The following is a 46,476-nucleotide window of genomic DNA, read 5'->3' as shown; positions in this document are numbered from 1 at the left end:
TAATTGAAACGCTGGAATTTTCAGGGTTGCATTACTATTTAATTGTCAAAGTTCTTTAGTTTGTTGTGACTGTCTTGCTCGCCGCAACGTGTTACATCTTAACTCGTTTTGGTTTGTTTGTCAACAACTTTTTTTATTTTCTTTCGTGTCATTTCATTTAAGGCGATAAAAAAAGAATCTTGCAAACTTCCCAAGATTCCCTTTATAGCTAAATGCTATGAACGAAAAAACGGAGGAAGAGGGATTTGAACCCTCGCGCCGGTCACCCGGCCTACACCCTTAGCAGAGGCGCCTCTTCAGCCACTTGAGTATTCCTCCATGCCTGAATACAACTTCTCTTTCCAAGAAGGTATATCAAACTCTTGTAAACAAGAATTTATTTCTTATTCAAATTTATCTGATGCCACTTAAAAGCCGACCGATGCTTCGTCGCATGTCGAAACACTTCTCCGTGACACAAAAGTAATTATAGCGGACACCCTCTATACTTGTCAACACATTTTTTTATTTTTCGGAAAGTTTTTTCATGGTTTATTTTTATGATTTTTTTCCATGCTTTTTATCATTTGCTATTCGTTATTTATGATACTCCCAGATAGACTTCATTTGTGATACCAAAACATCTACATCCCAATGTTTTTCGCTATTTTCTCTGCTGTTAGGGTCGTTTACTATTATCTTGTTATCCTGATCTATTCCTGCCAACACTATGAAATGTCCCTGTGTTGTAAAATCTCCCGGTCCCATAGAACAAACCATTGGCTTTTCTTCTGATAGATTATTCAAAATATAATCTGCATTTTTCCTTCCATATTTTGCGTTCAATCCATATTTTTCGGCTGCATTTATCATTAGCAACCAGGAAGTCCCCTGGCCATATGTATACAGCCCTTCATCTACCGCATACTGTGCTATCACATATGGATTAACCATTTCATTTTTAGTCAGACCACAAATAATCATTGCCATACATGTAGGTCCACATCCCGCAACTCCTATATAATTTTGCCCATATTGTCTATATCCCCATCTTTTATCCCATTGTATAAAAAGTGGTATATTGCTATTCTCTATTTCATCTTTAACTTTTATATCAAATTCTTTTCCTGCATATTTATGGTAATTTATTACATAATCTCTTGCTTCTTTATTCTTTTCTCCAAATTCTACAATTTCTTGTGGAATCCCTTCATAATCTGGTTCTAATATATATTCCAGATTACTACCGCTAATGATACCTCTTCCTACATATATCGTCGCAATAATGATTCCTATAAGCGCTATATTCAAAAATGATTTACGCTTATTTCTTTTATTCTGTTTTACCAATGCTCTGTCTGTTTTTTTCTTACCCTCATTTTCGTAAGTGTATTTTTCATATGCTAGAGATCCATTGTTGTAATCCTCGAAATCATAGTTTTGTTTATAATCTTTTTTCTTTGAAACATAGACATTTGTATTGTATATACTTTGTCTTTTTGAATCCGAAAACATTCTTGATGGCATTTGGCTACAGTTTCCATAATGGACATTATCATATGCTGTCTTACGTTTTCTAGTCTTAGCATTTGGGAACGTAGAGTTGTTATAATAATTTTTTCTAATCTCATTTTGTAGGCTTAGATTATTTCTAGTTTTTCTATTAACCTTATTATGCTTTTTTCTTCTAACATATTTAATAAGTTTGACCAATAGATAAAGATAGATAAATAATAATCCTGCGCAAACTGCAATTTGCATGTTTTCCTCATCTATAAATGAGGTGTACATGTACAATACGTTTACAAACCAAAATGCACATGAAAAATATACAAATGTAATAATTCCTAATGTAACCAATATTAACAACGTCATATCTTTTCCCTAACACCAAAATAAAGCAATTCTCACCACTTTATTTGGTTATTCCCTCATTCTAACGATAGACAACCTCAACACTTCTAAACAGCAAAAATTATATTTATTCTGCCTTAAATAAGTCTTAATTATTTTTGCTGGTTTATTACCGATTGCTTTTCTTTAGTTGCAAATTTGCATTTTAGAGAAATCATTTTGTATTTGACTTTTTAGATTATTTCCGACATATCTTATTATCATGTAAAAAAACAGAAGAAAATATCTCATTTAGTTTTTGATATTTTCTCCTGTTTTTGCGTTATACATATCTGTTTTTCTGATTAGTTCATTTTGAGGTTTGCACAGATTTCTCTAAGCTGAGCATCGTCTGGCTCTGTCGGCTTCCAGAGAATTGTCTGTCCATCATTCTCATAGCGTGGAATTACATGAAGGTGGAAATGATTCACTGTCTGTCCTGCAACTTCGCCATTGTTCTGAACAAGATTAAGTCCATCACAGTGCATAACTGCTTTCAATCTCAAAGCAACTTTTTTAGCAAGCTTCATTGCTTTGGCAGCGGTATCTTCTGGAAGCTCATACAAATTTGCATAATGCTCTTTTGGAAGAATCAGTGCATGTCCAGCTGTTGCAGGTCCGTTGTCAAGGATAACGTTAAAATCCTCATCCTCATAAATTGAGTTTGTTGGTATTTCTCCATTTGCAATCTTACAAAAAATACATTTCTCGTCCTTCATAATAATCCTTCTCCTAGTTCTTTAAAAATCTTGCAATTTTATCTTTTTTCTACGAAGCAAAATAGTAATCAATGTCAAGATTATACCACATATGAAACCTCCAATGTGTGCTTCGTTATTTACGCTCTTATTGGTAATGCTCATATAAACCATGAACATTACCGCTATTAACATTCTGCGAATTTTAGATTTATCTTTTTTTCTATAGAAAAGTGTCAGTATAAGAAGAGATCCTACTATTCCGAATACTATTCCACTAGCTCCAACACTGTAGTAGTATTCTCCTCTAAGATTTTCAATATATAACGAGAGGACATTTCCTGCCACTCCTGATAATACAGCAATCAGCAGGTACCAAAAATGTCCAATGCTATTCTCCACCAAAACTCCGAATAACAATAGTCCTATCATATTGCTAAAAAGATGATTACTATCTGCATGTAAAAACATTGATGAAAAGATTCTATAGTACTCTCCTTCTATTACTTTGTCAAAAATCAGTGCTCCTTTATTAGAGAGCTCTCGTCCCATAATGTTTTGACATACAAATACTAAAACATTTGCAGCTATCATCATGATAGTTGCAAATGCTTTAAAATAATTCCCATAATACTGTTTGTACCATTCACTGTCGTATTTTGTCATGATAAATATGCCTTTATTGGAAAAATAAAATTATTCCATTCTTGTGTCTTTTCTTTTGCTTTCAGCTTCTATTCCAAACGGGAACACTTTATCTATAGCACTAAGGAGTTTGAAATCTCCCTTCATTCGGATATTTCCTTCCATAAATGATCGTTGGAAATTTGTCCTTCCATCAACAATTCTATTAAGTGTATCCCATGTTAGTTCAAGACGAGCATCAGCTTTTACATCAGACAATTCTGAAATAGAGGCTGCCTGTCCTTGAAAGCCTTTACTGTCAACATGAAGCAACATTGCTTTCATTGACGGCTTATCGCTTACTATTAATTCATAAGTTCCTTCAACATCCGGCCTTGGAGAAAATCTCTTATGAAATCTATTAACATACTCTCCTGTATTGGGTGCGGGTTCGCTTCCTTTGAGTTTATTGCGAAAAAGAAATGATAATTCTTCCAAATCAGCTTTTTGAGTCTTAACATATTTATCATCTACAACATATTTTGAAAGCTGCTCTGATTCCTGAGGTGTCAAATCAGCACTCTTAGTCAACGATACTTTTTGTTTTACTACCTGATTACTAGCAGGAAGCGCTGTAATTTTTTGAGAAATCATTCGATATAAATTCTCCGCTTTTTTATCAAGAAGCCTTATATATTCAGGATTCTCATCAAATACTTTCGTTTCTGCTATATATCCGCAAATTCCATCGCATGGAAGACCTCCAAGTACTTCCCAGGCAACCTGAAGGCTTGTCATTCCGTCTCGTTCACCGTAAGTTGTAGACATTACAACAGGCATCATATACAGTTTGCTGATTTTCTCCTTGTCGCCATAAAGCCAGCAAGAATCCAAAAACTGCATGAGCCATCCGCCAATTCCATACCATTCTACTGTAGATGCGAGTATTATCCCGTCAGCATCACGCAAAGTTCCTACAAGAGCTGTAATACTATTCTTCTGTTCGAATAAATTGTACTGCTGAACTTCTACTCTGAGTTCCTTCAGAACATCTGCCATTCTGGAAATGACATAAAGTGAAGGATCATCAATAATACCGCGACCGCCGTAATAGATGTTGATTTTCATCTCTCCACCGCCCCATTTGTGTTTGTTTTATATGTTAATTCAATTTTACCATAATACACAAATATTAGCTAACAATTATCTGAAATCAAAAACCATATCAGCAAAGCAGATTTCGTCTCCCGGAACAAGAACTGATGCCTGCTGAGGTTTTAATCTCAATCCGTTATGGAATGTTCCATTAGTAGAATTCAAATCCTGAACACATACATTATTATCTTCATCTCTGAAAATTCTCGCATGAATTCTACTAATTGTTTGATTATTGAGGCATGTATCTACTCCTCCAGCCATTTTTCCAATTGTCATCGGTAGTTTATCAAGTGCAATTTGGATGCAGTTGCTCTGTCCTCTGCTATACAATCTTTCACTTCTAAAAGATGATCCTCTATTTAAAACGGTAGTTTCGTAATCTGTACCACCTTGCATGTTCTCATTTCTGACAAGCCCTTTTCTAAGTGGTGATTGAGCTATCATTCCGTTATCCATATTTTTTTCAGGAGTTATAACTCTTCTATTACTGTTAAAGGTATTTTCAGGTGAATTTCCGTTTTCAGAAATATCATTTACTGAAAAAGCTTTGCCCCTGATATTTTTGTTTTCAGATACATATGGATTATTATCATTCCTTGTTGCCGCTTTTAAATCAAATGTCTTTCCTTTTTTCTTTTGATTATTCCTAGAAGACGATGTCAGAGATTTATTTGGATTTTCTTTATTTTGCTTTGCTTTATATCCACAATAAAGGATTATCAATGCTCCAGTTAAAGTCACTGCTATCATGGTCATAATAATGATATTCTCTGTTAATAAAAGAGTATAATTCATTTTCACATACAAAGCACCCAGACATATCAGAAAAGAAATAGTTGCGCAGATATAATAGAATGATGGTTTCATATCACTTTCATATGTCTTCTTTTTATCAGGTTTTGGCAATGAAACACTTTTTCCTGATTTTTGTTTTCTTAGCTGTGCATTGTTCCTTTTTTCCTGTTCGGTGAACTTTTGAGTATTTTTTCCTTTATCAAAAAAAGATTCATCCTCAACATTCGAATAAAAGTTTTCCCAACTGCTTTGTTTGGTTTCGCTTCTTTTTTCTTGATAAGTATTAGATATGTTATAAGATGCTGAATTTTCTTTTAATTCCGAAGCATAATCAGAGTGCTTTAAAGATGATTTAGAATAATTGTTTGCATAAAAACCTTCATTATGGTTTATTGAATCTTCAGGAAATCTGTTTTCATTAAGATTTGAATAGTTATCCATTGGTGGAATATCATATCCATTCATTTCTCTATTTTGTGCTTCTTCCTGATCTGGAATGTATTCACTCATTTGGCTTAACATAGTCGCCATTTCATAAATACTACTTCCACCATCTTGAACCATTTCACAGAAAGTATACCCGATTTGCATTGCCAAATCATCAGAGTGATCAATGATATCGATAAGTTCGATTGAAAATCTTTCAAGATCTTCTTTTTCATCAGATGGTCTACACATAAAATGATATGTATTATCGCGAAGATTTATAAATACAGTATTTTGGCTAAGAACAAGACAATCTTCTTCTAACAGATACTCTCCCATTTCATGGCACGCTCTTGCAAGGGATAAAAACATTCTTCTAAGCTGAATTGAATCCATACCTTTTGTAGTAAATCTATCTGCAATGCTCTTACATCCATCGACTTCATAATATATGTATGCATTTCCATTACATCTTCTAATGCTTCCTCTTAAAAGTCCTTTGCTCTTCTGAACTTCAAGCATTCTGAAGCGATAATCTTCTTCTTCGTTTTCTCTTGTCTCTGCCACAAGATAACTATGTGATAATTCTCTTTCATAACGTAACTTCATATTACTGGTTCCTCTTTTGATTTAATTCTTGAATATAGGTTATTGTTTTCATCAGAAAAATCAATAACCGTACCAGACCAAAATTTGTTGTCAAGACAAATTTTGTCCTGCGAAGCAGGATTCTTGCTGATGATTATCCTAAATCTCAGCAAGAAGTCATAGTTTTATGCAGTTAGCAATTACATGATTCCTGCTTTTTTAAAAAATACTTTTTCCTTTTTTCACTCATTTTTCTTTATAAAACTTTTTTGGCAAATTTCACCAAATCATATACTCTTGTGAAGAGTCTTACCCTTTCCTGAGGCTGTACAGTGCTTGCTTCCCATGATGCAGATACATCCCATATTCCCTCAATATTAAGCCCAAGACAATGCGCAAGAGGATGCGGGGTAGTTGTCTTTAGCATGACTTTTACACTAGTATCCAGAATCCCAGAACTTTCTGAAGATACTGAAGGCGATTCGACTCCTACATATTGAGATTTACAAATCTTATCTTTGTTTGCTGCAACATAAGACAAGGGATCTTTGGGAGATGCTACTGCAGCTCTATGTGCAATTAAATACGCATCCGATGATGCAATCGTTCTACCATAGACCATGAACAATACATAGATTGCAACACCTATAATGCACAAAATCATTGGAAAAATAAGAGCCATTTCAAGAGTGAAATAGCCATTATAATTTCTTTTTTTCATTAAATATATGTTTTCATTTTGCATTTTCTCTTTCCTTTAGAGTTTTCCCTGTAAGATTTATACAGCGTTAATAGCTTCAATTCTAGCCGCAAGACACACTCCACTTACCACAAGAAGTCCTGCGAACATAAATGGAAGAAAAGGAAGCTGTTCATCTCTTTTTGCCTTTTTGAAAATCATCAAAATACCGGCTGTCATCCCACTTAGAAAAAAAGATATGCAAAAACCAAGCATTAGGTTTGATATTCCAAATACAGGTCCTGTTCCAAGTGCTATAAGTCCATCTCCATAACCGATCTTTTCTCTAGTTATAAAAGACAAAGATATTAGGAATAATCCCGGAATAAATGATAAAAACAGAACTAATGGATTTCCCCCAAGAAACAGCTGTACTAAAAGGCAGCTTATTCCGCAGATGAAATTTGAAATAATCATCCATCTTTTTACACTTTTGTTTTTTATGTCATTTAATCCTGCTATTAACAAGATTATTAAACTAACTACAATAAAAAGCATCTTTTTTCCTTTCCTTAAATCTTTAATGACCACACTTACTACACGGACCTTTAGATATTTCTTCTGCCTTTTTGCGAGGAAGTGTTTGAACTTTTTTGGTCTCAATCGCAGTACAGTCTTTACTGGAATGATATGCTATGCCAGCATCTGTATAATAAATTGTTGAACACCCTTCAGGTTTACATTTCTTACAGGGATAATATTTTCTTTTTTGTTTATTTCTTAAAGATGATAATTTTTCAGAAGATGTCTGATGAACTGTATGTTTTAAATATTGACAATCCCTGCTACAATGAAATACATTTTCTTTTTCAGTCTTCACCATATAAACATATTCTTCAGGTTCTTCTTTCTTTGGTTCTTCTTCCTTGGATTCTTCTCCGGTATCTATTTCGAATCCAGTCCACTTATGACCAAAATATCTGGCTTCTAGTTTAATTTCTCCAATTTTGAAAACATTATTATAATAAGGATGAACCATACATCCGGATTCTAGTGCTACATAGTCTTTTTTGAACGCTATTGGAACTATTACGTTATCTACTCCAAGCGCACCTTTTTTGATTATTGGGGACTCTAAAATTCTTGATTCGGAAAGATAATCTTTTAGCATGAACCATGATAATGAAGCATCTACCACTGGAAGTGCCATTGACTCTACGCTTTTTATCTTGCTTACAGCTTCAGTTATCTTTCCATTTGAATCATGAGCTTTTAGTACATCAAGTCCTACTTCAGTTATCATTTCAGCTTCAAATGCTGAATAACTGATTTTTTTTCCGACTTGATGAAGTCCTATTTCCATGCTGTTCTGTAATCTTAACATTTCGAACATGGATAACAGTCCTACGAAAAAAATCAAAAAGAAAGGAATTATGAGCGCTGCCTCCAAAGTTATGGAAGCAGCTTGCGATGCCCTTTTTCTACCACAAAGATTTCCTGCCCGGAGAGGCTTTCGTTCTTTTTGTATATGGATTTGTTGTTTATTGTTTTTACATGGTCGAAATATTTCTTGGTGTCCAAAGGACATCTCAAGCCGCTCCCATATCTTCATGATGATCCCTCATATCCAAAATATCTTTTCTGTGAAAATGTTTTTCCTGTTTCTCCTTGCATTTCAGCCTCTAATGTAAAGCAATCAACGCATCCATCTATTCTGAAATTCTCATAACCTTTAACTTTTCTTATATCAAGTTCCATGATATCCATCATGTCTTTTACTTCTGCATCTATTCCATTTAATTCTTTAACTAGTATTAGCATGAAAAGATACTGGCCATAAGTCAGTCCGGTCGCGTTTTTTCCTCCTACAAGCATAAGACCTGTTTTAAGACTTGTTTTCCATGAAGCCGGAGTTTTTACAAGAGGTACTTTTCCTTTATCAAAAAGAATTTTGATATCATTTGCGCTTTCCATAAAAGCCCAGATAATAGTAATAATGATTTTTACTGCAAAGCATATGATTTCTCCTATAACCGGAATGCCTACAAATGCTGCTGCTATAAAATTTATTTCTTCTGCCTGAGGTGTTGCCGAAAGAAGATAAATACAGTTCATACCAAAACGTATTGCACATATCCATCTTGCAACTATTTCAATATTGCCTCTATCTGTACTTTGTTCTCCTACAAGATATTCAATCTGATATGATAAATGAGATTTTTCTTTTTCATGGTCATAATACCCAAAGTCCTGCATCATGTATAAGTTAAACAAGATGCCTGTTTCTAATAAATTGGGCGAGAATCTATCTGCAAGTCCTGTTCCCTTCATCTTATCTGAACGTCCTGTATAAACGCTAGATTTATCAAATGAGGCATCTGAGAATTTTTTATCAGAACATGCAAGGTTTAATATTCCTATTTTTCCTTCTGCAAAATCCGAAAGTATCTGCTTACAACTAGTCGGACCTTCTATTCCTTTATCTACGTCTTCTTTTTTACTATTTCCAATTTCTTCTGATTTATGACTAGAAAACTCATCAGCAATTTTACCGAAAAATTTACCTATTTTTCCAAATAAATCAAAACTTTTTTCTGCATTCTCTGTCGAAACATTTACATCAAAGCTTTCACCTTTTGCACTACTCGTTGAACTACTACCATCAGCTGTATCTTTGCTCTTTGATACCTCTGCAAGATTGGCTGTTCCAACAAGCCCTTCCACAGGTTCAGCTTCCATATATGCAAATATCTGTCTTTTGGTGGCTCCCTCGTTATTATCCCCTGCCAGAGTATATTCAGGAACTTCCATTTTAGTCATTTGCATCTGAGTAAAATTGGTTGTATCTATCAAAAATTCTGCAATTTTAACTTCTCTAGATCCTTCAAGATTCATTTCGAAGTAATAATCTAGTCTTTCATCAAGATTTTCTTTTTCTGGTGAGCCTTTATCATATGCTGTATCTATCATCAGAAGTCCGTATTGTCTACGGAGTTCTCTATTATACTCTGCAAGTGCCGAATTTCCTGCAATATCTACTACTATATCAGTCTTCATTCTCTCACTACTTACTCTGGCACCCCAAAAGAGTGTCAGAATAAGAGATAAAAGAACAGGAATAATAAGCGCTAAATATAGCGTTAATACGCCTTTTTCTTCTTTTTTCATTAACGTCCAATTGTAGATGCGTCTTCAACGCCTTCTGTGATTTTGGCAAATACAGAATCGATAACACCATTAATCTGTTTCTTGAACACAATAACAAGTCCAATGAGAACTGTGATGATAAGAACAATTTCGATTGTTCCCATTCCATCATTGTCATTAAAAAGACTTGTCTCTTCATCTCTGCACATCATAAGTGCAAGCTTGTTTTCCATTTTCGCCTTGAGTAACTTAATTTTATTCATACTTTTCTCCTTTTGCGCTATGCGCATTAAAAATATATATATAGTAAACTGCTTTTGCAGATACTTTTGAATTTCTAAAAACAGCTTCTGCTTAGAATGAATGAAATGCTGGAACCATGATTATTATCATGATAATTCCTAATATCATCATCATTGGTACAAGAAGCTTTGTTGTAACTTTTTCTCCAGCTTTTCTGGCTATATTTAGTCGTTCAACCGAAGCTTTTTCTGCTTCCTGTTTTAATAAAGGAAGAAGACTACTGTTACCTTTTTTCAAATTCTGATTTAAAAGATTTACAAGTCTTGTATATTGATGGCATCTGCAGCGAACTCCAAATGCTTCATAAGCTTTACTTTCCGAAACTCCTGTACCAATTTCGTGTGACATCATACGTATTTCTTCATAAAGATAACTTCTGTCTCCTCCGTTTTGAAGCGATGCGGTATAATCGGTACTAAGCTTATCGAATACACCTCTTACTGTCATTCCTGCTCCAAGGTAAAGTACTATTTTTGAAATCAAATTCGGGTACTGCCTTATCATTTCCTCTTCTCTTTCTTTTATTTTTCCCCGTACTTTCTTATCTTCAATAAAATATACAAGAATTGAAACAAAGAATAAGAGTATAAAGAGAAATACGCTTGAATCATGGAGCGGTTTTTTCCAAACAATCTTCTGCTTTCCATAATTTTTAGGAAGTGTTTGATAATCTGTAGTACTACTCTTTTCATCTTGTTCATCGATAAGCTTTTGCACTTGAACATACTTTTTCTGAGTATCAGATAATATAGGCGGATATACATGAACAAACATCTGCGTTGTAGTTGTAAAATCCTGACAAGATAATTCTGCTGATAATATTACGTCTTTTCCTTCTTTTTCAAGATCTTCATTTTTGACTTTTCCGCTTGAACTTACTGTCATAAAGTCTGTTGTTCGCCAGTATATTTTGAATGGATAGCCTTCAACTTTTTCCATTAGTTTAAGGTCTGTTCTGACATTATCTAAAGATGAGTTTTTTCCTTTTATAAGATTAGGAAGTTTGGATGAGAGTTCTTCCTCAAGTTCTCCAAGCTGAACTAGTGTGTATTGTTTGGAATTAACTTTTATTTTGTATATTCCTAGTTTTTCTCCAGACTCTGTTACTGCTTCTAGCTCACTATTAGTAGAAACTTCTCCATAATTTCCCCTTTTTAATTTATCTTTTATCTGAAGCTTCGTATCCTGCCTGCTAGAAAGTGCAGCTAAAAGTGCTAGTATTATTCCGCACAACAGGATAATGAAGCAGTTTCCTAATTTTTTAATATAGTACTCTGCTACTTGTTCTTCGCCTTTTGTTGTAGGCGTGATGGTATTCAGGTCTTTTTTGATAGATGTAACTTCCGCACTTTTCTTTCTTCTTAGAAACTTACGATATATAAAACCTGCCATCTGATGGAAGCTTCTATTTAAACCTTTTTCTTCTTCCATGGAAGGAGGCAAAGGTTCATATCTTACAAGAAATGCAGCTACCAGGAAGATTACCAATAGTAGCGCATAAAAAACCATAATCATATTTTTTTCCTAAACTTCAATTGAAATAATTTTCTCTATTAGGTGATATGCTGCCAAATATATGATAAGACATACTGTCATGATGGCAAATCCTGCAACATTGCCATAAAGAGGATCAAAGAACCCAGGTGATGTTGCTCCGACATATGCTATAATCGCAAACGGCACTAGTTCCATTACTCTTGCCTCCATTCTGCCAGCTGCAATCATTACGTCTATTTCTTTCTCAACATCAGTCTGATTAGAAATCTGTTCGACAGTTTCTTCTAACATCTGAGTAATATTTCCGCCACTTCTTTTGGCTACTGCGAATACATTCGCAAACTCTTGTATATAAGTATTCTCTGTTCGTTCTCCCATTTCATACAATAAATCTTCAAGAATAATGTTGTTGGCAAGTCCTTTTCCAACTCTCCACAATTCTTTACAAATTGGAGACTGTTCTCCATAGAGTTTTCGCATATCTTTGTAGCCTTCCAAAAATGCATTTTCCAGTGCGTATCCGGCTTTCTGGCTTGTCGAAATTGAGATAAGTGCATCTCTGAACTGTTGCCCAACTTCATGTTTTTGCTTCAAGATTCTTTCGTGATGCATTTTTTCTGAAAACGGAATTACTAACGGAAGTAGAAAAAAAGCCATTACAAGTGAGTGATAGAATAACCACGCTATTATGGCTACTAACGCAATTCCAAGAAGTATTGCCGGGGTATCTTCCTTATCCAGCTTTTCAAATCGTTTTAAATGTTCTTTAATAAAACTATTCTTTTTAGTATTTTCTTCAAACAAGTAATCGTCAGCCTGCTGAGATTGCATCTGATGGTAACGATAATCCTGCGGCAAGGAGTTTTTCTTTGTTTCGTAATTCACCAGTTTTCCTCCATTCTCCAATTACTTTTCCATTTTCATCTTCACCTTTTTCTTCAAATCGCCAAAGAGTTTGTAGTGCTACTTCACCTGTCTTTTCGTCTATATCTCCTGTAACTTCACATATTTCCAACATTTTTCGGCTTCTATCTCTAAGTCTTCCAAGGTGGACTACAAGATCAATTCCTGATGCAAGCTGACGTCTTATTGCTGTAAGAGGCAAATCCATTGCCATAAGCATCATTGTCTCTAATCTAAACATCATATCTCTGGCACTGTTGGCATGACCTGTTGACATAGATCCATCATGACCTGTATTCATAGCCTGAACCATATCTAGTGCCTCACCGCTTCGAACTTCTCCGACTACAATTCTGTCTGGTCTCATTCGAAGAGAAGATTTTATTAAATCTCTAATGGTAATCTCTTTACAACCTTCAACATTGGCATTTCTAGATTCCATTTTTACGATATTGGGAACATGAAGAATCTGCAGCTCTGCATTATCTTCGATTGTAATAACTCGATCACTCTCAGGTATGCTATCTGAAAGTGCATTTAGAAATGTGGTTTTTCCTGATCCTGTACCACCTGAAATAAATATATTATAGCCGGATTTAACAAGTACTTTTAAATCTTCCACTATATTAGCTGGAATTGACCCAAATGATATTAGTTTCTTCATTGTAATAGGTTCATCCGGAAATCGTCTTATTGTGACAATCGGACCATTTAATGCTATCGGATCCAATACTACATTAACTCGGCTTCCATTTTCGAGTCTGGCATCAACTATAGGCGATGATTCATTTACTACTCTATTACATCCTGCAACAATTTTCTGAATAACATCTTCTAGTTTTTCTTTTGATGCAAACTTCAAATCATATCGCTGAAGTTTTCCTTTTTTCTCGATAAAGATATCATCTTTACCGTTTATCATTATCTCTGTAACTGTTGGATCATCTACAAGATCCTGCAAAATATCGAGCTTTCTCATGGAATGAAAAAGCTCCGATCTTAATTTTTCAAGTTCTTCTATCGAAAGAGCATATTCTCGTTTGCTTCTTAACACTTCTGCATCTATGAGTTCATACATTTCTTCATCAGATGTATCTTTTGTAAGATCAAGTCCTGACATTATTCTTTGTCTGATATCATCTTGAAGTTTCTTTAAAAGCTCAGCATTCGACCTTATATCCAGATTTGTATTTGTATCATTTGCAATCATGGAATTTAATTCCTTACTAAATTTAATCTAATGGTTTATATAATAAAAGATTTTCTATATAATTTCTCTTCGTTGATTTATCCTGATATATGAAGTCATATGGCATCTGACATCGCAGTGTTTTTTCAAGAAGATCATCATAACCCGAAATCCTTAATGCTATTTCATAATCGGATAGTTTCCTGGTACATATTTCATCCGGAAGGATAGTTGTAAAGATGTTATCGCAGCTTTCAAGTAGTGTCAAAAATCCATCTGTTGTTTCTGCGATATCAATAAGAATTTTCTGATACAATCCGGTCTTGCGAATTGCTTCGATTAATTCGTTCCACTCTTTTGCATTCACGCCTCGAATGGAAATAAATGAATTAGCCGGAGGAACATAATCGTATCCATCTGCTTTTTTTACTATATTTTGCACCTTAAAAGGAAATCTTCCTTTATCTGTTCTATAGTAATAGAGCAAATCAAGCATATCTTCATCTTCTTTTGATTTATCTATTCCGGAAAACGGCTCTAAACTTAAATACAAAACATTTTCTTTCTCTCCAAAATAACTTGCCATTTCTCTTGCCAGTGTACTTTGTCCACTTCTTTTTATTGGTGAATAAAAACCAATTCTACCCATCAAATGGCTTGTCTTTTCTTCCATAACCAGTGTATCCGGATTTTCCATACAAAACTCTAATAAAGCATCGCATATCTTATCCATAGATTGATATCTGTCTGTTCTTTTAATAACAACATCTTCCATTTCAGGAAAATTCGGATATGTCCCATCACTGTTTCTCTCTTCTAAAAGAAGCACTCTGTCGAATTTTCCAATCCCCATTTTAGAAAATGCTGTTCTAGATATTACAAGAGCTGCTGCCTGTTTACTTTCCTCTTCGCTGATATTAATAAAGGCTTCTTCATCAGTAAAACTCTGAATCCGAAATGGCAAATCAACTCTTCTGCGAAAATACTCTTCCAATTTTACGCAATACGATCTGCTAAGATCACACAAAAATAAAATATTCCTCTTATTCATAAAACCTTTTTCGCCTCCCTGCGCAAAACAGAATAAAAAACATCCAGTAATAAACAACTATAATGATATTACTAAAAATGGAAATACGTTCTGCAGAATACAGTACGTATATGAGAAAATCTCATGATATTGAACAATTATTTATTCACCAATAAATGGTGGTGTTCATCAACGTTAAATACCTTACCAAAATATGCGATGTTTGTAAAGAGTTTTTTTAGAATTTTTTAAAAAAATTATCACTACAAAAAGCAAACCAGTCCAAGACAAAGTCTTTTTATCTGACCAGTTTGCTTAAGTTTATTAAAATCTGATTTTATTCATTATTATATAGATGAATACTATTTAAGCCTCATATCCTCTTTTGACATATGGATCTGAAACTGTTTCATTAAGCTGTCCAGGTCCATAGGTTAGTCCAGCAAAAACAGCCTGCGCTCCATCCATTGAAGATGGACTATCATCATACTTTTCAAGCTCTTTATAGGAATCTTTTAATTTCTCAAAAAGCGAATGAACGATGTCTATACATCCTTTATCCCTCTTGGCGGAAGCTGTAATAAGCTGTCTTCTTGCAAACATATAAATCTGGAAAAAGTTGATTCCGAGGTCTGTACTTAAATTGACCGAATGCATAAGCTCATTAATACAACTCTGCGCACGATTAATTTCACGATCAGCACTATGGATATCATTTAAATCCATTGCAAGGGCCGCATCTTCGAGATAATCGAGCGTCATTTCATACAAAATTGTAATCATCTGCGTACCGTTAGCTTCAACGATACGACGCGTATACTCCTGCTTTTTCTCCTGATTCATGTTATTCTCCTCGTCCTCATTTTAGGTGGATGGTCTATTCATCCCTTGTTTATTGATATTTTTACTCTATAACACTACTGTAAAAGCTGTAATACTTCGCTTGGTCTTTGATTTGCCTGTGCAAGCATTGAAGTTCCTGCCTGTACTAAAATCTGAGCTGACGCATATGTTGTGGTTTCTTCTGCCATATCAACATCCATAATTCTGGAATATGCTGCTGTCATATTTTCAACTGTTACATCTGAGTTATTATCTGTATGCTCTAATCTGTTCTGATATGCTCCAAGTCTGCTTCGTGCTGCTGATACATAAGTCATTCCATTTTTTATTTTGTCAATTGCAATTCTTGCACCTTCACCTGTTGTAACATCAACATCTCTAATTCCTATGTTGGTAAGATTCATTTTAGGAAATCTCATATCCAGCCATTGGCCTTCATTTGCTCCTATCTGAACAGCCATCGCTCCAAATCCGGTTATATCAAGATCAACTTGTTCTCCTGTCATTGCCCTGTTAATCTGAAGCTCTATCTGCTGCCCTTTATCATTTGCAAACCTTATAATATCTCCATCACAGGATACTCTATTATATTCATTTCCTTTTGCATCAGTAACACTCGTAACACTTACGTTACTGACTGTATTAGTGGTGCTATCATAATCACAGGTCAAACCAGCCACTGTCGCAGGTCCCGTTGCCACTTCATCTGTATAGGTACTTACTTTAACGTCTGGATCTGAAGCTCCGCCTATCGTTGCATATCCTCTTAAATCAAATGATCCATCAAATAGCTGTTGTCCATTAAACTCTGTTGTATTGGATATTCTTGTTATTTCATCTTTTAGCTGATTTATCTCTTCCTGAACAATTTTGCGGTCTTTTTCCTGCATAGTATCATTACTGGCTTTAACCGCAAGTTCATTCATTCTCTGAATCATGTCCTGAATCTCTGATAAAACTCCATCACCTGTCTGTACTATTGAGATTCCATCCATCGTATTATCATCTGCTGTTTTCAAAGATTTAATCTGCGCATTCATTCTTCTTGCCATAGCAAGTCCTGCAGGATTATCTTTGGCATTGGCAATTTTCAATCCACTTGATAATCTCTGAAGCGAATCGGTAAGTCTATTATCATTTCCCTTAAGAGCATTCTGTGCGATAAGTGCCGAAACATTGTAATTAATTCTCATATAAAACTCCATTCAAGTAATTAACACTAACTGAATATAACTTCTCTTTCTTTTACGCAAGCAGCTATAGACTCTATTACTTCTTTTGCCAAAGTTAGAAGCTCTTCTTTCTTTGTCCCTTTTCTGTTTCCAATTTCTCTTTCAAACTCACCATCTCTAGAATAGAAAATAGTCGCAGCTTCTATTTCCATATTCATTTTTTCGCTAATACGATTTTTCACGTCTTCCAAAAAATGTTGAGATTGAGCGCTTTTGGCGTTGGATGTTGCAATCACGCCAATTATTTTATTTTTCTGAATCTGTAAATCAGTCTTTATGATTCCGAGTGTACCTGTATCGAGTGAAGTGGTGATGTGAGAACCTTCCTCTTCATTATTTACAAGCGTAACATGCATTGAAATAATATCGTCTCCAACTTCTACAGGAACCTCATAACTTCCGCTTTCAGACATCTGTCTAGATACTGATAAATCCTTATGCAAAAGAGAGATTACTCTTAAATCAATATATTTATCGGTAGTTTCTAACGTTTTCTCAAGCTGTTCTTTTATTTTGTCTAAAGTGGTGTCGTAATTCTCTAAATCTTTAATGTTTTCAAAGGCATTATCATCATTTTCTCCAATCTTTTCCCGGAGCTTCTGCCATAATGATGGCTCAACATCTTTGCCGTGGACATTTTTCTTTTTTCTGCTCTCTCTTATCTCTTTCATTGCTTCAAGATTAGAGGCAGTAATCGGAATAAATGCATTTGTCAAAACTTTCATATCAGATTTAGTATTCTCATTGTTAAATATATCTCTGATTTCTCTTAATTGGCGAGAATTATAATCTTCTGTTGACTCTAAGTCTTTATCCTCTTCTTCCATAGCATCAGCTAAATCTGTAAGGAAAGTCTCATTTGTCGGCTTAAAATCTGCTAGCTTGTCTGCATCTATATGTTCATATACACTATCAGCTCTAGAAGAGTAGAACAAAAACGCCATATTAATCTGTTCGTCGATTGAAGGCGAAAAACTTTTACCTGATTCTATTCCTCCAAACTCATCATCTATTCTATAGTCCATAGATGACATTGATCTTATAACAGTTCTGTTAGCTGTAAGAAGATTTCCAATGGTCATTTCTCCTTTTGTCCGAAGAACCATTCCTATTGCAGCATCGTCTGTTGCCTTTAAGTTTGCAAATAATCTAAATATGCCAATGTAAGATTCTTTTTCTTCCTTGGTTATTCCATTCTTTCTTTCAAGCTTATACAAGAATTCTGAGTATTTATCGTTATCTCCATCTTTATCACTTTGACTGTTTTGTTTATCTAAATATCCTCCAAGCTCTTCGAGTGTCATATTGAGTGGATTTTTACCATCTCTAATCATCTGCAAAACTGCACCTGGTTTGAGTCTATCCATGGTACTTGTAAGTTTGGCATCCCACGCCTTAACCTGAAGTATGCTCTCTTTAGTAATCTCTGCATGATTATATCCAAGAATACGTACAGCTCTTCTATTATCATCATTTTCTTCCAGATTAAGTTCTTTTAAAATATCATCAACATTTCTAAATGCTTTCTCAATGGACTCGCCAAACTGATCATCCGGCCTTGTTGAAACCATCTCATATGCCTGCATTGCTTTGTCAAAAGACATCTTGATAGTAGTTGATTTCTGGTAAATAGCATCTAACGTATCTACCTTAAACTCATCTTTGAGAGCTCCTATTACAGCCGCTGGCGATTCCATTATTCCGCTAACTCTGTACGTAGTCTGACGGAACAGTGTAAATTTGGCTTCTACGCTCAATTCAGAGGCTTTAGCTGTATTTGAAGTTCCTTCTCCAAAGAGACTTTTACCCATATCTAACAGGATGTCCTGTAGCTGTCTTATCTGATTCTCTATTGAAGTTGTATCGAGAGTTATTCCGCTTTGAATCATTCGAAGATTAGCTTCTACAGAGAATGTGTACCTTATCTCTTCAAGCCTTAATCTATTCTTTATCTCTTCATATTTTTCGTTGGAAACAACTCCTTCTTCAAGATAATAGTCGGACTGAACTCCTCTTTTTATTTCGTCTATATCTTCTTTTTGATTTCTTAGCTCATCTTCAACTTTTTTGAATATAAAAGCTGCCTTTTCCGGATTTTTATCAACCCACTCGTTCTGCATATCAGACTGTTCAAGTGCTTTATCTAGCTGGGTCGTCTGGTTTGTAACATCTCCCTTATCTGCTCTTTGACCATCTGCAAGCGCACTTACAGCAGAACTTATAACCTCTTCTAGTGGAAGCGGAAATGTAAGGTTATCGAGCGTAATCTTTTTGATTAAGCTTTCTGGAGTTAGTGTAAATCCCTCTTCTAACATCTTTTGTGCAAAAAGAATGTTCTCTTCATTAGTACTATCTAATCCAGCCTGTTTAACAACTTCCTCTATCTGCTCTCTTAAACTGGAAAAATCAAGTGTAGTTGCACGCTCTGCCATATAACCGCCTTCCTGCATATAGTAGGTTCCGCGGTTAGCCGTCTGTCCGTTTGTAGTATGACTAGCCAGATACAAATTATCTACGGTTATAGGGAGTTCATTTTCTATAAGGTACATAACTGCCGATTCTGATAAAGAGGAGATTTCGCTGCTTTTAACAACAGCTTCTTTTATCTGTTCTATATTCTGAATCGACAGCGGCAAATCATTTTCTTTTAACTTATTTATAATCTCATTGGCAAAAGCTTTGTTTCCAGTTATTTCTTCTAATACGTCTTTGTCAATATTGTCATTAAATCCATTCGTGACATTTCCTGATTTTGCAAGGACTGCTTTAATTCTATCTAAAATTGTAACCGTCTTTTTTGCATCAACGTCTTTCATATTAAAGCCATCTTCCTTGGCTTTTGCATAATCTTTACCTGAAAGAGTCTGTGACATAAGAATATCTGCATTAGTCTCATTAGTAACATCTATATTACTAAAGGATTCCTGCATCTTTTTGGTTACATCTTTTGATTTTTTTTCATCAAAAACCCTATCACTACCAAATAAAGTTTCAACTTCTTTGGTAGTATTAACAGCAATATTTGATGTATCAAAAAATGAACCTGATGCCTTTTTATCTGCGCCAAAAAGGTTAAGGTTATTATTATCTTTTGATCTTACAGCCGCTTCGACTAGTTGTATATTCGCCATAAATTAACCTCGTGGAAATATTAAAATGCTCCATTGTAATCTTCAAACAAAACAGTCAATCTTCAACTTCTATTTCGGCGGCTTTTAAAAAAAGTTAAATTAAAAAAGCTTCCAAATGCAAAGCCTTATTCTTTATGATTATTATTAAAACTATCAAAAAGAATAAATAAGCTCTCACCTGGAAGCTTTTATTTAATTAGTTTGCTGCATAACTTGGTAATAGTCTATCCGAAAACTCTCTCATGAATGCGAGACCAAATGATTTGGGAACATCTAAAACTATATTAGTTTCTTGTCCCTGATTATTTCTTAAGAAAAATGAAATCACAACCGTCTGTGCAATATTTCTATTCTTAAGTTTCACAATATCAAAAATAACATATCCAACCATCGCCCATAACAAGCCAATTAACCTATACAATACAAGCCCTATACAAACAGAACCATATGCTTCTATATTTCCGCCTTTAACTACAGGATCTTCTTTTTTTCTTTTTCTGACAACAAAAGAAACATTGTAAATTGCAGCCTTATCAATCTGAAACTTCTGTCCGTTTGCTGTTGTTATATCAAAATAAGTCTGATTATTCAAAATATTCAATGTTTCAAGATTAGAAACAGGAAGTCCGCTAAAGCATGCCGAAATAGCTTTCTTTGGGTAATCATCTATTCTTCCATAATAAACAGCCATAAGCAGTAAACTTACAACTCCGCCTAATAGGTTCATAATTACAACAGCCTGTTTGGAATCTTTCTCGACAATATCAGTTCCCTCAATTAGCACAACGACAACAACCATTATTAATGCTATTAAAAGAAATGAAAAAATACAGCTTTTCTTTGAATCCGCCAAAGCTTTTTTGGCACCTTTCTCCCCGACTAATAGTTCATCTTTTTTCATAATATTCGCCTTTCTCCATTAATAAATACTATAAAACTTGCAATTAATATACTACTTATCTTCATTAATGTAAAACGGCCTTATTTGTGAATATCATTATTCTCTATTATAATCTTCCATAATTCTTCTAATTTCCCTTTTGGCTCCTATTCCTGTAATTAAGGATACTGCCGATGGAATTTTTAGTATTATAAAAAAAATCAAGCTAAGAAAAGCAAATAAAAGTCCAAATACCATAAAGATTTTGCTATATGTCTGATTCTTCTCTATCTCTTTTATTATAACGGCTGCCCCCATCTGTTCTAATGCAATATAAATACAAAACATATTATTCATTACCTAATTATTACCTCTATCATCACTTGTTTTTTGACAATTCAAAAGCAAGTCCTATATCTTTTTTTGCCTGAACGATATCTTCTTCAACCTCTTTTAATAATTGCTCGACTCTTTCAATATTTGCCGTATCTATCTTTTTAAAGTCACTCTGGAGATGTTTATCAATATCTAACAGTTTGCTATTCATTTCTTTCTCTAAAACCCCATCCCTTCTGAATTTTTCAATATTAACATGGAGCTGTGATACAAGTTCACGGTAAATAATAAGCGCAGTTGTTTCATTATCCTTTGCTGCTATATCACCCTTTGATACTGCGCACAAATCATCCCAGTACTGTCTGTAACTTACCTTAGAATCACCGCTTTTGCTTATAACTGAAAGTTTCCCATAATAGGATGAAATCTTTCCTAGTCTTTCTGCACGAAGTTTCTGACTTTCTGACAGATAGTCTCCACGGCAAGATTCTACAAGCCATTTTGTTGCCATCTGCTTATTACCACTACCTTCATAACAATAAAAATATGCTATTCCAAGTCTATAACAAAAATCTGCATATGCTTTTGGATTAGTATTTTTCAAGGTTTCTATATATGATTTTCCCTTTGTTTTCGTATATAACACTTCAATGAGTCTATCAGATTCTTCTCTTAAAAAAACTTCATCCTGAAGAAATACATTTTCCAAAAGTCCTAGATATGCTGCCTCTTCTTCTGGTTTTAAAATCATGGCTTCTTGATAATTAACAATTTTATCTTCTATACTTGTCTTCTGGTCTACATCAACAATAATATTCTTGTATCCTGAACTTGATACACTTAATGCCCTGCTACTATAACCTGAAGAAAGTCCAAAACAACCTATAGACATTACAGATGCCAATCCAAATAACATAACTTTAAAAAAAGCACCTTTTTTTACTTCACTTCCAAGTTCTTTGTAATGCTCTAAATCATACATTATTTCAGAACATGACTGATATCTATCTTCAGGATTTGGCATTATACACTTTTCAATTATCTTCTCTAAACCTATTGCTAGGTGTTCATTCCAGTATCTTATTGGAAAAATCTCAAAAGGCGGTTCTGATGGATTATGCCCTGTTACAAGGTGATATAAAGTCATTCCCAGGCAATATATATCGGTCCTTGCGTCTGTTTGCCCAAGTCCCCCAAACTGCTCCGGTGCTGCATACCCCTTTGTTCCAAGGCATGTTGTATCTTCAAAACTTTCATTCTTGTATTCTCTTGCTGTTCCAAAATCTATAAGAGTAATACAGCCATCTGGCTTTAACATAATATTTCCAGGTTTTAAATCTCTATAAACTATAGATGGCTTTCTACTGTGAAGATATCCCAATACTTCACAAAGTTGTTTGGCCCATTCTATAACATACTCCTGTGGAAGCACACCATAATCTTCTAAAGCTACGCTTAAAGGATTTCCTTCAATATAATCCATTACTATAAGAATACTGTCTTCGTAATCAATAACATCTACTACGCTAGGAAGATACTTATGGGAAAGCTTTTTAAGCATATTTGTTTCTACAATAAGGCTTTGTCTTACAAGCTGATAATTAGCAATTCCGCTTTTTCTGACTTCTTTAATCGCCCACTGTTTATTGGCTCGTTCATTCATAGCCAGATAAACTATGCTCATTCCACCCTGACCTATGACATTTAATATTTTGTATTTTCCTTCTACAAGTGAACCTATAGCAAGCATTACTATTCCTTTATCAAAACATTATTTTACAGAAAGCATGATTGCCGAAATATTATCCTCTTCCCATCTATTCATAAGGACATTCATATGTTTGGAAAGTAAAGAAGAGATTTCTTCATCATCCATTTTCATGCTTTTTTTCATTAATCTTCTAATTTCTCTATCTTTAGACTTACGCCAAAAACCATCACAACACAAAAGAAAAGATTCTTTTGGACTAACTTCACCTCTTCCAAAATCAGGATTTACGTTTATACCTGCTCCCACGCATTGAAGAAGAACGTTCTTTTGACTACATTTTGGAGCTTGCCTTTTAGTAATCTCTCCTTTATCTATCATCTGTTGTACTACACTATGGTCATGTGACAGCTGCGCAAAATTAAATACATTCTTTAAATGATACAGTCTTGAATCACCGATATTCATCCAAAGATAGTGATTTTCTATAAGGATAACTGCCACAAGCGTTGTTCCTAAATATAAATCATACTTTTCTCCAAAAATCTTAAGCTTGTGATTAATTTCCAGTACAAGTCTAAGCCAGTTGTGCTGGATTAGATCCAGCACATTTAGTTTTTTGTCCATATCTTCAAAAAGAGGTACAGTCTGATAAGATTCTCTTAATATCTGTGGAAGTTCCTCTATAAACCAGATATTTAGGTATTTTATAACCGCCTTACTAGCTTCTTCTCCAAGATCAAGACCTCCCATTCCATCGCACAAAACTCCCATAACAACCTTTCCATATTTTGGAAAGGTTGCTTCCTTTATAAGAAGTGCATCTTGATTTACTTTCTTTGAAATCCCTATTTCAGTCCAAAAACCAGCATTTACATTCATACCTTTATTCACTCTTTTTTATATTTGATTTTGCATATACTACTATCCCTAAAATACTAATACTCATTAGAATTACTATCATTGATACAAGAAGTGTATATGAATTTTCATCTGTATTTTTGCCACCATCAACTATATTTTTTATTTTGGCTACAAAAAATCTCTTTTTAGAAGCATTTGATTTTATACGTTCTGCTTCCTTATTCTTCTCGATTTTTTCGATATCACCTATCTCTATTCCTTCAAATCCCATACTTTGGATATTTCCAGATGCATCACAGGCTTTAAAACTAATATTTTGAACAACATCCGCTTTAGGAATTGATAATTCAAAAGTACCAAAAAACTCTTTTATTTTCTCTTCATTATATTTTCCAAGAAGCTTCCCGTTTGAAAATACACTTAAGTCTTTAATACACATATTGTCGGTAACATTAATTGTGATTTCATGGTTTTCTTCTTCATATTTGCCATTAGCATAAAGATTAGACACGACGATACTAGGCTTTGTTTTGTCTACTGCAAAATCTATCTCGGCATCTTTGGTCATATTAGACTGCTTATTAGTTGCTCTGTCTGTTGAATAGACACTTACGCAATACACTCCATCTTTACCGAACTCTTTTGCATTTATAGTATATGTAAAACTCTTCCATGTCTTATCGCTTCCTTCTGCTTTAACTTCGTAGTGTCTGCCATTTTTTAATTTCTTAAGCTTTCCATCACGTGAAACAGAAATATCTTTTTCTACGAGATTATCGATATTAATCTCTGTAATGACAACATCTTTTGGATTATTCGTATAATAATTATTTATGATTTTCTTTGTTTCATCTCCCAATACATATACAGAACCAAACCTATTTACAGAAAAGACAAGACTTTCTTCAATTTCATTTCCTGCCAAATCAACAACATTGGCTGTCATAGTATACATATCATCCATCTCTTTAATATGTGGAAAATCAGCATATTTTACTTCATAACCATTTTCAATTTCCTTAACTTCCAAGTCGTTGTTCACTTTACCATTATTCGATCCTTCAAAAGTTACGGTTGTTGCCTTGATATCCATATTTTTATCAATATATGTAAGTGACGGTGCCACCACTTTGTTATTAGCTGAATGATCCTCAACACCTCCAAAGCTTACAGATGGAAGAGTTGTATCAATAACAAACTCAGGGTTTTCATATATATTAGAAGTGTTTCCTGCCAAGTCTTTAACTTCAATTACAAAAGCATATTCTCCATCATTTTCAAATTTCATGCTGGTTTTATGCTCTATATTTTTGACATCATCAGATTTGGTGAAAGCATCCCGTAAAGAAAGCGGAGATTTACCTTCTTTTGATTTAATATCTACAAGACTTTCTTCAAATGTAAGCTCATCAATTGTAATAAAGGCTTCTCTTTTATTATTGAAATACTTTTCATTTTTGAAATCATTGTTATCAAAACCAACTTCTACTACAGGAGCTGTTTTATCCACCCAGAAATCTTCTACAATCATAGTTTCAGCTTCGTTACCAGCTTTATCTATGCAGTTTACGTCAAAACTGTATTTTCCATCTTGAGTAAAGCTTATGGTCTTTTTATAAGTGTTAGTTCCAACTTTTTCCCATGTCCCCTGAGAAGGAATTCCAAGATTATATTCCATCATACTAATAGCTTTTGAACTGTCAAAAGTGTATTCATTTATAGTAATTGTAGCTACTCTATTATCCTTGTAATATATTTCATTAGCTGCGCTGTTGTTATCAAATTCTACTGTTATCTTAGGTGCAGATTTATCTATAACAAACTCTTTGCCAACATAGTCTTCCATAGCATTTAAAGCCAAATCTGTAGCATAGGCTTCTACATGATATTTTCCTTCACCTTCTATAACCTTTGATGCTGTATAGATTCCAGATTCTTCATCACCTATAAATTCTGAGCCATCAATGATAATAGGCGCCTGTTCTTTATCCTCTGTATCAGTATAAAAAATCTTAACTTTTGTATTTTTCGGATCAAAGTTTTTCTCTGTAAACTTCACATTTAAAGATACATTCTGATTTAAGAAAGTAGTATCACTCCCCTCCGGAATAAAATCTTTATTGCCAAAAGAGTATGTAACTTCAACCTTTGGAAGGGTTTTGTCGATTACAACATATGGCGACTCAACTTCATCAGATTCATTATCCGCCAAATCTATTGCTTTGATACTGAATTGATAACGACCATCTTCTAATAGCGTTCCATCATAAGTATGAACAATTCCGTTTCTGCTATATGAAAGAAATTTACCAGCATCCCACTTTCCTTCAAGAGTTTTTATAGAAACTGCTTCATTATCAAAATTTAAATCTTCAACATTTGCTTTTACAAATACATCTTTATTGGTATATGCAGGGCTTTCCTTCTGACCAGCAAGTTCCCTGTCATCAGAAACCATTGAAACTTCTATTCTTGGCGCCTTTGCATCAAGCACATATTCAATCTTGTCTTTCATAACGCTGGATTTATTTCCGGCTTTATCAGTAATAATCAAAGAATCAAGGAAAAAACGTCCCTCTTGCTCTAAAGAAACGCTTAAAACCCCATTTCCTTCTTCATCAAACTCTACAATATTTCCAGAAGGATATACCATAGGTGAACCGCTTTTCTCTTCCATGTTCACGTTGTACTGAAGATATTTAACACCTGATGGCTTTACATTAGATACAACTGCATCCCTTGCGTGAACTCTGATATTAATTCTGTTTTTTGACCATATGTAACCTACAGGATTTTGTTCTATCTGATTAGTTACTAAATAAAAATATGTATTGTTTTTTTCACTGATTCCGCTATCTTTCTTTTTACCTATAAGTTCGCCACCAAGCGGAATTTCAAATCTTATTTCATCAACCGGATTGGTGTTATCTATTCGTACTTTGATCTGCTGATTACACACTATCTGTTTTTTGGAATAATTCATAGGCACAAAGCTAACTGTATAATCTTCGCACAAATCTTTATCAGAATCTATTTCAAACTCGTATTCGTATTTCCAGGGATCCATGCCAAAAAGACTTCTTATAAAACTTCTTTTGTCTTTTGGTTTATTGACTTTCTTAAAGACTTCTTCCCCTTCTTTGTTTTTGACAACTACAGATTTTACGGGGAAAAAATGTGATATTTCGAATTTTACTTTTATAGGTTCATCTGTATCATTAGATTGTCTGGAAAACCATATTTCTTCATCATTTGAATCTGTTAATTCATAATCTTTTGATATAACCTGCCAGTTTACATCGCTACTTGTACACTGCCTTTTATCAATTTTTATAATACAGTCCAACTTTTCTTTAATCTCTTCGGTACTTGAAATATTATCTGCTTCATCGATAATATTAAGACCTGAAACTCTTGTGGTTCCTGACGAAAAAGTATACTTATAAGTTGTTTTTTTATTTTCTTTTGATACAAACTCTGCTTTGTTATACAGTTTATAGTCTTCGTAAGAGTTACTGGTTAATACTTCCGAAGTAACAATATCTGTTGGATTATTCTCCATGTCTTCAACTGTAAAAAACAAGGTAACATCATTATCAGCAAAAATAACATTTTCACCCGATTCAGAATTTATAAATGCATCACTACCATTTATTTTATATGACACATCTATTATTTTGGGTGCCTGATGATCTTTGTAAACTTTTAGATTGCTGTTATCAAATTCATAATCTTTAACAAAAAAATAATAGTCTTTACTTGCAACAGCATGAAAAACTGCGTTTTCGCCATCTACAAGCTTATCAAAATTAACTTTCATCCTCCCATCATTACTAGTAGCAGTATCATTCCATCTTAATTCTTCATCGCTGACATTTGGAACTTCTACATAATAGTCTTTTCCTTCGATAAGCTTTTTAGCTTTAGCACCTGATGCGTCCTTAACTTCTACAATTCCGCTTTTTAGCGCCCCTCTTTCGAATGCGACCTGAAGTGTTCCATTTACTTTGTCATAATCATTACTCTGAACATTAAAGGAAAAGCTGTTATTTCCATCTGATGTTTCTTTTGTATTATTATGCTCAAAGCACTCTTTTAAAACATTATATCCTTCATGCGGAATAATTTTATAATCCAAGTCTGCCTTTCCATCAGTAGTCTTAACATAGACATATCCGCTATTTCTTATTTCTTTTTCTCCTTCATTTAAGCCGAATTCATCATCAGCTCCATTTATTCTGATATGACCACCTTCACTTGTTTTTACAAATATTTTTGCAAAAGAAGGTTTGTTATCTTCGCACTCAGTTTCCAGATTAACGGCATTGTCCTCTATATCATTTTTGTGGGGATTACTCTGTGACGTATCATATTCTTCTATAGATGATTTTGAAATTTCCTGACCAAAGCTTGTCACAGAAAAGATGTTATTGCCCATAAGAGCAGACAACATTAGTATGACTGCATACTTCTTTGCTTTAATTACATTCATAGATTTTTTATGCATTTTTACTCCTATCACTATTGTTAGCTACGACTGTTCACTCGCCTACTTTAATAGCTTTATTTCCGCACAAAAAATCCAATGCTAATACAAACAGTTTTAAATGATATCAAATCTTATTCTAATTTGCAACAATATAATTTCACTTCGATTAAATAAAAATGCTCCCATCTAAGTAATTCAAGATTTTACTATTTATCTTGTTTACCTAGAAAGGAGCATATCACTTTTTATTTTTCAATTGTTTTCTTTTTGCGGCTTGTTCGAGGAGTTTTTCTCGGAACCTTCTCGGTATGCGAATCTCTTGTCAATTTATCTTTTGATTCAGGATTATGGAAAACAAAAATCTCAGCACCATATGCAGGAAGATTCATTGTAATAGAATAGTCCTTGTAATCACATAAGCCTTGCTCTGCCTCAATCTTTGCCTGCATTCCAGTTCCCTGTCCGCCAAATTCAGGGCTTGCACTATCAAGTAAAAGTTCATATGTTCCCGGATATGGAACTCCAACTTTATATCCATCCCATGATACAGGTGTAAAGTTAATTACAAACAGTATGTTATCCCTACCATTTGTACTACGACGCCAGAAACTGTATGTGCTTCTATCTTTATCATCAGCATTTATCCATTCAAAACCATCCCAGCTATTATCAATTTCATGAAGTGCAGGATACTTCTGATATAATTCAAGAAGACGGGCAACATAATCTTTCATCCCCCTATGAAGAGGCTCAGAAAGAAGATACCAATCCAGTTCTCTTTTTTCACTCCATTCCCTGTTTTGACCAAACTCCTGTCCCATGAAAAGAAGCTTTTTGCCACAATGTCCCAGCATATATGTATATCCGGCTCTTAAATTTGCAAATTTATCGACCTCATAACCTGGCATTTTCTCTAACATGGAACATTTCAAATGAACAACTTCATCATGTGATAACGGCAGTATATAATTCTCTGCGTCATTATAACTCATGGCAAATGTCATCATATTGTGAGCACCTTTACGGAAATAAGGATCTAGTTTCATGTACTCGCAAAAATCATGCATCCATCCCATATTCCATTTGAAAGAGAATCCTAATCCGCCATTTTCGAGAGTTCCGGTAATCTTAGGCCATGCGGTTGATTCTTCTGCAATAGTCATTACTCCTGGATATTTCTTATGCACTACGCTATTTAAGTGTTTGAAGAATTCAATTGCAGCATAGTTCTCTTTTCCACCATCTTTATTCGGAACCCATTCTCCTGCTCTTTTTCCGTAATCGAGATACAGCATCGATGCAACAGCATCTACTCTTATTCCATCAACGTGGAACTTATCCATCCAGAACAGCGCATTTGCAATAAGAAAATCTTTTACTTCATTTTTTTCTAAATTAAAAATCTTGGTTCCCCAATCAGGATGTTCACCTTTTCTTGGATCTGGATCTTCATAGATGCATTGTCCATCAAATCTTCCAAGTCCGTGTGCATCTGTTGCATAGTGAGCAGGAACCCAGTCTAATATTACTCCGATATTGTTTTCATGTAGCTTATTGACAAGATACATAAAATCACACGGTTCTCCATATCTGGAAGTTGGTGCAAAATATCCTGTAACCTGATATCCCCATGAACCATCATATGGATGCTCTGCTATACCAATAAGCTCAATATGCGTATAATGCATTTCTTTGAGATAATCAACAATTCTGTCTGCAAATTCATGATATGTATAGAAACCATCTTCTGTTCCGTCCGGATGCTTCATCCATGATCCGATATGACATTCATAAATTGCAATTGCCTCTTTGTTTAAATCCTTTTCTTCTCTTGCAGTCATCCATACATTATCTTTCCATTTAAAACCATCTAAATCTGTCGTTTTGGATGCTGTTCCCGGTCTTAATTCAGCATAGTTTGCATATGGATCTGCCTTATAAAGTTTTTCTCCATCTGGTGATGTGATTAGATATTTGTAAAGCTCGCCTACTCCTACTCCTGGAATAAAACACTGCCATATTCCACTATTTTTCAGCTTCTTCATTGGATGCAGCTCTTCATCCCACCCATTAAACGAGCCTATAACATTAACTGATGCAGCATTCGGGGCCCAAACAGCAAAAAACATCCCCTTTCGTCCATTTTCTTCGGATTTGTGTGCGCCTAGTTTATCATATATCTCGTAGTGAGTTCCTTTACCAAAGAGATATTCGTCTGCCTCTGAAATAAAAACCTTGCTTTCCATTTGGAATGACCCCCATGTAATGATTTTTTTGATGTAACAGACTAACTTTAGAACTTTGGCATTTCTTACCCGACTAATATAAGCCGGGTAAGTTGCCCTTTTATTCAGAAAAAAATGATTATTCTTCAAAATCTTTTTCTGTTAAAACAATCATATCTTCTTCATCATATCGTTTATTGAAGACTACGTCAAAGAAATGACCAACAGTTTTTTTGGAAACTTTCTTAATTGCTTCATTAACAAGCTTCTCAACATCTTCGATTGTAACATCATGATCGATTGTCTGCATACTTTCAATTCTAGAATGAAGTGCAAGAACACCAAGATTATCAATCGAATATTCTTTTTCCATAGCATACTGCTTTGCATAAGCTACAAGCGTTTCGTTATCTAAAGCTTCAACATCAACTCTTACATTGAAACACTTATATAATATGTTATGGCGCTTTAACAGCCTGTTCATATCTTTGCTATTATCTTCAAGAACCACTATGATGCCGTACTTATCATTTTTAAGTGCTTTTATGAGTGATTCAACTGTATCTTTTTTCATATCAGCAGCTCTTTGAATTATCAAAGCGCCACCTCTAAGCTTTTGAATAATACTAGATACGCTCTTAATATTGAGCGATTGAGCTGTTATTTTGGCAACCTTTCCATTGAACTTAGGGTTGTTCGCCTGAACAGATTTGATTAATCCTTTTGCCAAATTTATAGTACCTGTTCCCTCTTCGCCAGTTACAATTGCATTGTTGGTACCAGGCGCAAGATTAAGTCTGTCAATGGCTTCAATTATCTGCTTTCGCGACTTTCTATGATGAATGTAAGGTCCAAATAACTCTTTTTCTTCCGGCGTCATTGCACGGACTCTGGTAGCCATTTTCTGAGATTCAGGATCTTCAATCTGGTTAGATGGCTGCTCATTTTCTGTTTCAGAAATTTCTGTATCTACGGATGTTTCTTCAGGAACTTGAGACGTTTCTTCTTCCTTCACATCTTCTTGCGGAATTTCTTTAGATTCAGTCTCGCATACTTCTTTGTCTTTATCTAATTCAGACTCATTAGCTACGATATCTTCCTGTTCTTTTTGGTCCGTTTGATCATCAATTTCTGCTTCTTGTGATTTTTCTGAATCACTTTCCAAAGATTCTTTTTTTATATCTTCATTAGCTTCTTCTTCATTATCAACTTCTTTAGATACATCCAAATCTTTTTTCTGTTCATCAGATTCTTCTTTATCAGGTCCTTCTGTTGTGCTCTCAGCTTCCTGTGTTTCTTCCTTGTTGCCTGTCAAATCCTCAGATGTTATAGCTTGTTCTAAATCCAACTTGCTATCTGTCACTTCGGATTCTTTTTCCCCGTCATTTACAGGCTCTTCTGACTCCTCTACAGAATCTTCCTTAATTTCCTGTATTTTCTGATTCACAAGTTCTGTAATGCCCTTTACCAGTTCATTGTCTCCCGCTACTTCGAACAAATCTTCGATAAAATCAACATTCCCTTGATCATCAGCTTCTTCATCCGGCTCCACTATGGTATCCCTGGCAGCTCTCATTGCTGCTCTTTGTTCTGCCAAAAGTCTTGCCTTTGCTTTTTCTTTTGTCCTAAGCTCCTCATAAGCTTTAGCCTTTAATGCTTCCTGCCTTGCTCCTGCACGTTCTGCCCTAGGATCATAGGACACTGGCATAATAGTTCTTGTTCCAAGATGTCTTTGCGAACTTCTTTCTAAAGGTTCATTTTCATACAAATCATCAATTGCAGATGCATTCTCATCATCGCTATCAGATTTCTCTCTATTTTCTAGAGGCTGTCTTGGATGATCTTTATCCGGAATAAAAGCATTTATTTTCTGAGATTTAATCTCAGGACTTTTTTCTTTAAAATGCATATGAGGCTCTTTGGAAGGTTTTAATAATTCTTCTTTTGCCTCTACAACATTTTCCTTTTCTATAGATTCTAATGACTTTTCAATTTCTTCAACTTCCAAGTCTGTTTCAGAATCTTTTGTTTTTTCAATTTCTTTAGCGATTACTTTATTTTTGTCTGTAAGACTTTGATCCTTTTCTGGTTCTTCTAATTCTTCAAGGTCTTTTTCGACTGATAAATCACTTTTGGATAACTCTTTTTCCTCATCCTCTTTTACAAAGAGCTCTTTGTAATCAGCTTTTGAAGTGTCTTTTTCATTTTGCTTTTCTTTTGGTTCTTCTATTACATCTTTTTCATCTTGAACTTCTTCATTTCTGAAATTCTCTTCATCGTCAAGATTAAGAATCTCTTCGTCATCATTTTCATCGTTAAACAAGACTTTGCGAGGATTCTCTAACGTCTTATCAGAACGCTTTGACGGAACCGATATCTTATCAAGTTTCTCTCTTCGTTCGCGCTTTATCTCTTCATTTATCTGACGTTCCATCTGATTCTGAAGATCATATTTTACATTTTCATCATACTGCGTAAAAACACCTTTCAAGCGCTTTGAAACAAGATTTGATATTTCTTTTTCCTGGTTCTTTTTCTGTTCTTTTTTGATTTTCTCCATGATGTCGCTAATACTTATCTGGCCGGTTATCTGACCTTCATCTAAGTTCGACTCTGGAACAACCATACTTATCTGACCGTCTGTTTCCTGACGAAGCATGTCATCGAAATGTCCGCTACTATCAACGGCCGGCATACCAACTCTTCGTGTAGGTCTTATCATACCTCCGCGTTCTTCTGCCTGATTTTCAGGAGCATCGGTTCTTACCCACACTTCCTGCAATTCAACATCGTTTTTGGTATCACTGACTTGCTCGTCATTGTAGATGTTTTCATTTTCTTTGTCAGACTTCATAATCTGCTCAACATCTGCACCGATCGAGGAATGAACATTCATTATATCCTGATGAACATTGTATTGCAGATCAAGCTCTTCTCTACTTGGCATCCCCGCCTGTAATGCTGCAGTTTCCACCTCTGGATGAAAATTTTGATCATTTCCATAGAAAGGTTTGGTAGGCTGCTTTTCTTCTTCGGGTTCCTGTATCCTTTCCTCTTCAACCTTTTCTTTGATTCTTACTTCTTTGTTGCTTTCATCTTCTTTTTTCCTTCGAAGATTCCTTTTTTCGCTCGTTCCTTCCTGCTTTGCCTTATATCGCTTATAACGTGCTTCCTGTTCGGGCGATAGCGGTTCATGGAGCGCTTTTAATTCAAGGGCTTTGGTTACATATTTTCCTTCGCCAAACCATAAAAACATTTCATCGACTTCTTCTATACATTCAGTCGTAAGTCCGATTCGATGATATAAATATGCAAGCTCATAAGCCCATTTTTCTCTATAATCATGCTTTTTAAACTCTTCGAGAACAGCTATTCTCTCCTCAAGGCTTACATCCTGAGCCTCGTAGAGATGGTATTGCAAAATATAGCGTCCTGTATCTCTTGGAGCAATACGCACAAATTCTTTATAATACTCAACGGCCTGCACGAATTCACCAAGCTTTATTGAAAGCTCGCATAGTGAATAGACAATTGCACGTCCTTCGGGGTATCTATCATAGGCGATTAGAAGAATTTCCTTACTCTCTTCATAGCGGCGATTAATTTTGTATAAATCACTGATAGTACACAGCATGGCAACATTTCTAACTCTGCGCCAATCAATGTAATCAGCTACGTTAACTGCATCGCTATACCTCCCCTTTGCGATTAATGTCTTAATCTCTTCAGACCGCATCTTATATTCAAACTTATCCAAAACTTTGCCCTCTTCAACAATTGTTTTCAACAAGATGCTATCGAAAAAATAACGTATTTTTGATAAAAATAGTTACTCATGGGCAAAAAAGCCCATCTTTTTAGATATAATCTAGGTAAATTCTAACATATGCCATATAAATTGTCAAAAAATAATCCAAATTTTCTTGTTCTTTTTTGGGAAAATTGCACAGATTAGCGTTATTATTTAAATTTTTTTTGTAAAAAAATAAGTCGCCGCTAAAAGCAGTGACTCATTTGAAAAACTATTTTTTTATTTCTTCAATCAAAATATCTGAAAGCTTTGCAAAATCCTCCAAAGAAAGCTTTTCACCTCTCTCTGTTCTGCTCTTTCCAATCTTTTCCAAAGCATTTCCTGCAGTATCCTTAGATATTCCTAAATCTTTAGCATTAGAAAGTCCATTAACAAGGGTCTTTCTTCTCTGAGAAAATGCAGCTCTTACTACCTGAAAGAAAAACTGTTCATCTTTAACTTCTACAGGCATCTTCTCGTATCTTTTCAGGCATATAACAGAAGAATCAACTCCTGGCTGCGGAATAAATGAAGATGGCGAAACTTCACATATTATTTCTGGCTTTGCGTAATACTGAACTGCAAGCGAAAGTGCACCATATTCCTTGGAACCTTCCTCTTCCTGCATTCTGTCTGCAACTTCTTTCTGCACCATAACTGTTATAGACTCAATCGGTGCTCCTGCCTGAAGAAGTTTCATTATGATAGGCGTAGTAATGTAATAAGGCAGATTTGCAGCAACCTTTAACGGCTTTCCATTATTGTATTTTGCGGCAAGTTCTGCAATGTCAACATCCATAATATCGCTATTTATTACTGTGACATTATCATAATCTTTCAAAGTATAATCTAAAACAGGCAAAAGTTTGGTATCGATTTCCACCGCTATAAGATGTCCTGCGCTTTCAGCAAGATACTGTGAAAGAGTTCCTATTCCAGGACCAATTTCTAATACACAATCATCTTTTGTAATATTAGATGCGCCAACAATATCTTCCAATACACTCTCATCTATAAGAAAGTTCTGTCCGAACTTCTTCTGAGCACTCAAATGGAACATTTCAATAATATTCTTTGTTTCTCTTGCATTTCCTAAATATGCCATATCCATCCATTCCGGCGAAATAACGCCTTTTGAAACTTACTTTATACCAAATAAATCTCTTGCATTCTTCTCTGTTATCTCTAAAACTTCCTGCTCTGTAATATTTTTTAATTCAGCAATCTTTGCCACCACATACTTAAGATTTGCAGAATTGTTGCGAGTTCCTCTAACTGGTTCCGGTGCCATGTAAGGGCAGTCAGTTTCAATTATAATGTTATCGATAGAGATTTCTTTAACAACTTCTTTTAACTTCTTACTGTTCTTAAAAGTTACTGCACCGCCTACTCCTATATAATAACCCATTTTAACATATTCCCTAGCCTGTTCCACACTATAGGAATAACAGTGAACGTCTCCAGTAACTCCAAGCTTTGATGCTTCTTTCAACATCTCTAATGTATCGGCTGCTGCATCTCTAGAATGAATAACAACTTTCATATTGAGTTCTGCTGCCAGTTCTAACTGTCTCCTGAACCAGTGTTTTTGAACTTCTCTTTCCGGATTATCTTCATAATAGTAATCAAGCCCTATTTCTCCAATTGCAACAACTTTCTCATCTGCCGCAAGCTTTTTAATTTCTTTAATAGCATCCTCAGTCATAAGGCCTACTTCACTAGGATGTATTCCGACATTAGCATAAAAAAACGGATATGTATGAGCAAGTTTAATTGCATCCCTGCACCCTTTTAAATCTGCAGCACTGTTTATTACTATTCCAACATCTTCTTTTATTAAACTTTTTATAAGGCTATCTCTATCCTCATCATATTGTGAATCATCATAGTGAGCGTGTGTATCAATAATCATATATATTCTCCAGACTAATGAACAACTTTACCTGTGATAATAGCTAAGTTTTCAAAACTTATTATCATGGTATGTAAAAACAGCACAAAAAAAGTACCGCCCCATGGGATGTGCCCACAAAACAGTACTCGGCGTGGACCGCCAGGGTCTCGAACCCTGGACAACCTGATTAAGAGTCAGGTGCTCTACCAACTGAGCTAGCGGTCCATTTATTATTTTGTTTATCGTTCGGAGTGCCTTGCCTCGCGACAAGAAATACTATACTCTTATTACACTTATATTGCAACCCCTTTTTTTTATTTTTTTTGATATTGTGACAACTGCACAATAACACTTGAAAGTATTACTGTGCAGTTGTACATTATCTCTATAAAATATATGGAATTATTCCCGTTTCACCAATATAGATTCTTATCTTTGTTATGAAAACAAAGAACCGTGCCAGACCAAAACTAGAATCAACCATGAAATGCCACTTCATGTTCATTCATATCCACACTCTCTGTTTCTTTATCGCAGTAGTATTCATATTTATTAACATGATGAGGACGACTGTTCCAAATTTCATCAGCTACTACTCCCCACTCTTTTGAATATGCATCACATTTTTCACAAAGATGATCAACTTCTTCTGGTGACTCCATGTTTGTCTGATGAGCTCCTGTTTCCTTGACCATCCTTCTTAGATAAGAAGGATTCTCTAGCATTGGGCATGGACGTAAATGATTTTTGTTAAACGGCTGATTCTTGTAATAAGCCATAAACAATGGTGAACGCAGTATTTCAAGTATTGAACTATTCTTTATATTAGCATTTGAATAATGGATAAATACGCATGGCTCAGCATCTCCATTTGAATTTATATGGAAATAATTTCTTCCTCCTGCTATGCATCCACCTACAAATTCACCATCGTTCTGAAAATCCATAGGATAAAACTCAATTTCTGAATCTTCTCCTCTTACTTGCCTTATCCTATCAATCATTATCCTTCTTTGTTCAACCGTTGGCATAAGTTCTGGCGTTGCATTAGTACCTACCGGCATATAATGGAAATAAAATCCAAATCTGGCCCCTTTTTCTTCGAGAAGATGGAAAAACTCATCACTTGTTACAGCTTCTATATTGCTTCTTGTATAACAAATTGATGTACCAAATACTATTCCGTGACGCTTTAAACAGTCCATAGCATTCATGGCTGCCTGATAGTGCCCATTACCTCTTCTGTCATCATTGGTTTTCTCTGTTCCTTCAATAGACAACATAAATGTTATATTTCCGAGTTCTCTGACTTTCTCTGCCATTTCATCATTTATCAAAGTAGAATTCGAATACAATCCAAAGAAACAGTCATTGTGTTTTTGGGCCAGTTTAAAAATATCTTTCATTCGAACGGTTGGTTCTCCGCCTGTCATCATATATAAATAAACACCGAGTTCTTTTCCTTCAGAAACGATTTTATCCATCTCTTCGAAAGACAAAGAAGCCTTATGTCCATATGTTCCGGACCAGCAACCTTTACATTTCAAATTGCATGCCATTGTGGGATCAAAAAGAATAAGCCACGGAATATTACAGTGATACTTTTCTCTATTTTTTCTTATCGTCTTTGTTCCGTGGAAAAAAGCTTCATAACCAAGATTTAAAAGCATCATCTTAGCATAATGCGGATCTGTTTCATCTACGATTCTGTTGATAAAGCGCATCCATCTATTGTTTGGATTCTGCACATATTCACGCACTTTTGCTATATTCTCAGCACTTGCGTTTTTCCCATAGAATTTAGCTGCTTCATCCACTAGTTTCACGTAAATTTTGGTCCTGTCCTCTTGACTGTCAAGATTTTTTAAAAATTTATCAATAAGAACACTAAAAGCCTTACGCTGCATTGAATGAGAGATACTGTAAGTTACTGATTTCATAATAATGCCTCCATCAAAAAATACTATTGCTGCTACAAAAAAAACGGTAACACAATAACATTTTGTATTATTCCCTTACTTTTATTATAAGAAGTCTTTTATGCAAAAGTAATCGGACAAGTTATGTACAATGGGGCATTTTGGGACGTTTATATGATTTTGTCCATAAATTTTTTAACTTTTTTTAAACACTTTTTCTTCCTTATGTCTTTTCATAAGTACATCATCTCTTATTATAACTTTTGCCAGTCCTACACTGGCCTGAATCATCTTATCGACGAATTCTTCAGAATCCATCTGCATACCTTCAGACAGCCATCTCATTATAGAAGAAAGGAAAGCATCGCAAAAAAAAGTCACAAAGAAATCCTGAACACCCTCGTCTCCATAGATTGTTCTTACGTAACCAGCCACAAGAGGTCTAATAGATTCTAATACATAGTCATAAAATGAGTTCTGCCCATCTATACTAAATGCATTTAAATAAAACTGTCTATCTTCATAGAATCTGTTACATACATCTCTTATGGCATCCCATCCTGTTGTATAGGACTTAATATTCATTTTGCTAAGGAAATCATTAGAAAATATCCAGTTAACCAGATCGTATTTGTCTTTGAAATGATAATAAAAGCTCTTTCTATTCATTCCACAGCCTTCACATATATCAGAGACACTGATTTTATCAAAAGGCTTTTTTATCATTAACTTTTTTAAAGAAGCTGCGAGAGCATTTTTAGTAATATTTGATTCTGACATTTTACACTCATCCCACCTGTTTTATTTAAGATGGCATGAGTGCATATAAAAATCAGGAAAGTTTTTCTGACTTCTCAGGATTATTTAATATTTCCTGCATCGTATGCCATCCAAGTACTGCACATTTTACACGCGCAGGCATATGACTTACATCCTGAAGAGCTGCTGCCTCATCTAGAACTTCAAGTTCAGCTTCATCAGTAATGTTTCCTTTAATCATCCCCATGAATACCTGAGCCATTTCCAATGCCTTTTCTTTAGTCTTGCCAATAATCTGATCAGCCATCATATCAACAGATGCCTGAGATATTGCGCATCCTGTTCCTATAAACATTGCATCTTCTATTATTTCTCCATTTAATTTCAACTGAAGAATAATATCATCTCCGCAGCTAGGATTCACTCCGCGAAGCACTAAATCAGGACCTTCCATTCTGCCCTTGTGCATTGGATGTAAATTGTGTTCATTAACTATTTCACGATAAAACTGCTTAATCTCCATAACCCATAACCTTTCTGACATTAGCAAGAGAATAGATTAACTTCTCAATTTCTTTTTTCGTATTATAAAAATATATACTTGCTCTTGCTGTCGAACCGACCTTCAAAAACTGCATAAGAGGCTGAGCACAATGATGTCCCGCTCTTATACATATATTATCTTCATTTAAGATAGATGCAATGTCATGCGGATGAACTCCTTCTATTGTAAAAGTTACTATTCCGCTATGTTCACTGGGATTTATGGAACCATATGTATTAATATACTTCAAATCTTTAATTCCGTCCATTAAATAAGCAGTTAATTCATTTTCGATATTTTCAATCGTATCAAATCCAACACTTTCAAGATAATCAATAGCCTTTGCAAGTCCTACTGCTCCTTCTGCATTTACAGTTCCTGCTTCAAACTTGTGCGGAACTTCTGCAAACGTCGCACTATCTCTAGTAACATACTCTATCATCTCACCGCCTCTTAAAAATGGTGGCATATGCTCTAACAAACTTTTCTTTCCATAAAGAACTCCTATACCCATTGGAGCCATAAGCTTATGTCCGGAAAAAGCCAGAAAATCTGCATCCAAATCTCTAACATCAATCTTTTTATGAGGCGCAGACTGCGCAGCATCCACTACTACAACTGCTCCAAATTTATGTGCATAAGAAGCAATTTCTTTAACAGGATTTGTAACACCAAGAACATTGCTTACATGCCCTATAGATACTATTTTGGTCTTTTTGCCTATCTTACTTTCATACTCTTTCCTGGAAATAACTCCATTCTTATCAGGCTCTAAATAGATAAGCTTTGCCTTTGTATTATTACAAACAAACTGCCAGGGCAAAATATTACTATGATGCTCCATAACACTTATTACTACTTCATCGCCTTCTTTGAGATTTGAAAGACCATAGCTGTATGCTACAAGGTTTATGGATTCTGAAGTATTTCTTGTAAAAACAATTTCGCTACTATCAGATGCATTAATAAACTCTGCGACTCTCTCTCTTGCCTGTTCATATCTGTTTGTAGCCTCAATGCCAAGGTCATATAAACCTCTTAATGGATTTGCATTTGATTTTTTATAAAAATCACAAATAGCATCCAATACCACTTTAGGCCTTTGAGTTGTAGCTGCATTATCCAAATATATGTATTTATTATCACTAAAAAAAGGAAAATCCTTTCGATAAATATTTTCTTCCATAGCCTCTACCCAAATCACTTTCTTGTAATTTTATAATTGACTCTCTCTGCCCATGACAAGCCAATTACAAGATATTTTCAAGCTTATTTTCTATAACCTTTACAAGTTTTTCATCCGGAATATCTCTTACTATACTATCAATTCTTGCCTTTATAAGAAGTTTTCCAGCTTCTTGTTTAGTAAGTCCTCTTGTCTGCATGTAAAAGAGCATATCCTGAGATAATTGTCCTATTGTAGCGCCATGGTGACCGTCAACCTTTTCTTCGCTACATAGAATTATAGGAATAGATCTATTCTCAACATTTTCTGACAAAAGAAGTGTATCTTCATTCTCATCACCAATACTGTCTTTAGATCCTTTTCTAAAATCAATTGTTCCTCTCCAGTTCTTCCTTGCGTTATCCAAAAGAACTCCTCTGTAAACAGCATCTGATTCAGTATTCTCGCCGTTTTGAACACTTATATAGTTAAAATCAAGTTTTTCATCTTTTCCAACTATATAACCTGTCTGATTGGTACTTTTTGATCTGTCTCCCAAAAGAGTGTTGTATACACCAACATATGATTTCTGACCACCAATTTCTATCTGTTTGAACAGAACATGTCCGTCATCGTCAACAACTCCTCCAACATCATCAAAATGAAGAGTTTTGTTACCAAGAAGCTGAGTTTTTATCAGTGTTAACTCTGAATTTTTTCCAACATAGAAACGTGTACTGATACCTACAAGTCCTTTAAAGTTATCTTCGGAAGTATAGTCCATAATAACCGTAAGACTACTATTATCAGGTACTATAATTACCTGTCTTGACAAAACATTTCCATATTCATCTGCCTTTGCACTAAGTCTTACAACATCTTTTTCTAAATGGTTTTCTTTTGCTTTAATGAGAAGACTTCTAATAGCTTTTTTTTCAAAAAACTCATCAATATCAATTCCCATTCCGGTTCTGACAACCTGATTAGAATTTCTTAGATTGCTATTATTAGGAATCTCCTCTTCAATGTTTTTTTTACTTATTTTCTCATTTATTTTGGCAAATATAGTAACAACACAATCATTTGAAATTTCCTTAATACATTCTACGCTCTTTGGCATATGGACAATCTTTATATCGTTATAACGAGTATTATCCACACTCTTTTCTTCTATATTCAATTTTTCTTCATTTAACGAAAGTTTGTTTATAGTCCTTACAGGAAGCTCATTTACTATCAATTCAGCCATCTAATAACCTCACATATTCCCTGACATTTCCAGCTTTATCAGATTGTTCATCTCTACAGCATACTCAAGTGGAAGCTCTTTTGATACGGAGTTTGCAAAACCTGATACTATCATCGCTCTTGCATCTTCTTCACTAATGCCTTTACTCATCAGATAAAAAATCGCTTCATCGCTTATTTTTCCAATCTTAGCTTCGTGTCCTATGTCAGAATCATTTGTTCGTATATCCATTCCGGGAATAGTATCCGATCTTGAAATACTATCTAACATGAGTGAATCACAAGATACAGAAACCTTTGATTTTCTGGCTGACGGCATAACTGTCACACTACTTCTAAATGTACCAATTCCGCCATCTTTACTTATAGATTTGGTATTAATTATTGATGAAGAACCTTCACCTATATGGAGTACTTTGGCTCCTGTATCAAGGTTTTGACCTTTGCCGGAAAATGTAATTCCTGTGTATTCCATACTAGAATTATCACCTTTTAGAATAGTCATAGGATACAGGTATGACACATGCGATCCAAATGAGCCTGAAACCCATTCCATTCTTCCACCTTCTTCAACTCTTGCACGCTTGGTATTAAGGTTGTACATATTTTTGGACCAATTCTCAATTGTTGAATATCTAAGCTTGGCATTTTTACCAACAAAAAGCTCTACACAACCTGCATGAAGGTTTGCAACATTATATTTTGGTGCTGAACAGCCTTCAATAAAATGAAGGTCTGCTCCCTCATCAACAATAATCAGAGTGTGCTCAAATTGACCTGCTCCAGCAGCATTTAGACGGAAATAAGACTGGAGAGGAATTTCAACCTTGACATTCTTTGGAACATATACAAATGAGCCTCCAGACCATACTGCGCCATGAAGAGCTGCGAATTTATGATTAGTTGGGGGAACCAGCTTCATAAAGTGCTCTTTAACCATATCCGCATATTCTCCCTTAAGAGCACTTTCGAAATCCGTATATATTACACCCTGTCTTGCTACTTCATCTTTTATATTGTGATATACAAGTTCTGAATCATATTGAGCGCCAACACCTGCAAGTGACTTACGCTCTGCTTCAGGAATTCCAAGCTTTTCAAAGGTATTCTTGATATCATCAGGAACATCTTCCCACCTATTCTTCATATCAGATTTTGAACGTACATAGGAGGAAATCTTATCTATGTCAAGGCCTTCTATGCTTGGTCCCCAGTTTGGCATATTCATTTCATTGTATATATCAAGGCATTTTAATCTGAATTCTCTCATCCAATCGGGATCTTCTTTTTCTCTGGAAATCTTTTCCACTATATCCCTTGTAAGGCCTTCTTTTTCTCTGTAAAAATTTGTTTCATTTTCTTCATCTTTAAAATCATACAGAGAGTTTGCTTCATAATCCCTCAAAGACTCTTTTAATTCATCCAACATACTTGAAAAACTCCATTTCTATTGAATTGTTTTGTCATTAAGCCTAAATACTTAATAGGCATTTGCTTATTACTACATTCTCAAACAACTACCTGTTCATATTTTTCGAAACCTTCGTTGTTAATTTCTTCAACAAGTTCAGGCCCGCCTGATTTAACAATTCTTCCTCCTATAAGGATATGTGCCTTATCAATCTTTAATGATTCCAAAATTCTGGTGCTATGAGTGATGATAATAAGAGCTCCATTTTCTCTCTTCTGATATTCTTTGACACCCTTAGATACAGTTCTTACAGCATCTACATCAAGTCCGGAATCTGTCTCATCCAAAATAGCAAGTTTTGGAGATAACATAAGAAGTTGCAGAATCTCAGCCTTCTTCTTCTCACCACCTGAAAAACCAACATTTAAATCTCTATCTGCAAAATTATTATCCATTCCCAGTATCTTCATGGCTTCTTCAAGTTTTTTCTTATAAGCCAGTAGTTTAATAGGTTTTTTTGTCTGCGCACTTATCGCATTTCTGATGAAAGTTCCAAGTCTTATTCCAGGAACTTCTATTGGATTCTGGAAAGACATAAATAACCCCTCAGCTGCTCTCTTATCTGCACTAAAATCTGTAATGTCCTTCTGATTGAAAAAAATCTTTCCATCTGTAATCTCATAACTTGGATTTCCCATAATAGCATTTCCAAGTGTTGATTTACCTGCTCCGTTTGGTCCAAGAAGAACGTGAACTTCGCCTTCATTCACTTCCAAATTTAATCCTTTCAAAATTTCTTTCTCGCTTACATTCACTGACAGATTTTCTATTTTAAGCAATTCATGAGTATTCATAAGTCTTCCTTCTTTCTATGAATTTTCCATTCTTTTCCTATGTGATTAGTAGGATTTAAATTCACTATAACACCTTATATGATTAATTACAATAGACTCCAATTAAAATAGTTATTATGCGGTTTCTAATTTTTTATTCCTGTAAATAATACATTTCATCACTTTAATATCTATACGATTTTAAACTATGATACACTGTTATTGTTCACTCGCCTGCAAGGTTATTCTTATTCCGCGCAGGATTTTATAAATACTATTTTCTAATTTTTTTCATGATAACATATAGTTACTATTTTCCAGTTGATATATGCAGGAAGTTTCTCTTGCATCAATCTTACGATATCATAAGAAAGGATTATATATGCACAAAAAAGCTCTTTTTCATAAAAAATACATGTCATTTTCCAAAAGATTAATTACTACTCTTCTTAGTACTACTCTTCTTGTATCCGCTACAGGATGTGAAAAAAAGACAAACACAGATACTCTAGCTAAAAACACCTCTTCCAATGAAGAACATTTCATGGATTTATACGAAAGTCAGATGGAATCGTCCTTAAACGAACTCTCAAATGCAGACGATTCTTATAATGACAATCTTCTTATTTCTCTTTTATCAGGAAAAGTTCCTGAAAAAGGCGTTGATTTATCTGCTATTGTCAGCGTTGAATTTGAAAAAGAATCCTGGAAGAATTACTGTAAAAACTCAAGCTTAGATTTCGAAATAAAATATCATCCAGAAAAAAATGAAGTTCAAACTCAAGTTACAGGATATAAGAACAATGAAAAGAAAAGCGAATTAACATCGATATTAGACGGTGATGAAGTTTATACATATACTCCTGAAGATTCCTATATAACTACCAAAGAAATTGCTACTGATTCTCTTTTGAAAGTAATGGGAGTTTATTTTCCTCAAACTAAAGATGATAGCACTCTTAAATCCTCTTCTGCTTCAAAATTAGAACTTGCAAAAAAATCTTCACAGTCTATCAAGTGGTTGACCGGTATACTAAAGAGTTTCAGCACACTAGTTACAAATGATAATGTAACTGTTATGGATGAAGAACTTACAGGCGGTATATATCAGGATAATAAAATAAAAGTTAAAACTTATGTCTGCACACCAACAGGCAAAGATGCTGAAAATATGATTAAAAATATGAGCAAGTATCTTAATGAAAACCCTGAAGCATGCGAATACGTACAGTCCATTATGCGTCCGACTTCTGTAATGCTGGGTACTAATGTCAAAGGTGGAACTTCATTTATCGAAGATCTTGCAAATGGTGATGCCCAAAAGCTTGCAAACGATGCCAGTGTACTTAGTAAAGAATTTGAAAAAAAGAATCTTACATGGAAAATATCTGACGATGCAGACAAGAATATAAAAAGAGTTGTCTTCGAAGTCGGTGAAAAAGATAAGCTTAAAATTTCCTATGATTATTTCAAAGACCATGGATATGATGTAAAGCTTTCATATAAACAGTACACAATTGATTTTAAATTCGTAGCTTCAGATGATTTAAGTATATCCAAAGATAATAAATATTCTGTTCTTGGAATACCTTATGGAACATTTACACTTTCTGCTTCTGAAGGAAAAGACGTTTCAGATGCAACTATTACTACTTGCAAAACTGATGGCAAAGACCTTCACAAAATAAGATTCTATGGCGGAAATTCTCTTGGATTCGTTAATCTTAATGTCCTTGCATCAAACGAAAGCTATATAGATCTTAGTAACTTTGAAAAGAATAAAGAAAAAGCTGAAGATTATAAATCAGAGGATAAAGCTGAACCATATTACTACCGCCTCTCTGGAATGATAAATGGTATATTATATCCACTTGTTTTTGATGAATAATACAAAAAAATAAAAAAATTTTGTTTTTTTGTTGACAAATAAGATTTTCTCTGATAAACTCTTATTTGTTCGCGGGTGTAGTTCAATGGTAGAACACCAGCCTTCCAAGCTGGATACGTGGGTTCGATTCCCATCACCCGCTTCTTTAATAATTTTTTACCTCCGGTAATCCAATATAAGGTTTACCGGAGGTTTTTTATACGAAAAAGCACTTTTCTTTATTTCTCACTATAATCCTAATCCTGATATCTCTTTTTGGAATTTGCATGTATAAAGATTTTCAAAAAGACCAGTTTGCGTGGTTTTTGGAACGCAGTGACAAAAATCTATACTTTATTGTTTCTATATAGTCCGTTTTACTGTTTGTATATTTCGTCGCAGACACGCTTTCGCTTGATTATAAACGTA

General features: G+C 34.6%; 34 protein-coding genes and 3 tRNA genes. 2 read left to right on the top strand and 35 right to left on the bottom strand.

Features of this window, described 5'->3' with window-relative positions:
* Positions 1-230: 230 nt before the first annotated feature.
* The 35 genes from G634_RS0109710 to sufC all read right to left on the bottom strand — a co-directional run bounded on the left by G634_RS0109710 (position 231) and on the right by sufC (position 44,201).
* Positions 231-318 (bottom strand) — tRNA-Ser (locus G634_RS0109710).
* Between the two features lie 258 nt (positions 319-576).
* Complete coding sequence (locus G634_RS20340) at positions 577-1,740, bottom strand: C39 family peptidase (RefSeq protein WP_051233807.1); 1,164 nt, start codon at positions 1,738-1,740, stop codon at positions 577-579.
* Positions 1,741-2,177: 437 nt separating this feature from the next.
* Entirely contained in the window at positions 2,178-2,591 is a 414-nt protein-coding gene (locus tag G634_RS0109700) for an HIT family protein (protein ID WP_026505131.1), read from the bottom strand.
* Positions 2,592-2,612: 21 nt separating this feature from the next.
* Positions 2,613-3,236, bottom strand: a complete 624-nt coding sequence (locus tag G634_RS18715; protein WP_051233806.1) for a rhomboid family intramembrane serine protease — start codon at positions 3,234-3,236, stop codon at positions 2,613-2,615.
* Between the two features lie 30 nt (positions 3,237-3,266).
* Positions 3,267-4,322: an SCP2 sterol-binding domain-containing protein gene (locus G634_RS18710; protein WP_051233805.1), complete on the bottom strand. Its 1,056-nt coding sequence runs from the start codon at positions 4,320-4,322 to the stop codon at positions 3,267-3,269.
* 75 nt (positions 4,323-4,397) lie between these two features.
* Complete coding sequence (locus G634_RS0109685; RefSeq protein WP_026505130.1) at positions 4,398-6,182, bottom strand: DUF6382 domain-containing protein; 1,785 nt, start codon at positions 6,180-6,182, stop codon at positions 4,398-4,400.
* Positions 6,183-6,417: 235 nt separating this feature from the next.
* Positions 6,418-6,906: a hypothetical protein gene (locus G634_RS0109680; protein ID WP_026505129.1), complete on the bottom strand. Its 489-nt coding sequence runs from the start codon at positions 6,904-6,906 to the stop codon at positions 6,418-6,420.
* Between the two features lie 33 nt (positions 6,907-6,939).
* Positions 6,940-7,398 (bottom strand): prepilin peptidase, encoded by a 459-nt coding sequence (locus tag G634_RS0109675; RefSeq protein ID WP_026505128.1) that lies wholly within the window; start codon positions 7,396-7,398, stop codon positions 6,940-6,942.
* A 22-nt stretch (positions 7,399-7,420) separates the two neighbouring features.
* On the bottom strand, positions 7,421-8,233 hold the full coding sequence (locus G634_RS0109670) for a hypothetical protein (RefSeq protein WP_155830550.1): 813 nt from the start codon (positions 8,231-8,233) through the stop codon (positions 7,421-7,423).
* Positions 8,234-8,448: 215 nt separating this feature from the next.
* Positions 8,449-10,008: a DUF5702 domain-containing protein gene (locus tag G634_RS0109665; protein WP_026505126.1), complete on the bottom strand. Its 1,560-nt coding sequence runs from the start codon at positions 10,006-10,008 to the stop codon at positions 8,449-8,451.
* A complete protein-coding gene (locus G634_RS18705; protein WP_330364806.1) occupies positions 10,008-10,250 on the bottom strand; it encodes a Flp1 family type IVb pilin in 243 nt (80 codons plus the stop codon). The genes G634_RS0109665 and G634_RS18705 overlap by 1 nt, the downstream gene beginning before the upstream one ends.
* A 91-nt stretch (positions 10,251-10,341) precedes the next feature.
* A complete protein-coding gene (locus G634_RS0109655; protein WP_026505125.1) occupies positions 10,342-11,805 on the bottom strand; it encodes a hypothetical protein in 1,464 nt (487 codons plus the stop codon).
* A gap of 9 nt (positions 11,806-11,814) precedes the next feature.
* Entirely contained in the window at positions 11,815-12,672 is an 858-nt protein-coding gene (locus G634_RS0109650; RefSeq protein WP_155830549.1) for a type II secretion system F family protein, read from the bottom strand.
* Complete coding sequence (locus G634_RS0109645; RefSeq protein WP_035799577.1) at positions 12,599-13,810, bottom strand: CpaF family protein; 1,212 nt, start codon at positions 13,808-13,810, stop codon at positions 12,599-12,601. Before G634_RS0109645 ends, G634_RS0109650 begins: the two co-directional genes overlap by 74 nt.
* 112 nt (positions 13,811-13,922) lie before the next feature.
* On the bottom strand, positions 13,923-14,930 hold the full coding sequence (locus G634_RS0109640) for a hypothetical protein (protein ID WP_026505122.1): 1,008 nt from the start codon (positions 14,928-14,930) through the stop codon (positions 13,923-13,925).
* Positions 14,931-15,275: 345 nt separating this feature from the next.
* Entirely contained in the window at positions 15,276-15,752 is a 477-nt protein-coding gene (locus tag G634_RS0109635) for a flagellar export chaperone FliS (RefSeq protein ID WP_026505121.1), read from the bottom strand.
* A 74-nt stretch (positions 15,753-15,826) separates the two neighbouring features.
* Positions 15,827-16,945 (bottom strand): flagellin N-terminal helical domain-containing protein, encoded by a 1,119-nt coding sequence (locus tag G634_RS0109630; protein ID WP_026505120.1) that lies wholly within the window; start codon positions 16,943-16,945, stop codon positions 15,827-15,829.
* Between the two features lie 26 nt (positions 16,946-16,971).
* Complete coding sequence (locus G634_RS0109625; protein ID WP_026505119.1) at positions 16,972-20,115, bottom strand: DUF6240 domain-containing protein; 3,144 nt, start codon at positions 20,113-20,115, stop codon at positions 16,972-16,974.
* A 196-nt stretch (positions 20,116-20,311) separates the two neighbouring features.
* Positions 20,312-21,016: a hypothetical protein gene (locus G634_RS0109620; protein WP_026505118.1), complete on the bottom strand. Its 705-nt coding sequence runs from the start codon at positions 21,014-21,016 to the stop codon at positions 20,312-20,314.
* A 96-nt stretch (positions 21,017-21,112) separates the two neighbouring features.
* Positions 21,113-21,352 (bottom strand): hypothetical protein, encoded by a 240-nt coding sequence (locus G634_RS0109615; RefSeq protein WP_026505117.1) that lies wholly within the window; start codon positions 21,350-21,352, stop codon positions 21,113-21,115.
* A gap of 22 nt (positions 21,353-21,374) precedes the next feature.
* Positions 21,375-23,081, bottom strand: coding sequence for a serine/threonine protein kinase (locus tag G634_RS0109610; RefSeq protein ID WP_026505116.1), 1,707 nt, complete (start codon positions 23,079-23,081; stop codon positions 21,375-21,377).
* 21 nt (positions 23,082-23,102) lie between these two features.
* Positions 23,103-23,921, bottom strand: a complete 819-nt coding sequence (locus tag G634_RS0109605; RefSeq protein WP_026505115.1) for a PP2C family protein-serine/threonine phosphatase — start codon at positions 23,919-23,921, stop codon at positions 23,103-23,105.
* A gap of 4 nt (positions 23,922-23,925) precedes the next feature.
* The gene (locus G634_RS0109600; protein ID WP_026505114.1) at positions 23,926-28,410 is read right to left on the bottom strand and encodes an Ig-like domain-containing protein; all 4,485 of its coding nucleotides are present in this window, start codon (positions 28,408-28,410) and stop codon (positions 23,926-23,928) included.
* Between the two features lie 227 nt (positions 28,411-28,637).
* Positions 28,638-30,638 (bottom strand): 1,4-alpha-glucan branching protein GlgB, encoded by a 2,001-nt coding sequence (glgB, locus tag G634_RS18700; RefSeq protein ID WP_081676575.1) that lies wholly within the window; start codon positions 30,636-30,638, stop codon positions 28,638-28,640.
* A 118-nt stretch (positions 30,639-30,756) separates the two neighbouring features.
* Positions 30,757-34,374: a hypothetical protein gene (locus G634_RS0109590; RefSeq protein ID WP_026505113.1), complete on the bottom strand. Its 3,618-nt coding sequence runs from the start codon at positions 34,372-34,374 to the stop codon at positions 30,757-30,759.
* A gap of 265 nt (positions 34,375-34,639) precedes the next feature.
* Entirely contained in the window at positions 34,640-35,512 is an 873-nt protein-coding gene (rsmA, locus tag G634_RS0109585; protein WP_026505112.1) for a 16S rRNA (adenine(1518)-N(6)/adenine(1519)-N(6))-dimethyltransferase RsmA, read from the bottom strand.
* A 36-nt stretch (positions 35,513-35,548) separates the two neighbouring features.
* On the bottom strand, positions 35,549-36,319 hold the full coding sequence (locus G634_RS0109580; RefSeq protein WP_026505111.1) for a TatD family hydrolase: 771 nt from the start codon (positions 36,317-36,319) through the stop codon (positions 35,549-35,551).
* Between the two features lie 134 nt (positions 36,320-36,453).
* A tRNA-Lys gene (locus G634_RS0109575) sits at positions 36,454-36,526 on the bottom strand.
* Between the two features lie 251 nt (positions 36,527-36,777).
* Positions 36,778-38,241 carry a radical SAM protein gene (locus G634_RS0109570; protein ID WP_026505110.1) on the bottom strand — a complete coding sequence of 488 codons (1,464 nt, stop codon included), beginning with the start codon at positions 38,239-38,241 and terminating at the stop codon, positions 36,778-36,780.
* 174 nt (positions 38,242-38,415) lie between these two features.
* Positions 38,416-39,000, bottom strand: a complete 585-nt coding sequence (locus G634_RS18695; protein ID WP_035799565.1) for a TetR/AcrR family transcriptional regulator C-terminal domain-containing protein — start codon at positions 38,998-39,000, stop codon at positions 38,416-38,418.
* Between the two features lie 52 nt (positions 39,001-39,052).
* On the bottom strand, positions 39,053-39,502 hold the full coding sequence (gene sufU / locus G634_RS0109560) for a Fe-S cluster assembly sulfur transfer protein SufU (RefSeq protein WP_026505109.1): 450 nt from the start codon (positions 39,500-39,502) through the stop codon (positions 39,053-39,055).
* Entirely contained in the window at positions 39,492-40,709 is a 1,218-nt protein-coding gene (locus G634_RS0109555; protein ID WP_026505108.1) for an aminotransferase class V-fold PLP-dependent enzyme, read from the bottom strand. Before G634_RS0109555 ends, sufU begins: the two co-directional genes overlap by 11 nt.
* 64 nt (positions 40,710-40,773) lie before the next feature.
* A complete protein-coding gene (locus tag G634_RS20335; protein WP_026505107.1) occupies positions 40,774-41,937 on the bottom strand; it encodes a SufB/SufD family protein in 1,164 nt (387 codons plus the stop codon).
* 9 nt (positions 41,938-41,946) lie between these two features.
* The gene (gene sufB, locus G634_RS0109545) at positions 41,947-43,365 is read right to left on the bottom strand and encodes a Fe-S cluster assembly protein SufB (protein ID WP_035799561.1); all 1,419 of its coding nucleotides are present in this window, start codon (positions 43,363-43,365) and stop codon (positions 41,947-41,949) included.
* Positions 43,366-43,445: 80 nt separating this feature from the next.
* Positions 43,446-44,201 carry a Fe-S cluster assembly ATPase SufC gene (sufC, locus tag G634_RS0109540; RefSeq protein WP_026505105.1) on the bottom strand — a complete coding sequence of 252 codons (756 nt, stop codon included), beginning with the start codon at positions 44,199-44,201 and terminating at the stop codon, positions 43,446-43,448.
* A 361-nt stretch (positions 44,202-44,562) separates the two neighbouring features.
* On the opposite strand from sufC, the gene G634_RS0109535 reads away from it, so the two are divergent.
* Together G634_RS0109535 and G634_RS0109530 are read left to right on the top strand one after the other, a co-directional pair.
* The gene (locus G634_RS0109535; protein ID WP_026505104.1) at positions 44,563-46,068 is read left to right on the top strand and encodes a hypothetical protein; all 1,506 of its coding nucleotides are present in this window, start codon (positions 44,563-44,565) and stop codon (positions 46,066-46,068) included.
* Between the two features lie 71 nt (positions 46,069-46,139).
* Positions 46,140-46,210, top strand: a tRNA-Gly gene (locus tag G634_RS0109530).
* Positions 46,211-46,476 lie beyond the last annotated feature (266 nt).

Origin of the sequence: Butyrivibrio sp. NC3005, from assembly GCF_000424545.1 — a bacterium.
Classification (GTDB): domain Bacteria; phylum Bacillota; class Clostridia; order Lachnospirales; family Lachnospiraceae; genus Butyrivibrio.
This window is presented reverse-complemented; position numbering and strand designations above follow the sequence as displayed.

What these genes read in the sequence shown, in the direction of transcription:
- G634_RS0109620 (WP_026505118.1), bottom strand. Translation starts at nt 21,016, where the DNA reads ATGAAAAAAGATGAACTATTAGTCGGGGAGAAAGGTGCCAAAAAAGCT.
- G634_RS0109680 (WP_026505129.1), bottom strand. Translation starts at nt 6,906, where the DNA reads ATGCAAAATGAAAACATATATTTAATGAAAAAAAGAAATTATAATGGC.
- G634_RS0109700 (WP_026505131.1), bottom strand. Translation starts at nt 2,591, where the DNA reads ATGAAGGACGAGAAATGTATTTTTTGTAAGATTGCAAATGGAGAAATA.
- G634_RS0109615 (WP_026505117.1), bottom strand. Translation starts at nt 21,352, where the DNA reads ATGAATAATATGTTTTGTATTTATATTGCATTAGAACAGATGGGGGCA.
- G634_RS18710 (WP_051233805.1), bottom strand. Translation starts at nt 4,322, where the DNA reads ATGAAAATCAACATCTATTACGGCGGTCGCGGTATTATTGATGATCCT.
- G634_RS0109570 (WP_026505110.1), bottom strand. Translation starts at nt 38,241, where the DNA reads ATGAAATCAGTAACTTACAGTATCTCTCATTCAATGCAGCGTAAGGCT.
- G634_RS0109655 (WP_026505125.1), bottom strand. Translation starts at nt 11,805, where the DNA reads ATGATTATGGTTTTTTATGCGCTACTATTGGTAATCTTCCTGGTAGCT.
- G634_RS0109630 (WP_026505120.1), bottom strand. Translation starts at nt 16,945, where the DNA reads ATGAGAATTAATTACAATGTTTCGGCACTTATCGCACAGAATGCTCTT.
- G634_RS18705 (WP_330364806.1), bottom strand. Translation starts at nt 10,250, where the DNA reads ATGAATAAAATTAAGTTACTCAAGGCGAAAATGGAAAACAAGCTTGCA.
- G634_RS0109635 (WP_026505121.1), bottom strand. Translation starts at nt 15,752, where the DNA reads ATGAATCAGGAGAAAAAGCAGGAGTATACGCGTCGTATCGTTGAAGCT.
- G634_RS0109645 (WP_035799577.1), bottom strand. Translation starts at nt 13,810, where the DNA reads ATGTCAGGACTTGATCTTACAAAAGATACATCTGATGAAGAAATGTAT.
- G634_RS0109670 (WP_155830550.1), bottom strand. Translation starts at nt 8,233, where the DNA reads ATGTTCGAAATGTTAAGATTACAGAACAGCATGGAAATAGGACTTCAT.
- sufC (WP_026505105.1), bottom strand. Translation starts at nt 44,201, where the DNA reads ATGAATACTCATGAATTGCTTAAAATAGAAAATCTGTCAGTGAATGTA.
- glgB (WP_081676575.1), bottom strand. Translation starts at nt 30,638, where the DNA reads ATGGAAAGCAAGGTTTTTATTTCAGAGGCAGACGAATATCTCTTTGGT.
- G634_RS0109605 (WP_026505115.1), bottom strand. Translation starts at nt 23,921, where the DNA reads ATGAATGTAAATGCTGGTTTTTGGACTGAAATAGGGATTTCAAAGAAA.
- G634_RS0109625 (WP_026505119.1), bottom strand. Translation starts at nt 20,115, where the DNA reads ATGGCGAATATACAACTAGTCGAAGCGGCTGTAAGATCAAAAGATAAT.
- G634_RS0109685 (WP_026505130.1), bottom strand. Translation starts at nt 6,182, where the DNA reads ATGAAGTTACGTTATGAAAGAGAATTATCACATAGTTATCTTGTGGCA.
- sufU (WP_026505109.1), bottom strand. Translation starts at nt 39,502, where the DNA reads ATGGAGATTAAGCAGTTTTATCGTGAAATAGTTAATGAACACAATTTA.
- G634_RS0109580 (WP_026505111.1), bottom strand. Translation starts at nt 36,319, where the DNA reads ATGATTATTGATACACACGCTCACTATGATGATTCACAATATGATGAG.
- G634_RS20340 (WP_051233807.1), bottom strand. Translation starts at nt 1,740, where the DNA reads ATGCAAATTGCAGTTTGCGCAGGATTATTATTTATCTATCTTTATCTA.
- sufB (WP_035799561.1), bottom strand. Translation starts at nt 43,365, where the DNA reads ATGTTGGATGAATTAAAAGAGTCTTTGAGGGATTATGAAGCAAACTCT.
- G634_RS0109640 (WP_026505122.1), bottom strand. Translation starts at nt 14,930, where the DNA reads ATGAATAAGAGGAATATTTTATTTTTGTGTGATCTTAGCAGATCGTAT.
- rsmA (WP_026505112.1), bottom strand. Translation starts at nt 35,512, where the DNA reads ATGGCATATTTAGGAAATGCAAGAGAAACAAAGAATATTATTGAAATG.
- G634_RS18695 (WP_035799565.1), bottom strand. Translation starts at nt 39,000, where the DNA reads ATGTCAGAATCAAATATTACTAAAAATGCTCTCGCAGCTTCTTTAAAA.
- G634_RS0109535 (WP_026505104.1), top strand. Translation starts at nt 44,563, where the DNA reads ATGCACAAAAAAGCTCTTTTTCATAAAAAATACATGTCATTTTCCAAA.
- G634_RS18715 (WP_051233806.1), bottom strand. Translation starts at nt 3,236, where the DNA reads ATGACAAAATACGACAGTGAATGGTACAAACAGTATTATGGGAATTAT.
- G634_RS0109555 (WP_026505108.1), bottom strand. Translation starts at nt 40,709, where the DNA reads ATGGAAGAAAATATTTATCGAAAGGATTTTCCTTTTTTTAGTGATAAT.
- G634_RS0109610 (WP_026505116.1), bottom strand. Translation starts at nt 23,081, where the DNA reads ATGCTTGCTATAGGTTCACTTGTAGAAGGAAAATACAAAATATTAAAT.
- G634_RS20335 (WP_026505107.1), bottom strand. Translation starts at nt 41,937, where the DNA reads ATGGCTGAATTGATAGTAAATGAGCTTCCTGTAAGGACTATAAACAAA.
- G634_RS0109600 (WP_026505114.1), bottom strand. Translation starts at nt 28,410, where the DNA reads ATGCATAAAAAATCTATGAATGTAATTAAAGCAAAGAAGTATGCAGTC.
- G634_RS0109675 (WP_026505128.1), bottom strand. Translation starts at nt 7,398, where the DNA reads ATGCTTTTTATTGTAGTTAGTTTAATAATCTTGTTAATAGCAGGATTA.
- G634_RS0109665 (WP_026505126.1), bottom strand. Translation starts at nt 10,008, where the DNA reads ATGAAAAAAGAAGAAAAAGGCGTATTAACGCTATATTTAGCGCTTATT.